The following is a 55,246-nucleotide window of genomic DNA, read 5'->3' on the forward strand; positions in this document are numbered from 1 at the left end:
AGATCTTACCAACTTCAGCATTTTTCCATTTAGCGCCCTGTTCATAACTAGTAACTAGCGCTGGCATTAGACCAATGTTAGCCTCAACAACCTCTCCACCCGCATAAGGCATTGGGTAGAAACTAAAGTCAAGAGCGCCTTTGCGGAGAGCGCTAAATTGAGCATTTGTTTTCATTAATGAGGATTGCGGATAAACGTCAAACTTCAATTCGCCGTTTGTTTTTTTAGTGACCTCTTCACCGAACTTCTTGCATAAACGATCACGGAAGTCTGTGCCACTTGGAAATTGGTGAGAAATCTTTAAACTTTTAGCGCCTGATTGAGCAAACGCGCTCAGATCGTAACCAGCAACGGATGCTCCAGCCGCACCCAGCAACAATGTGCGACGCAATTGAGAAATTTCTTTTGAATCTGTCATGCTCATCTCCTAAATGACTATTATTTTTCTACTTACAACTGTGGGTACTGCCAGTTTTGTAGCCGCTGGCTTCTTCATGTTCCATTCTAAAGCGAATACTCTGTGAATTCTGCTTTAGAGCCTCCTCTACTAAATTTCTTGCTTAGGGCTGCATTAAACGACCAACCGCACGGGAATAATCAATTTCACCCCGGGTAAATCGCTCATGATTCTCCTCAACAGCCGAAAGATCATATAAATAATTAACCATAAGTGCCGCGGACTGTCGCAAACCCTTGCGAGAGAGGTCTCCAGCCCAGTTAATTTGATGAAGCTTGGCGCCGTTGCCCAAGTGAAATTTGGCAACCGGGTTACCGTTACGGCCAGCAGAACCTAAACCCAAGTAAATACTTGCGAGGCACAGTAAAGCGGCTTTTTCTTTTTCAGTAGCATTGTCTGGATGCCAACCAGTACTTAAACGCTCAGACCAAGAGCGATTAGAAAGCCCAAGAACTTCCAAGGATTGCTCACGAGCTGTGCGAACTGCCGGCTTAAGTTGGGTGCCAGTCTTTTCACCGCCAACATCTGCGCCAGCAGAGACCCAGTCAATGAAACCCGGGATTGGTGAAAGGGTTACAAATGTTTTAAGACTTGGGAACTCTGCATGCAATTGCTCTGCAACCCGCTTAATCAAGAAGTTACCCATTGAAACACCACGCAAGCCTGGCTCGCAGTTACTAATGGAATAAAAAGCAGCCACTTTGTATTGTGAAGTTTGATGAACGGTCTCTGCCTTTTTATCTACCAAAGGCGTAATCACAGCGGGGATTTCTGGCAATAGCGCTACTTCAACGAAAATCAAAGGTTCATTTGGAAGCTGCGGATGAAAGAACGCAAAACATCTGCGATCAGGCTGCAAGCGGCGGCGCAGGTCATCCCAACCATCAATTGCGTGTACAGCCTCATGCTGAATGAGCTTTTCAAGAACTTCGGCGGGCGACTTCCAATCCACCCGATGCATCTTTAAAAATCCTGGGTTAAACCAAGAAGATAAGAGGTGACGTAAGTCAAAATCAACTGCTGTTAACTCTGGCTGCTTTTCAAGTAATTGCAACAGGTCACGACGCATACCTACGAGCGCAGCAGTTCCATTGGTTGCACGGTTAAGTCGACGAAACAATTCTTGCCTCGGTGGCTCAGTCACACGCTGTAATTTAATGTAATTGCGAGCACTCGCCTCTGCTGAAAAATTTTGCGCGGCAGCCATGACCGCAGCGGCATCGGGATTTAGCTTTTCAAATAGAAAATTGAAAAATTTAGAATGCTGATCTTTGGAGAGCTTGCGATAGTTATGGATGACATCATCGGCCATGCTGACAGCATTCGATTCACCGCGCTCAGAAATGAGTCGATTGACCGCGCCTGTAACGCGGGAAAAGTAACGGGCTTTTGCTAGCTTTTCAAGCATGTGTATCTCTCAAAGAATTCAACCCAAAGGGTAGCGGGTTGATTACTAATGTATAGCTGAGCCATACCTGAATCAATTAATGAAAGTGTATATTCATTAACTTTAAGTTAATGAATTAGAAAAAGTGTTTAGACGGGTTCAGGGATTATTGCGATGCAACATGCGGGTTTCAGCCGCTAGAGCAAGGATGTTGGGGTTTGATTCATTAGCCTGGAGGTACATTAGGCCGATATGCTGCGTCACCTGATATTTTGGCAATAATGGGGTAAATTCAATCGCATCACCCATTAATGCCTTCACCCTGCCGGGCAACAAAGATCTTCCCAGGTCCCCTGAGACCATATTCATGAGAGAAAAGATATCGCCCACCTTCATGACTACATTGGGGGCAAATCCAGCCAACTGGAAAGCCTCATAAAACCCTGAGGTGGTGGCAAAACCATCTTGAAGGGTTAAAAATTTCTCATTTTGGTACTCAGATAAATCAATATCAGCTTCGGTTGGCTTATTGTTTTTTGAGGAAGCCAAAAACAACTGGTCCTCAAAAAGGGGGACTACCTGGACACCCTCCGGAAGATCTCTTGTGGGAACTGCCATGACTACTGCATCTACATTTCCCTCGCTGAGTCTTTTCATCAAATCCTCGTTAGATCCTAGATATAAATCAATATCTAAGTCGGGTCTACGAATTTTGGTACCCATGATAACTCTAGGAATAATATTGGCCGTCAAAGAGTACATTGACCCCAGACGAATTTGCCCACTCTCGACACCGGCTTTGGCTCTCGTCTTTTTTAATACACGGTCTACGTCAGCCAATAAATCGGCACTTGCTTCAGCCAAATAAATAGCTGCTGGCAAGGCCTTTAACTGACGTCCATCTTTTACAAATAGAGCGCACCCTATTCCGGACTCCAGAGAATGCAGCGCCTTATGAATACTGACTGAACTTAAACGCAACTCTTCTGCTGTTTTTGAAAGACTACCGGTCCGAATAAACGAGCACAGCACCTCTAATTTTCGAAGTGTTAGCTCTTCATTCAGCATGAGCTAATTATTGACTCTTTGATTTAAATGCAGCCATGAGATAGAGGCCAAAGAACATCATTGGCACACACAACCACTGACCCATCGATAAACCTAAGCCTAGAAGGCCCAAGAAGGAATCGGGCTCACGCGCATACTCAGCCAAGAAGCGGCAAATACCGTAACCCAACATGAAAAATCCAGATATCTGGCCAACACGTCTTGGCTTACCCGCATAAATCCAAAGCGCAATACCCAGGAGCACACCCTCACCAAGCAGTTGATAAATCTGTGATGGATGGCGTGGCACAGAATCCACTAAAGGAAAAATCATTGCCCATGGAAGATCGGTAGGTCTACCCCATAACTCGCCATTAATAAAGTTACCCAGACGACCAAAAGCCAAGCCAAAGGGAACTAGTGGAGCGACCAAATCACTCACCACAAAAAAAGTGGTCTTATGCTTTTTAGCAAACCAGAAAAGTGCAACTAGCACCCCTAATAAACCACCATGAAAAGACATGCCACCTTCCCATATTTTAAAAATACTCAAAGGGTGAGTTAGATAGAAGCCTGGCATATAAAACAAGGTGTAGCCCAAACGACCACCTAACACTACGCCAAGAACGCCGGCAAACAGAAGATCCTCAAGATCTTTATAGGTCCAACCCAGGGCTTGATAACGAGGTGATTTAATGCGTAAGCGACCCAAAAGCAAAAATTGAACAAAGGCCATCAGATACATCAAGCCATACCAATGAATTGCAAAAGATCCAATACGAATTGCTGCAGGGTCAAACTGTGGATGAATCAACATAGTTCTTAGCTTTTGGATTGGTCAAAGTTATGTAACTCATGGCCTAACTCTCGGTAGGCTTTAAAGCGCTCGCGCCCTGCCAAACGCTCTGCTTCATTCACCGTGACCACCTCAACAATTCTGGGAAAGCGCGCAACCAAGGCTGGTACATCAGCAGGCATACGCATTCCTAAATGAATCATGACATCAGCATGAGGAATGTTATTCAGGGATGAAGATGCAAAGTCATCAGTTAAGACAATGGGCGTTTCTACTGCGGCCTCATCCTCAATAAAACAGTGCGGCAAGAAATCGGTACTGCTAAACGCCCAAAGAAGGTCGTTCAACTTTTTCAGATCTGCTTTCTCACCCACCATCACAATATTGCGGACTGGCTCACCTTCAGGCGTAGCACTCCAAATCTTACGCGTAAGGCGACAAGCGTATTCCAACTTATCACTCACATTGCTATGAAAATCAATTCGAGCCATTCAATATTTATCCGAGATCTAAGGTGCTTACTTGTGCTCGAGCAAGAAATTCACCAAGAGCGGCACAGGACGACCGGTAGAGCCTTTGGCGGCACCGCTTTTCCATGCGGTGCCAGCGATATCCAAATGAGCCCATTTATATTTCTCAGTGAAGCGAGACAAGAAGCATGCCGCTGTCACGCTACCAGCGGGACGACCACCAATATTAGCCACATCTGCAAAATTGGATTTGAGCTGTTCATGGTAAGCAGCATCCAAGGGCAAACGCCAAACCGTATCCAAAGAAGCATGGCCTGCTTTAGTCAATTCACTTACCAAGTTCTCGTCTTCAGAAAACAATCCGCTATGTACATGACCCAAAGCAATCACGCAAGCGCCAGTTAAGGTGGCAACGTCGATCACTGCCGCCGGCTTAAAGCGCTCTACATAAGTCAGCGCATCACAAAGAATTAAGCGGCCTTCTGCATCGGTGTTGAGGACCTCAATAGTCTGCCCAGACATACTCTTCACAATATCGCCAGGACGAGTTGCTTGGCCTGATGGCATATTTTCACAAGTAGGAATGACGCCAATCACATTCTTCTTTAATTTCATCAAAGCAACGGAGTACATCGTACCGATCACTGAAGCTGCGCCACACATGTCGTACTTCATTTCATCCATAGCTTCGCCTGGCTTTAATGAAATTCCGCCAGTATCAAAAGTGATTCCTTTGCCAACAAGAACAATCGGGGCCTCTCCTGCTTTACCGCCTTGATGCTTCATCACAATAAATTGTGGCGGGGTATCAGAGCCCTTAGCCACAGATAAGAATGAACCCATTCCCAAAGCTTCAATTTGTTTGAGCCCAAGCACATCCACTTTCAGAGCAGTCTTTTTGCTTAAACCCTGCGCTGTCTTGCCGAGGTAAGTTGGTGTACAGATGTTTGGAGGAAGATTACCCAAATCCTTCGCCAGGTTCATCCCCTCTACCATCGCGACGCCTTGCTCTACTGCAGGCTTCAGCTCTTTAGCACACGCATCGTTACCTGCAAAGACGAGATGCTTAAATGTGTCTGCTTTATCTTTTACTTTGAATTTCATTGCTGGTTGACGCACGCCAAAACGATAAGCTTGGTCGCCAGCGTATTGAACAGTTAGGCGAACCTCTTCGGCAATGAAGTCAGCTTTGTGTGCAAGCGCAAAGCTTGGTGTAAACCAAAGCGCACTTTCAACTGATCCGCCACTTAAAACCTTCAAAGCTGCGCGAGCAACTTTGGAATAAGTAGTCAAACTCCGTTCGCTAGCAAGATGCACATCGCCCAAAGCCACGAGTAATACTCGTTTTGCCTTAACCCCATTGGTGGACCAAGATTTTTCTGCGCGTAGCATGCATACGGAAGCTTGCGTGGAATCTAAATCCCCAACCAGATTGGCATGATTGACTGAGCCTCCGAGCAAAAGATCTAGCCCTGGCAAAAATCCTACTTTTGCCTTTGCGTCTTTAGCGCCTGAGAAACTATCAAAATCCGCCTTGGAATACGCCAAAACCAAGCAGTCGGTATTGTAGCTAAGCAAGGATTTGAGGCTAGATTTCTGGAGTTTTAGACTCTGAAGGTCTGCTTGAGGGAAAATCTTGGTGCTGAATTGAATTGTCATAATCTATTACAGTGTTTTGGTCGATTCAAAAGGGGGTAATCTGCTAATTTGGGACGTTTATCCATTATCCTCCGACATGAGAATAACTTCCCTTACCTGCAGCAATATAAGCCATTTACAAGCCCAATAACCCTTCATATCCAGACCTATAAATTCTCATGATTTTTAACCAGGCCCTTCGCCGCGAACTCAGTTTTACGACTGGCGGGGTCTTTTTGGTCTTAGTCACCATTATGGTGACCACCTTGGTGATCCGAATTTTGGGTTATGCCGCTAACGGGGCGGTCAATCCAAAAGATGCCCTGGTGTTGATTGCCTTGGCTACCCTGGGTTATCTTGCTGTTCTTTTAACAGTCTCCCTATTTGTCGCAACCTTAATTGTTCTGGTGCGCTGGTACAAAGACTCAGAAATGATTGTGTGGTTTGCTAGCGGCCTAAGCATTACCAATCTTATTCGCCCTATCATGCAATTTGCCACGCCGCTCATCATTGTGATCGCGCTCCTGGCTCTTTTTGTGTGGCCCTGGGCTAACCGAGAATCCACTTTAATTAGCCAACGCTTTCAACAACGTGATGACGTATCCATGGTGAGCGCCGGACAATTCAAAGAGTCCGCAAAAGCAGAGCGTGTATTTTTTATTGAAGAGCTCGATGTTGATAAAAGCGAAGTCAAGAATATCTTCGTGGCTGATTCCAAGAATGGTCGGCTGAGCATTGCAGTTTCCCAAACTGGTTTTATTCAAAACTCTGCTGGTGGCGAGAAATCCGTTGTGCTTCATAGCGGTAGACGCTATGAAGGGCAACCCACTCAGCCTGATTTCAGAATTCTGGAATTTAACGAATACAGCACCAAGATACGGAGTAAAGAATCATTGGCGCCCCCACCACGCGATCGCGAGAAGACGATCACTGAGCTTTTAGATGACCCCAATCCAAACTCTACCAGCCCCAATCGTGCTGAGTTACTTTGGCGTATTGGCTTGCCATTAATGGCATTGGGTTTGGTACTGATTGCAATTCCGCTTGCTTATGTAAACCCTCGCTTGGGCAATTACACTGCGATGTTTTATGCGGTCTTAATTTATTTAATCTATAGCAACTTACTGAACCTGACGCAAAATTTTGTCTCACAAGGCAAGGTCAGTGTATTTGTTGCTATTTGGCCTATTCATTTGCTCGCCCTATTAATTGCGATAGCTTTAATTCGCAATCGCATTAATCCTTCTCTAAAGTGGTGGCGCCGTCAATTGCCTGCCTCTATGGCCGCCAAATGAAATTGCTCTTTCCTTTTATTTACGAGCGCTATTTAGCCAAGCAGATTTATGCTGCTTTTGGCTTTATCTTGTTCGCCTTGGTAGCTTTGTTTTTGTTCTTCGATATCTTGAGCGAGTTAGGGTCCGTGCAGGGGGGCTACACGCTTCCTCTAGCGCTACTTCATGTACTTCTGAAAGCCCCAAGCCGCATTTCAGAAATCATCCCCATTGCAGGCTTGATTGGCAGTATCTATGTATTTGCAATGCTGGCTAGCCAGTCTGAGTTCACCATTTTGCGTATCGCTGGATTAGACGTTAAACGTGGGCTCATTACTCTCACAAAAATTTCACTTCCATTAATAGCGCTCACACTCATCATGAGTGAATGGGTTGGCCCTTATTCCGAAGCAAAGTCTGACCAGATTCGCATGAAGGCTATGGGCTCAGCCTATACGTCACAATTTAAAACGGGTGTTTGGGTAAAAGATCGGCTACGCGATGAGGATGGCAGCGGACCCGTGCGCCCAGGAGTGCGCTATGTCAACGTGGGCAAAGTTGACAAAGATAATGAGATTCAAAACATCCGTATGTATGAGTTTGATGATACCTATCATCTTCTCTCAATCCGTAGCGCAGCCTCCGGACAGTTTGATGAGACTGGCATTTGGGTTCTAAATGATGTCACCGAAACTCGCTTTAAAGAATCAAAGCAGTCCGACCCACTGAACCCCGTTTTTTCTGCGCAAACTTTTACGCACCCGATTCTCACTTTGGAATCGGAGGTCACGCCCCAAATTTTGAATGTTCTTTTAATTAGTCCTGAAAAAATGTCGATCATGAGCTTGGGTCGCTTTATCTCCCACCTTCGTGAAAACAAACAAGATGCGCAGAGACATTCCATCGCCTTCTGGAAGAAAGTGGTTTATCCCTTCACTATTTTTGTGATGCTCGCGCTAGCACTTCCCTTTGCATATCTTAAGGTTCGAGCAGGTAGCGTGGGTATTAAGGTGTTTGGCGGAATCATGCTGGGCATGAGTTTCCAGCTATTTAATTCCCTCTTCTCTAACGTAGGGCTTTTGGGCTCTTGGCCAGCGCTTCTAACAGCACTTACCCCGCCTTTGCTCTACTTCCTTTTGGCGCTATTCGGGTTGCGCTGGGTTTCCAAGGCTTAATACTCATAAATCATTTAGAATTTGATTCCTATATCATTGCTGATATATAGACAGGAATCCTCATGAATCTCCACCAATTTCGCTTTGTGCGTGAAGCCGTTAGGCAAAACTTCAACTTAACCACTGCTGCTAAAGCCTTATTCACCTCTCAACCAGGGGTTTCTAAAGCAATTATCGAATTGGAGGATGAGTTAGGCGTGGAGATTTTTCGTCGCCATGGCAAGCGGATTCGCTCCTTGACGGAACCAGGTAAACGCATTTTGAGCTCGGTTGAACGCATCCTTGATGAAGTGGAAACACTGAAGAGAGTGGGTAAGGATTTTGCTAGTCAAGATCAAGGCAGCCTCGTTATTGCCACTACCCATACACAAGCGCGCTACGCACTTCCTAAAGTGCTGACTGAATTTACTAAACGCTTTCCAAAGGTAAAGGTGAGTATTCAGCAAGGTAACCCAGGTCAAATTGCAGAGCTACTCACACATGATCGTGCGGATATTGCCATCGCTACTGAAGGGATTGCGAATACTCCGGGTGTACTGGCTTTACCCGGCTATCAATGGCAGCACGTACTCATGGTGCCGCTAAGCCACCCCCTTCTCAACCAGGCAATACTTACTCTAGAAGAGATTGCTAAGTACCCAATCATCACCTATGACAAAGCATTTGCTGGTCGCAGCAAGGTTGATGCAGCCTTTGCGCAAAGAAACATTGCGCCCGATATTATTTTGGAAGCGATTGATGCCGACGTCATTAAGACTTATGTAGAAACGGGTATGGGCATTGGTATTGTTGCGGGTCATGCTTATGACCCGGATCGAGATCGCAATCTTAAAGTGATTCCTGCAGGACATCTATTTGGCAACAATGTCACCCATCTTGGCGTCAAACAGGGTGCTTACTTGCGCTCATTTGTTTACACCTTCATTGAACTCTTCTCACCAACGCTCACCAAGAAAATTGTTGAGCAGGCGATGAATAACGAATCCGAGACTTACGAAATTTAAATAATCTGGGAATGCTCAAGGACTGAAGAGTCTTTGAGTGGTGCCTCGGGGCGGACTCGAACCGCCACGCCTTGCGGCACCGGATTTTGAGTCCGGCACGTCTACCAATTCCATCACCGAGGCAGGTGTTTGCAGTGGAAATTCTGCTTACTTTGCTACTTTGTTACTGCTAAGACATGAGAGTGTAACAAAAAATGGTTAGTTACCCCCTACCTTGGGTCTAGAACCCCTTAAAATGAGGTCTTCTAGCCAAATTATTAAAAGGACTTACCCGTATGGCCGGCCATTCGAAATGGGCCAATATTCAGCACCGCAAAGGTCGTCAGGACGAAAAACGCGGCAAGATTTGGACCAAACTCATTAAAGAAATTACCGTAGCCGCCAAATTAGGTGGCGGTGATATCGCTACCAACCCACGTTTACGTCTGGCTATTGATAAGGCCAAAGACTCCAATATGCCGAACGATAACGTGCAAAGAGCGATTCAACGCGGCACTGGATCTCTTGAAGGCGTGAACTACGAAGAAATTCGTTATGAGGGTTACGGCATGAATGGCGCCGCCATTATTGTGGATTGCTTAACCGATAACCGCACTCGCACCGTCGCTGAAGTTCGTCATGCTTTTAATAAGAATGGCGGCAATATGGGCACCGAAGGTTCTGTTGCATTTTTATTCAAGCATTGTGGGCAGATGTTATTTGCTCCAGGCACTAGCGAAGATCAACTCATGGAAGTAGCTTTAGACGCTGGCGCCGAGGATGTAATTACTCATGACGACGGCTCTTTAGAAGTGTTGTCTCCTGTTCCTGATTTTTCAAACGTACAAGATGCCATTAGTAAAGCGGGCCTCAAGCCTGAGCTGGCAACCGTTGCAATGCGCCCTGAAACCGAGATTACTTTGGAAGGTGATCAGGCTGAGAGCATGCAGAAATTGTTAGATGCGCTTGAGAATTTGGATGACGTTCAAGAAGTGTTTACGAACGCGGCACTTTAATTTTTAACTTTATTTCTTTTAATTACTTCATTTAAATACTAGATAGCTTGTTATGAAAATTCTCCTAATCGGATCTGGCGGACGCGAACATGCGCTAGCTTGGAAGTTGGCTCAATCACCACAAGTCCAAACGGTTTATGTTGCTCCTGGTAATGGCGGTACAGCTACTGCTAAACAAACTGCTGCAGGCATTGAGAACTTACCGATCACTGGATTACAGGAGCTGGCTGATTTTGCTAAGCGCGAGAAGATTCACTTAACCGTTGTTGGACCAGAAGCGCCACTTGCTGCTGGCATCGTGGATGTATTCCGCAATAATGGCTTGCGTATTTTTGGCCCAACTCAATTGGCAGCTCAATTGGAGTCTTCTAAAGACTTTTCTAAAGCCTTTATGAAGCGTCATGGCATTCCAACAGCCGATTACCAAACATTCTCTAGTGCACTTGAAGCGCATGCTTATATTGATGCTAAGGGTGCGCCGATTGTGATTAAGGCCGATGGCCTTGCGGCAGGTAAAGGTGTTGTAGTTGCAATGAGCCTTGAAGAGGCTCATGCCGCAGTTGACATGATGTTGGCTGATAACAAATTAGGCAATGCAGGCGCCCGCGTTGTGATTGAAGAGTTCCTAACCGGTGAAGAAGCTAGCTTCATTGTTCTCGTGGATGGCAAGAATGTTCTTGCATTAGCCACTAGCCAAGATCACAAGCGTTTACTCGATGCTGACCAAGGGCCGAATACTGGTGGCATGGGTGCTTACTCCCCCGCACCAGTTGTTACCCCAGAAATTCATGCACGTGCATTGCGTGAAGTGATCATGCCAACAGTGAAGGGCATGCAAGCAGATGGCATTCCGTATACAGGCTTCTTATATGCGGGCCTCATGATCACGCCTGATGGCAAGATTAAGACTTTAGAATTTAACTGCCGCATGGGCGACCCAGAAACACAACCGATCATGGCTCGCCTGCGCAGCGACCTTGTCAATGCACTAGATCATGCAGTTGACGGCACGCTCAATGAAGTTGAGCTGGAATGGGATCGCCGCACTGCCCTAGGCGTTGTGCTTGCGGCCCACAATTATCCCGACACCCCGCGTGCTGGGGATGTAATTACCGGCATTCCGGCTGACACGGCAGATCAAATTACATTCCATGCTGGTACAAAATTGCAAGATGGCACAGTAGTGACCTCCGGTGGACGGGTGATGTGCGTTGTTGGACTTGCCGATACCGTACGTGGCGCCCAACAAAAAGCATATGAAGCCATCAACCATATACAGTTTGACGGCATGCAATATCGTAAAGATATCGGCTACCGCGCAATTAAGTAAATCCATCAAGTTAGAACGCCCTTGTCAGATCAACAGACCCACATCGATATCACTACCTTAAAAGAATATTTTTTAGGTCTGCAAGATCGCATCACAAGCGCCATGAGCGCTTTGGATGGTAAGGTCTTTGTTGCAGATGAATGGCATAAGCCCGAAGACAGCAAACTCAAAGGCTATGGTCGCACCTGCATTTTGGATGGCGGCAATATTCTGGAAAAAGGGGGTGTGGGCTTCTCCCATGTCCGCGGTGATCAAATGCCTCCATCGGCATCTCATCATCGCCCAGAAGTCGCAGGTCGCAGCTTTGAAGCCATGGGCGTGTCTTTGGTATTCCACCCGAATAACCCTAAAGTACCCACCACGCACATGAACGTCCGTTGCTTTATTGCGCAAGCACCTGATAAAGAGCCCGTATGGTGGTTTGGAGGCGGCTTTGACCTCACGCCCTATTACGGCGTTGATGAAGACTGCAAACACTTTCATCAAACCGCTAAAGATGCCTTAGACCCTTTTGGCGAGGAGCTCTACCCTCGTTTTAAAAAATGGTGCGATGAATACTTTTACTTAAAACATCGCGAAGAGCCGCGTGGTATTGGCGGCGTTTTCTTTGATGACTTTAATGAGCTTGGGTTTGAAAAGAGCTTCGCTATGACTCGTGCAGTGGGTGATGCATTTATTAACGCTTACCTACCAATCGTACAGCGCCGCTATCAAGATAGCTTCACCCTTGATGAAAAGTCTTTCCAAGAATATCGCCGCGGCCGCTATGTGGAATACAACCTGATCTTTGATCGCGGGACTATCTTTGGTTTGCACTCTGGTGGCCGCACCGAATCTATCTTAATGTCGATGCCGCCAGTAGTTCAGTGGTGGTACAACTGGCAACCCAAGCCTGGCAGTCCTGAGGCTAAGTTGTATGACTATTACCTCAAGCCACGAGATTGGCTAGCTTGAGCGCTATAAAGAAAATTGGCATTCTTGGAGGTACATTTGATCCTCCGCATGTGGGTCATTTGAAATTGGCTACACATTTTGCAAAGCTACTTCACTTAGATGCACTACTGCTTATTCCGAGTGGTGAGCCGTGGCAAAAGGGAACCGGCATTACTCCCGCAGAAATACGCCTGAAGTTGACTGAAGCTGCGGGCATTGATTTAGCGCGTGCATTTTTATATCTCAAGATTCCCACTCAATTAGGCATTGATCGTATGGAGATTGACCGCGCTGGGCCAAGTTATGCGATTGATACCGTTAAAGCCCTACGTGAGCGCTTTGGAACAAGCGCTAACCTAACTTGGCTGATGGGAGCAGACTCTCTTGTTGCTCTGCCTAGCTGGAACTCCTGGGAAAAACTGAGCCAGTATGTGAATTTTGCGGTGGCGACTAGGCCACACCATGATTTAAAGCTAGAAATAAGCTCTGAAGTAGGTCAATTTTTGGAGACCCATCAAACATCAGACCCCGATACCCTTGAAAATAGCGCTGCAGGCCTCATATACATCGATGAAAGCTTGAATATTGATCTATCCTCAACCGCATTACGAGAATGCCTCAAATCCAGCTCACGGAGCTCTATTGCATCCGAGCAAATTCCAACCCACACCCTAGAAACCATTACAAATCTGGGCTTGTACCAGTAATCAAGCTAAGATCACCCTAAATAGAAAAATTATTCTCGAGAAAATATGGACTTACGTAAATTACAACGCGTCGTGATTGATGCCCTAGAAGATGTTAAAGCACAAGATATCCGCGTGTATGACACCACTAAATTAAGCGAGTTATTTGATCGAGTGGTTATTGCCACTGGTTCTAGTAATCGTCAAACCCGCTCTTTAGCTATGTCGGTTAAAGAAGAGGTGAATGCTAAAGGTGGAGAAGTCATTTCTATCGAAGGCTTAGAAACCGGCGAATGGGTATTGGTTGATTGTGGCGATATCGTCGTGCATATTTTGCAACCGATGCTGCGCTCTTACTATCAGCTTGAAGGCATGTGGGGTGCTAAACCTGTACGCGTGAAATTAGCTGGTGATAAAGGTCTTGTTAAGGCCAGCGAATCCGAAGACGACGAGTAGTCTCGTCGTCACTTGCGACAATGCGGCTCACCATCGTTTCTGTTGGTCATAAGATGCCTGATTGGGTTGCCACGGCAACTCATGACTACATCAAACGAATGCCTGCGGATTGCAGCATTGAAATCAAAGAGATCAAGCCTGATCTCACACCCGCAAAAGAAGCCGTCAAAATTGCAGCAGCCATTCCCAAGGGATCCAGAGTGATCGCTTTGGATGAACGAGGCAAAGACCAAACCACTCAGAATCTTGCCACTCAACTGGCTAGCTGGCGCCAAGAAGGCTTTGACATTACCTTTTTAATTGGTGGTGCAGATGGCTTGGATGCTGGCTTAAAAGCAAGTGCGCAAGCTATGTGGCGACTCTCCAGTCTTACCTTGCCTCATGCCATGGCTAGAGTCATGTTAGTAGAGCAGCTTTATCGAGCATGGACTATCCTGCAAGGCCACCCCTATCATCGCGAGTAATCCGTTGCACTCTTTTATTTATCTCGCTTCGCAAAGTCCTCGCCGCCAAGAGATCTTGAGGCAAATGGGTGTTCGCTTTGAAATGCTACTGCCAAGTCCCGGTGAAGATAATGAGAGCATCGAAACACCTCTCCCACAAGAAAAAGCACGCACCTACGTACAGCGCGTTACCTTGGCAAAAAGTGCTGCAGCACTCAGTCGATGGGAAAAAAGCGGCTTACCTTGGGCGCCGATACTCTGCGCCGATACCACTGTAAGCCTACCCAATCATCCCAATGGTGAAATTCTGGGTAAGCCAGTTGACGTAGCAGATGCCACCCGAATTCTGACTATGCTCAGCGGCAAAATGCATGAAGTTCTTAGCTCAGTAGCAGTGACCGTCAACCCCAATGAAAAACCCATACAGCTTGTACAGGTTTCTAAAGTTCAGTTTGCTGATTTGTTGATAGAGCAGATTGACGCCTACATCGCCAGCGCCGAACCCTTTGGTAAGGCTGGCGCCTATGGCATACAGGGCTTGGGCGGATCTTTTATTCCCTCAATTCAGGGTAGCTATAGCGGTATCATGGGTCTACCTATTTATGAAACGAAGCTTTTACTAGATCGTGCCCAAGTTAGCAGCATATGAATGAAGAAATACTAATTAATATCACCCCGCAAGAAACGCGCGTTGCTTTAATTCAGCAAGGAGCAGTTCAAGAGCTACAGATTGAGCGCACTCGCCAACGCGGTATTGTGGGGAATATCTATTTAGCCAAAGTGGTTCGTGTACTACCAGGCATGCAATCGGCATTTATCGAGATTGGTCTTGAGCGCACAGCATTTATGCATGTCGCTGACATCACACAAAATAATCCTCAAGCACAAATTGAAAAATTATTGTTTGAAGGTCAAACGCTATTAGTGCAAGTCTTAAAAGATCCTTTAGGAACTAAAGGCGCGCGCTTAACAACTCAGTTGAGTATTGCTGGACGCAATTTAGTTTATCTACCTCCAGCAGGTAGCGATACTGCTACTGAAAAATATATTGGTGTTTCTCAGCGGATTGATCAACCTGAAGAGCGTGATGCCATTAAGGTACGTCTTGCAGGCCTAATGGCTGAAGACGAAAAAGGCGGCATCATCGTCCGTACCAGCGCTCAGGATGCATCCGATACGGAACTTCAGCATGACATGCTTTACCTACGCACCACCTGGGAAAACATTCATGCTGCCATGAAACACAATCCAGCACCAACCCTACTCTATCAGGACCTTAGCCTAGCTGAGCGGGTATTACGCGATGTTGCCGGAGAAGACACGACTCAGATCCGCGTGGATTCGGCTGAGAATTTCGAGAAGCTCAAAGCTTTTACAAACGCTTATATGCCCAACCTTCTGGGCAAACTGACCCTACATCGTGGCGAGCGCGCCCTGTTTGACTTATTTGATGTTGATGCCGAGATTAATAAAGCACTAGGTCGCCGAGTCGATCTCAAGTCTGGCGGCTATCTCATGATTGATCAAACTGAGTCCATGACTACGATTGATGTAAACACGGGTAGTTACGTCGGCGCACGCAATCTCGATGACACCGTCTTTAAAACTAATTTAGAAGCGGCTCAAGCGATTGCACGTCAACTCCGCTTACGTAATCTGGGTGGAATCATCATTATTGATTTCATCGACATGCTGGGCAAAGACCATCAAGAATCAGTATTGCATGAACTCAAACGCAATCTTGAGCGCGATCATGCGCGCACCTCAGTGAGCGACTTTTCCGCATTGGGCTTAGTGGAAATGACCCGCAAGCGGACACGGGAGTCATTGGCCCACATCACCTGTGAGCCCTGTGCCACTTGCCTGGGCAAAGGTGAGATTAAAACCGCCCAAACGATTTGTTATGAGATTTTGCGTGAAATTGTGCGAGAGCATCGCCAGTTTAATCCGCGAGAATTTCGAATTGTGGCAGCGCCTGATGTCATTGATCTATTCTTGGAAGAAGAAAATCAATTCTTGGCACAGCTTGGCGACTTCATTGGGAAGCCGATTACCCTGCAAGCGGAAGGTAGCTTCCGCCAAGAGCAATACGATATTGTTCTGAGTTAAGTTTTCTGAATTAAGCGTTAGAGAATTGGATGCGATGTAAGTTCGCATACAAGCCATCATGCTTAATGAGATCCTCGTGCGAGCCATTCTCGACAATCTTGCCATGCTCCAGAACCACAATTCTATCGGCATGTTCAATAGTAGATAAACGATGTGCAATCACTAAGGTAGTTCTATTCACCATTAAGCGCTCGAGCGCTTCCTGAACCTGACGCTCAGATTCAGAATCCAATGCTGAAGTTGCTTCATCCAAAATCAAAATTGGCGCATTCTTATATATTGCTCGGGCAATAGCCATACGCTGGCGCTGTCCGCCAGATAAGCGATTACCGTTATCCCCCACCATCGAATCAACGCCTTCAGGCAACTCTTTGATCAGCGCGCTCAGATTGGCAGCCTCCAAAGCCTCCATGACACGTCCGCGATCAATGCCATCATGATCGTTAGCGCCATAGGCGACGTTGGCAGCAATCGTATCGTTAAAGAGAATGACATCCTGACTTACAAAGGCAATCTGGCGTCGCACATCAGCCAACACAATATCTTCAATAGGAATGTCATCCAAGAAAATGTGGCCGCTGGTCGGCTTATAGAAGCGTGGCAATAAATTAACGAGCGTAGATTTACCGCCACCTGAAGGACCAACGAAAGCTACAACCTCACCCGGTTTAATGTTGAGATTGATATTGCGTAAAGCATCTTTTCGCCCTACATCTTGTTGATATGAAAAGCCAACATCATCAAAACGAATAGCGCCTTTTGCCTTATTGAGCGACTTCATGTTTTGCTTACGCTCTTCATCTTCTTCAAAAGGTTGATCCATCAATCCAAAAATCATTTCCGCAGCAGTAAGGCCACGTTGTAGTGGCTGATTAATATCAGCCAAGTGCTTAAGTGGTGAAATCACCAACATCATGGCGGTAATAAAGGCTGCAAACCCGCCGACAGTCGTGCCTTCGGTGGCAGATTGCATCAACGCGATTACTAGCACTACGGATAAGGCCATAGAGGCAATCAGCTGAGTAATTGGCTGATTTAGCCCGCCCGCCACAGCAGACTTCAAAGCAAACTGACGTGCACGTTCAGCCTTTTGCTTAAAACGATTCGCTTCGTACTCTTGAGCACCATGAACTTTAACTATCTTGTATCCCGCAGCTGCCTCTTCCACAATATAAGCAAGCTCACTGGTGAGTGTTTGCTGTTCTCTATTGAGCGATCTTAGGCGACGATTAATTTTGCTCATGATGAATGCAATCACGGGAAAAATAAACAGAACAACCAATGTCAATTGCCAGTTTAGGTAGATGAGATAACCCATTAAACCAATTACAGTGAGTGAATCACGAACTAAGCTAATTAACATTCCACCCATGATGGAAAGAACATTATTTACCTCAAAGACAACGGCGTTAATCAGATTTGATGCGGAGTTCTGTTGAAAAAAAGTGGTCCTTGCATGCAACAGTGTTTGAAACATTTGCTCACGCAATTTTAATAACACCGCATTAATTACGCGAGTTAATAGATAGTTGGATAAAAATTGAGCCAAACTACGAACCAAGGCCAAGCCGACCAAAAAAACAGGGACTTGCCAGAGCTTGCTATTGAGCTGACCAGTGAACCCGCGGTCCAACAAAGGTTTCATCAGAGCCGGAATGGAGGTTTCGGCGCCAGCCACCAAAGCCATGGCTAAAAGTGATCCAATAATCAAGCTGTAATGGGGCTTGAGGTAGGTAATTAAGCGATTTAGGGCGGTGCGGTCTTGAGCATTCATATAATGAATTATGCCCACCTTATCAGTCATACTCATCACCCGCAATGAAGAGGCCAATTTGGACGATTGTCTGGCCTCTCTGGAGGGGATCGCCCAGCAGATCGTGGTTGTCGATACCAACAGCTCTGACTGCACCCTAGAAATAGCCAAAAAGCATGGGGCAAGCATTTCTCAGCCTGCGGATTGGCCCGGGTTTGGACCCCAGAAGAACCGCGCCCTGGATTTAGCTACCAGCGAATGGGTTCTATCGCTGGATGCCGATGAAAGACTGACTCCGGCTCTCAAATCGGAAATTCTGACAGCGATTCACCATAGTGCCCATGTAGATTGCTTTGCCATCCCCAGACTTTCTTGGTATTGCGGACGCTTTATCCGCCACTCTGGCTGGAGCCCGGATTATGTCGATCGTTTATTTAAACGCGGTACCGCCCGCTTCTCGGATGATTTAGTTCATGAGCGCCTGATACCGAATGGCCAAGTCGCCAAGCTAGAGAACCCCATGTTGCATTACAGCTTCATGAATTACTCTCAAGTCCTTCAAAAGCTAGATCGCTACTCCACCGCTTCCGCAGAGCAAGCATTTGCCAGAGGTAAAACCAGTAGCCCCCTCAAGGCAGCCCTGCATGGCGCTTGGGCATTTTTCCGTACCTATGTTTTGCGTGCGGGATTCTTAGACGGCCCCCAAGGATTTGCATTGGCAGTATCCAATGGTCAGGGAACCTATTACCGCTATATTAAGTTGTGGCACCTGAATCAGGAAACCAGTAAATGATTTCGATTTTGCTGGCTACCTATAACTGGCCACAAGCACTCAAGCTTTGCCTAGAATCTCTAGCCACTCAAACTGATCAGAACTTTGAAATCATCATTGCTGATGATGGCTCTACTGAGAGCACAAAACACCTCATTGAATCCATTAAAGCCTTACACCCGGCCTCTATTACTCATCTTTGGCAAGAAGACCAAGGCTTTCAGAAAACCAAGATTCTTAATAAAGCAATCGCTGCAGCCCATGGCGACTACCTGATTTTCTTGGATGGCGATTGCATTGTCCAGCCAGACTTTGTAGCAAAGCATCGTGCGCTGGCACAAAAGGGGTACTTAGTTACTGGCAGCAGAGTCCTGCTAAATGAAAGCCTCACCACCGAATTACTCACTTGGCCTCAGTGGAATTTTGAGCGATTTTGCTCTAACCTCATTAGCAAGCGCTTGAGTGGAGGCATCAATAAATATTGGCCCCTCAAAGTAAAGCTAGGCAATGGCTCTTGGCGCGACTATAAAAAATTTGTTTGGCGTCGTATCAAGGGTTGCAATATGGCCTGCTGGAAGGCTGATGCTGAAGCTATTAATGGCTTTGATGAAACTATGACCGGCTGGGGCCATGAAGATGCCGATTTTATCTTCCGCTTACAACACCATCGTATTCGCCGCAAGTCAGGCTCATGGTCTACTGAAGTCCTCCATCTCTTTCATCAAATCCATGATCAGAGTAACGCCGCTGAGAATGCTCGACGGGTTCGTGAGAAGATCTTGGCTAAGGCCCTTTGAGCATGCGCACTGCCATGACTGCGTACTCCACACTTAAACCTAAAAAGGTTTTATTTATTGCCACGAGGCAAATTGGAGACGTATTAGTAACAACACCCTTAATTAGCAAGGCTAGAGAGCTTTGGCCTGATGCGGAGTTTCATTTTTTGGGGTATCGCGGCAAGTTAGAGATGCTTCATGGCAATCCCGACATTGCTGAAGTGATAGAAACTTCAGATCGTCCCGGTTTTGGTGAATACCTCTCGCTCTTTAATCGCCTGTTTCAACGCTATGACTTAGCTTTTGTTACGCAACCTAGTGATCGCGCCTACCTGTATGGCTTAGTAGCAGCCTTTAAAAGAGTCGGTGTTCTGGGTGGTCATCCTCAAGGCAAAGATGTGCAAGATCAACAAAAGCGAAGTAAGAGTGAGAAGCAAAATACCTGGAAGAAATTCATCTGTATGCACACAGTGGATGTTGACTACTTTCAGCAGCATGTCATTACCGAAAAACTGCGCCTGCTAGAGGTCTTTTTTAAAAACCGAGCTGAATTATTTTCCAAACCGATCACAGTTACTCCGCCTACAGGAGAGCCCTTAACGCCGGTCATTACAAACGAACTTAAGCAACCTTATGTTGTTGTACACCCAGGACCCTTAACGGCCTATAAGCGCTGGCCCCTTGCGTATTGGCAAGAGCTCATCACCTGGCTCGTAAAGCAGAACTTCCAGGTAATCCTCAGTGCTTCACCCGCCAAGCAAGATGTACAACTCAATCACGACATCATTTCTCTGCTAAATGAAGAAACTAAGAAAAAAGTCGTTAATGCTGCTGGTAAATTATCCATTCCGCAAGCGGGCACCTTGATTCGTGGTGCTGCTTTGTATATCGGAGTTGATACTTCAATCACCCATCTAGCAGCAGCATGCAACACACCAACCATCGCCCTCTTTGGCGCCACCCCACCAACGAACTTTGGGCCATGGCCCAATGGTTTTATTGGTGAACAGCCATATCAATTGCGTGCTCGCACCCAAACCGTTGGCAGTGTCACCATCCTGCAAGGCCCTGGTGAATGCGTGCCTTGCCGTAAAGCAGGATGCTTAGATAAGGCCGATAGTTATAGTGAGTGCTTGGACTTACTAGAACCTCAGCAAGTCATTGAGGCGATTCAGAAAGCATTACCGAACTAGATCAACCAATACGATCAGTGATACTGAATCTGTACAGGATCTTTTTGCTTAGAAGCTAGGATTTGATTTAGTCCGTGCAAGCAAGCATCGTCTGGATAAATACGCAACTCTTCTGGGAACTGCATCAAGCATGCGCCCCCACTGGTAGTAACGGCAGCCGTCAGCATTAAGCCTTTCATACCATCATTCGATCCCGGCGCAGCAGGGGCAGATGCACCAAGCTTAGGATCACGCACACGATTAGCCATAAGGTAGGGATTAATTTGGCTACGGAGCATCTTGATATCAATTGCGTTATCAATGCAGACATGAACATTGCGAGCAAAACGCATACGCGCACCCGTGATATCCATCACTGCCTCAGACACAATGCGCATACCGCCTGAGAACTTATCAGGCGTCACATTGACCTTGGCAACCAAGAGCTCATCTTCTTTTAGCCAAGAGCGATTAGGCTCGTAGACTTCGCTATACAAAGTGACTTCGAGGGCAGCAGAGCCATCATCGATAGTTGCAATCATCATGCGACCGCGTTGCCCAGTCAGCATTCGTGCTGAAGTGATAATGCCGGCAATGAGTTGATCTTTACCCTCTGTTACCTTAGCTAAAGGCTGCCGGATAAAGTGAGAAGTCTCATCGCGATAGGCGTCAAACATGTGCCCCGTTAGGCAAAGACCTAAGGCATTCTTCTCTTCTTGCAAACGCTTCTTCTCAGACCAGATAGGCTCGCGAACTAACTCTGGAAGATGGCGATCCTCTTCGCCAGCTGCCTCAAACAAGCTCACCTGGTGAATCGATGCCTCCGCTTGCTCAGCAGCCTCAATCGCTCTAGCTAAAGAGGCAAGCAAGGTAGAGCGAATGTCATACAAATTTCCGCCCGCAGGAAGAGAGTCACGATACAAGCTATCAAACGCACCAGCACGCATCAGCGCTTCAATAGCGCGGCGATTGACTTGTCTACGATCCACTCTTGCACAGAAATCAAACAAATCTTTAAATGGCCCGCCACTTTCACGTGCCTTCACGATAGATTCAATCGCCGCCTCACCGGTACCACGCACGGCGCCTAAGCCATAACGAATGTGACTGATGGATGAATCTGGAGCTGCATCGGGTGCGCGCAATGGCGTGAACTCATAAACACCAGTATTGATATCAGGAGAGAACACCCGAATGTTATTGACTAAGCAATCGTCATACAGAATTTTCACCTTATCGGTGTCATCCATCGCGAGTGATAAGTTGGCCGCCATAAATTCAGCTGGGTAATACGCCTTGAGCCAAGCAGTTTGATATGCCAAGAGTGCGTATGCAGCAGCATGGGACTTATTAAATCCGTAGCCAGCAAAACGCTCCATCAAGTCATAGATCTCATTTGCCTTTGACTCGGTAATGCCGCCCGCTTTTGCACCATCACTAAAGATTTTGCGATGCTGAGCCATCTCTTCAGGCTTTTTCTTACCCATCGCACGACGTAACATGTCGGCACCACCTAGTGAGTAGCCACCAATCATCTGCGCCATTTGCATCACCTGCTCTTGGTAGACCATAATGCCGTAGGTCTCACGAAGAACAGGCTCAATTCGGGGATCTGGATACTCCACTTTTTGACGACCATGCTTACGTTCAATAAAGTCTGGGATCAAATCCATTGGGCCTGGACGATACAACGCTACCAAAGCAATAATGTCCTCAAAGCGGTCAGGCTTGGCTTCACGTAGCATGCCTTGCATACCGCGGCTTTCTAGCTGGAACACGGCAACGGTATTGGCGCGCTTGAGAACATCAAATGCTTTTTCATCATCGAGCGCAATCTCACCGATATTCCAGTCTCTGCGATCAGCGTGTAATGCTTTAATCCAACGCTCTGCTGCTGCCAAAATAGTAAGCGTAGTCAGACCCAGGAAGTCGAACTTCACCAAGCCAATCGCTTCTACGTCATCCTTATCGAACTGGCTAATAACGGAGCTACTGTCTTGATCTTTACTTTCTTGCGTATAGAGCGGACAAAAATCGGTGAGACGCCCTGGAGCAATTAATACGCCACCCGCATGCATACCGACGTTACGGGTCATACCCTCTAGCTGTTGCGCCAAGGAAAGTAGTTGACGCACTTCATCTTCATTCTTTTCGCGTTCGGCTAATTGCTTCTCTTCCTTCTTCGCCATCTCAATGGTCATGTACTGACCTGGCTTATTCGGAATGAGCTTAGCGATACCGTCTACGAAGTTATAGCCCTGCTCTAGTACACGCCCCACATCACGAATCGCCGCTCTCGCAGCCATCGTGCCAAAGGTAGCAATCTGACTTACCGCATCTTTGCCGTATTTATCTTTTACATACTGAATCACACGGTCACGACCATGCTGACAGAAGTCGATATCGAAGTCGGGCATCGATACCCGCTCTGGATTTAGAAAGCGCTCAAAGAGTAGGTTGTAACGGAGCGGATCCAAATCGGTAATCCCGAGTGAGTAAGCCACTAAAGAACCAGCACCCGATCCGCGACCAGGGCCTACAGGCACGCCATTATTTTTAGCCCAGTTAATGAAGTCCGCCACAATCAAGAAATAGCCTGGGAAACCCATTTGAGAAATCGTCTTGACTTCAAACACCAAACGCTCGTGATAGCGCTTCATTTCTGTTTTGCGCTCTTCTACATCCGGGAAATTGCGCTCCATGTGGCGCTTCAAACCAATTTCCGATTGCTGCAAAAGATAGTCATCGAGCGTAATACCAGGAGGCGTAGGGAAATCTGGTAAACGCGGTTGACCTAATACCAATGAGAGATTGCAACGCTTGGCAATTTCAACCGAGTTCGCCAATGCGGCTGGCAAATCTGCAAAACGTTTTTCCATTTCCTCTTGGGTTAGGAAGTACTGCTCGTCATTAAACTTTTTGGTTCGACGTGGATTGCCGAGTAACTCGCCTTCAGCAATACAGACCCGGGCCTCATGCGCAGTAAAGTCGCTCTTTTGCATGAACTGCACTGGGTGTGTTGCCACCACTGGCAAATTTAACTCGCTGGCCAGATGACAGGCAAGTTGGAGTTGTTTTTCATCTTGAGGATTACCACCGCGCTGGACCTCGATATAGAAAGACTTCGGAAAGAGTTTTTCGTAGCGTCTAGCAACAATCTTCGCTTGATCTTCTTGCCCACCCAGTAGCGCGATGCCGATTTCACCCATACGTGCGCCAGAAAGTGCAATCAAGCCATAAGAGAGTGTGCGCTTGGCAGCTTTATCCTCTGCTTTTGCAGCGGGCTCACTAAACCAAGCGGCATCGACTTCAGCGCGACCACGGGATTGATTGTCGAGAGATGCCCTACTGAGCAACTCACATAAATTGAGGTAACCGGAATGATTTTGTACCAAGAGCAATAAGCGATGAGGCTGATCTGGATCCTGAGGATTGCTCACCCAAACATCCGCCCCAGCAATGGGCTTGATCCCGCCAGAACGGGCGGCAGTATAGAACCGCACCAAACCAAATAAATTACTTAAATCGGTAATCGCTAACGCGCCCATCTCATCTTTGACGGCAGCAGCTACCGCATCATCAATGCGCACGACTCCATCCGTAATCGAAAACTCGGAATGGACGCGGAGATGTACAAAACGGGGTGAAGCCATGAGATGATTTTAGCTGTGTCGACATTCAAAAACCCTCCACCCCCAACCGGCGGCTATCGCGGGCGATTCGCCCCCTCGCCTACTGGTCCGCTACATGCCGGATCCCTGGTTGCTGCCCTGGGAAGCTGGCTAGATGCCCGAAAAAACGGGGGTAAATGGCTGCTCAGAATCGAGGATTTGGACACCCCAAGGTGCCTCCCTGAGGCAACCAGGCAAATTCAGGCTCAATTGCTCGCCTGCGGCCTTTCTTGGGATGAGGAGGTCGTTCAGCAATCTCAGCGCCAAGAGGCTCATCAAAGGGCTTTAGAACGCTTAAATGGGCTTCAATGCCTGTATTCCTGCACTTGTTCAAGACAAACCATTGCCAATGCCCTGGCCAAGCTCGGAATAGAAACTTCCCGAAACCAAGAAATGGCCTATCCCGGCACCTGCCGCCCCGCTACCTTAATTAGCAATCACGCAGAATCTTTCGGGGAATTGCAGCGGGCTTGGCGGATTGCCCTTCCCCAAAATTGCCATATTGAATTTAGGGATTTAGCTCTAGGCTCTCAAAACCAAAACCTCAATACAGAAGTGGGTGATTTTGTAATACGCAGAACTGATGGCTTATTTACTTATCAGCTAGCTGTAGTGGTTGACGATGCCGAGCAGAACATTACACACATCGTTCGTGGCAAAGATTTGCTGAGTAATACTGCAAGGCAAATTTATCTACAAGAGATATTGGGATACAAGCGGCCAGAATATCTTCACCTGCCACTGGTGCTGGATGAGCACGGTGAAAAACTCAGCAAGCAAACTTTAGCCACCCAAATCAATACGCAAGATGCAAAGCACTCGCTGATAGAGCTACGTAAAGCGGCAACACATTTGGGATTGCAGAATTTGCCGGATGGCGAGAATGCCACTATTGCAGAGTGGCTGCTTGCAGCCACTCATGCATGGCCTACTTTTTCTTAAAGCCGCCGAGTAAAGCGCCAACAGCGGGCTTAGCAGGGGTAATGCCCGCCTTCTTCTCTTCTGGCTTAGCGGGATCTGCAGAAGCTGATGGTGCTGCAGATGGCTCGTAAGGCTTGTAGAAAAAGGGGTCAGACATTTTGGCTGGTGCACTGTAAGAACTTCTAGATCCACTGGAGCCGCCATAACCACTAGATGAAGGGCGACTTTGTGAAGGTTCACCTGCTGGTAAAGGCTGCACATCCAGCTTGCGCTTCATTAGCTTTTCGATATCGTCAAGCAAACGCTTTTCACTGGCATCCACCAAAGCAATCGCATCACCTTTACTACCAGCACGACCCGTACGGCCAATGCGGTGAATAAAATCTTCTGCGTTATAAGGCAGCTCGTGATTAATCACGCACGGCATATCGGGAATATCTAAACCTCGAGCAGCCACATCGGTTGCTACTAATGCTTCGATTGCGCCAGATTTAAATGCGTCCAAAGTTAAAGTACGCTCACCCTGACTCTTGTCACCATGAATCGCGCCCGCTTTAATACCGTCACGCTCTAAGGCACGAGATAACTTTGCACAGCCTAAACGACTATTGGTAAAGATGATGCATTGGCGTGATAAGCCAGCACGCGTGCGTGCTTCAAGCACTTTGACAATCGCGCGTTGCTTATCGGCAGAGGAAACCATGTGCACTACTTGTTTCACCGTATCAGCCGCAGCATTTTGACGTGCCACTTCAACCGTTACCGGAGTACGTAAATAACTTTGTGCCAGTTTCTTAATTTCTGGTGAGAACGTTGCAGAGAACAACAATGTCTGTCTTTGCGCAGGAATCAAATCAATGATGCGCTGTAGGTCAGGCAAGAAACCCATATCAAGCATGCGATCGGCTTCATCCAAAACCAAAATCTCCACTTGGGAGAGGTTGGCCACTTTAGAGCCGATGTGGTCCAGTAAACGTCCTGGGGTAGCAATCAAAATCTCTACGCCATTACGCAAAATTGCGACTTGCTCTTTCATATCCACGCCACCATATACAACGGCAGCGCGTAAATCAGTGTGTTTTGAATAACCGGCGGCATTTTCAGCCACTTGAACTGCCAACTCACGGGTCGGAGTGAGAACCAGTGCACGGATTGGATGACGTGCTGGCGATGCGCTGTTACTCGCGTGACGCAAAATCTTTTGAATGATCGGCAATACAAAGGCAGCCGTCTTACCAGTACCAGTTTGTGCTGCACCCATCAAGTCACTACCCGCCAATACATGCGGAATAGATTGCGCTTGAATCGGAGTAGGAATGGTGTAACCCTGCTCAAGAACCGCTTTTTGAATTTTCGGATCTAAACCAAAGTCAGCAAAAGTGATTGTTGCTGGAGGAGCAGTATCAGTAGCAGCAGGGGTAGCGGTATCGCTCACCCCTGTAGAAGAATTTATTTCAGTAGCAGTATTTGTCAAGGTAACTTACAGGATGGCCGCAATGCCGGCCTTAGCAGTTTCAGCATCCTCGGTCGATTTAACGCCGGAAACGCCGACTGCGCCGATGGTAAACCCATTTACATCGATATTGACCCCACCCTCCAACATGCCCGAAATATGTGGGGCAGATAAGAAAGAGGTGCGGCCGTTGTTAATAATTTCTTCATAAACGCGACTCTCACGTTTACCCATTGCAGCTGTACGTGCTTTTTCTTGTGCAATGTATGCAGATACCGGAGCACAACCATCACGACGAATCAAGCCCAACATATGACCGCCGTCATCACAAACGGCAATCGTTACAGCCCAATTATTGGCAGCCGCATGATTATTTGCTGCGTCCAAAATCTTTTGAGCATCAGCTTGAGTGAGGTAAGGTTTAGTCGCAGTCATGTTTAATCTTTCTATCTCGAATATGGTGTATTTATTTTATGCACTTCTATATAAGTACTTGAATTATAAGGGGTGTAACCAGATTGAACCTGAGGAATCTAGCTCCACCCACCCTAATTTGCTCTAAGTTGCCCTAAGTACTTCTTATTTAAGGAACTCTTGGGCTGCAACGACTCCGCTGGCCTTCGGTTTGTAACCCATAGAGCCCAGACTCATCTCTACCCCACTGAGGGCGGCCATCAAGCTCAATTCATTGCAATCGCCTAAATGGCCAATGCGAAATGCCTTGCCTTTGATCTTGCCTAAACCCGTTCCCAAGGAGAGGTTAAATTTCTCCAGTGCATGTTTACGCAATACGTCAGCATCCATACCTTCTGGTGTCGCGATACAAGTAAGCACTGGTGAATAGCAGTCTTTATCTTGACACTGAATTTCTAGACCCCATGCATTAACCGCTTCACGACAAGCAGCAGCTAAACGCTGGTGACGTGCAAAAATCGTATCCAATCCTTCGGCCATCATCATGTCCATGGCTTCATGTAAACCATACATCAAATTGGTGCTGGGAGTCGTTGGCCAATATCCATTTTTATTAGACTCTAGAATCTCATCCCAAGCCCAATACGATTTATGTATTTTGTTTTTTTCACTAACTTCAATTGCACGCGGTGATAAAGCATTAAAGCCAATTCCAGGTGGCAACATCAAGCCTTTTTGTGAGCCGGAGATAGTTACGTCCGCGCCCCATTTGTCATGTTCGTAATCGGCTGAACCCAAGCCGGATACGCTGTCTACGAGCAATAAGGCAGGATGCTTTAAGGAATCAATTGCTTTACGAACCGCTGCAATATTGGAGGTAACGCCAGTTGAAGTTTCGTTATGCACAACACAAACTGCTTTGATCTCATGACCAGTATCTTTGCGCAAACGCTCTTCAATCAGAGATGCATCTACACCCCAACGCCAAGAATCTTGTCCGGCTTTACCAACCACTTCAACGTCTAAACCAAGACGCTTACCAAGTGCACGCCACAAGTTTGCAAATTGACCAGTTTCATAGAACAACACTTTGTCACCAGGATTGAGAACGTTGACTAATGCACCTTCCCAAGCACCCGTTCCGGATGCGGAATAAATAATGACCGGCTGCTCAGTTTTAAAAATCTTTTTGATGCCATCCAACACCTTGAGGCCGAACGCACCAAATTCTGGACCACGATGATCGATAGTTTGATAGCTAATGGCGCGCAGTACGCGTGGGGGCACAGGACTTGGGCCAGGGATATGTAAAAAATGGCGTCCTGATGCGTGGTTATCAAGTTTCAACATGCTTTGTCTCACTTTTAAAGTGTTTATAGGTAGTAATTTCTGTTGATAGTGTATGACAATTTTTAGTAAATTTCCATTTTGTATACAAATTATTTTAAATAATCATCAGAATAAAGCTTAAATTCAGCATTTAAGGGCTGTATTTATACCTTAAGATAGTTTATTCTTATTTTGTATACAAATTAATAAGCCAATAGCTTAACTAAGGGTTGATCCATGACCGCAATAGAACAGCCAAATTCACAAAATTTGCATGAAGCGACTTTCGAGAAGCTGAGATCCCTCTTGGTTGAGGGCAAGATTGCCCCTGGCAGCAAATTGAATGAACGTGAACTGGCTGAGAGCCTCAACGTCTCCCGCACACCCATTCGGGAGGCGATTCGCCGTCTAGCAGCCGAAGGTTTGGTAGAGCTGATCGCCAATCGTGGTGCGATTGCTGTGCAACTCAGCCTTGCAGATGTTTTAAATACGTTTGATGTCATTGCAGACCTCGAGGGATTTTCTGGAGAATTGGCTGCCAACAATATTAGCGATGCCACCCTCTCTGAATTAGAAGCCCTCCAATATGAAATGATGGCCTCCTATGCGCGCCGAGATTTATCGAGTTATTACAAACTCAATTTACGTATTCATCACTTGATTAATCAGGCGGCAAACAATCCTGTTCTCTCCAAACTCTTTACGCAAGTCAATGCGCGCATTGAAGCATTACGCTTTCGTTCCAATCAAGATGGCGTTAAGTGGGAAAAGGCTGTGGAAGAACATCAAGAAATGCTCGATGCCCTTAAGGCAAGAGATGGTGTCCGCATGCGCAAAATCATGATCCAGCACGTCAGAAATAAACGCGATGTGGTTGCTCAATTACTCCAATCAGAATCCCCGTTAGAATCCGCCAAATCATGAACAAACCCTTAGATCTTAAAGAACTCATGGTTGATCAAGCGGCTTTAGCGGCACGTCTTCGCAAGGAGACTTCAGGTGAGGTGATGACTGATAGCGCCAGTCGTGGCCGCTATGCAACCGATGCCTCAATCTATCAAGCCATGCCGGTTGCAGTCTTTGTGCCGAAGACTGCACAAGATATTGCTAGCGCGATTCAGATTGCAGCGGAGATGGGTGTACCCGTTCTACCGCGTGGAGGCGGTACTAGTCAGTGCGGTCAAACTACTGGCGCAGCACTAGTTATTGATAACACCAAATACTTCAGAAATGTTTTAGATCTCAATCTGGATCACGGTTATGTTGAAGTTGAACCAGGCATTGTCCTAGACCATCTCAATGGCTCACTCAAACAACACGGTCTTTGGTATCCAGTGGACGTTTCTACTGCTGGACAAGCGACGATTGGCGGTATGGCCGGAAATAACTCTTGTGGTAGCCGCTCAATCGCTTACGGCAATATGGTGCATAACGTTTTAGGTATTGATGCTTGGTTAGCAGACGGCAGAGTTGCTAACTTTAGCGATTACGCAAGCAGTACTGGTGCGGCAAAGCAGTTGGGTGGTTTTGTTAAAAACCTAGCCACCACTCTCCAACCAGAAATCGAAGCACGCTTTCCTAAGGTGTTGCGCCGTGTTGCAGGATATAACCTCGATATCTTCCACCCTCAAAGTGAATTACCTTACACCCAAGATGGCAGCGTCAACCTTGCGCACCTTTTAGTTGGTAGCGAAGGCACCCTTGGGTACTTTAAGTCCCTCAAACTCAAGCTCGCGCCTTTGCCACAACATAAGGTGCTGGGTATTGTGAACTTTGCTAGCTTTTATAAAGCTATGGATAGTGCTCAGCATATTGTGAAGTTAGGTCCAACTGCTGTTGAGCTGGTTGATCGCACCATGATTGATTTAGCGCGTAGCAATCCCAGCTTTAAGAAAACCATTGAAACCGCCTTAATTGATCACACAGCCCAGACTCCGGAAGCCATCTTGTTGGTAGAGTTTTCTGGTGGGACTCATGCACCATTACTTGAGAAGCTAAAAGCCTTACAAGAACTCATGAGTGATTTAGGTTTGCCAGGATCTGTTGTACCCATGCCTGATGCTTCTTTGCAAAAGAACTTATGGGAAGTGCGCAAAGCGGGCCTCAACATCATGATGAGTCTCAAGGGTGACGGCAAGCCGGTGAGCTTTATTGAAGACTGCGCCGTTCCCCTGGAGAGTTTGGCCGAATACACCCAAGCCTTAACAGAAGTGTTTTCTAAATATGGCTCACGTGGCACTTGGTATGCCCATGCCTCTGTGGGCACCTTACACGTACGCCCTATTTTGGATATGCGCAGAGATGGCGCTCAGAAGATGCGTGCGGTTGCTGAAGAAGCTTCCGCCTTGGTACGAAAATACAAAGGCGCTTATAGTGGTGAGCATGGCGATGGCCTCTGTCGTGGCGAATGGATCTCTTGGCAGTTTGGCCCCAAGATCACTGAAGCCCTCGCACAAATCAAACACGCTTTTGATCCAAAGGGATTATTTAATCCAGGCAAGATCATTAATCCACCTAAGATGGATGATGCGAGCAACTTTAGATTTCCACCAAGTTACAAAGTCATTCCTCTACAGCCTGTATTAGATTGGTCTGCTTGGAATGTGCAAAACGATGCTATTACAGAAGCAACTACTGCCCCTGGCACAGGCGGTGACCCAGCCATGGGCTTAGCTAAAGCAGTGGAGATGTGTAATAACAATGGCCACTGCCGCAAGTTTGATGCTGAAGTGATGTGCCCTAGCTATCGCGTAACGCGTGATGAGAAACACCTCACCCGTGGTAGAGCAAATACCTTGCGTCTAGCGCTTTCGAATCAACTCGACATCAAAGATGAGGCCTCACCGCTCGGTAGCGATGCGATTAAAGAGGTGATGGAGCTATGTGTGAGCTGTAAGGCTTGTCGTCGCGAATGCCCTACTGGCGTAGACATGGCGAAGATGAAGATTGAGTTCCTCTCCGCCTATAAGAAACGTGTTGGACACTCGTTACGGGATTTAGCGGTTGCCTATTTACCTAAATACGCCCATACGATTAGCGCTATTCCATTCTTGCCAGCATTACTCAACTTGCGCAATCACATTAAACCTATTGCAACACTCCAAGAGTGGGTCATGGGTATTTCTGCACAAAGAAGCTTGCCGAGCTGGAAAAGCAAGACCTTCTGGAATCAGAAAGCAGCAAACTCTTATGAGTACACACCAGAGCAGCTTGCTAGCAACTCTGATGGCAAAGGCATAGTTCTGTTGGCAGATACCTTTAACGCCTACTTTGAAGATGAAAATCTCCAAGCGGCATTAAAAGTACTCAATGCTGCTGGCTATCGCGTGCATATTCCGCACAAGAGTCAAACAAATAAAACAAAGCAAGCTAATAACAATGAAAATGGCTGCTCTAAAGAATTTTGCTGTGGCAGAACCTATTTAGCTGCAGGCATGGTCGATAAGGCAAAAGCCACTCTCGGTGAATTGGTTGATCACCTCGCGCCATACGCAGCTAAGGACATCCCAATCATTGGTTTAGAGCCTTCCTGCTTATTTACCTTGAAGGATGAAGCCTTGGTGATGGGTTTTGGTGACAAAGCAATAAGTGTTTCTAAGCAAGCGCAATTACTCGAAGAGTTTTTATCTAGCGAAGTACGAGCAGGCAAGCTCAAATTGAATCTCAAAGCGGCCGATAAGTCAGTGCTTTTTCATGGTCACTGCCATCAGAAGTCATTTGCTGCAGTGACCCCTGCAATAGAATTACTCAAGCTCATTCCTAATGCAGAGCCTAAATTGATTGAATCTTCTTGCTGCGGTATGGCCGGTAGTTTTGGCTATGAAGCCGAGCACATTGAAGTGTCTAAGCAAATGGCAGAAGCTAGTCTTTTGCCTAGTATTCGGAAATCACCAGACAGTTGGGTGGTAGCCGATGGCACTAGTTGTCGCCATCAAATTGCCGATGGCACCCAACGAGAGGCTGTGCATATTGCCAGAATTTTGGCGGCGCATCTATAGGAGAAAAAAGAGAATGGAGCGGCGTATTTTTATTTAACGAATGACGCCATAACCCACCATTAGCAAAGTTCCTGTCAGCAAGGCAGGAACCAAACGCTTGGTGGGTTTAGAGATCATCACGCCGATAGCTAAAGCACAAATCAGCGCTCGTATCCACAAAGGTACGGTTGCCATCAGGCCGAGCGGCATCACAATCAAACGAATAGTTAAAGCAGCAACCATCGCATAGGTCACAGCAGCCAGCCAGCGGAAGATCTCGCTATCTTGGTTGATGCTTTGCGATAGCAATACACCGATCGCACGACAGAAGTAGGTACCCAGACAGGCGCCCACTAAGGCAATCCACAAACCCCATCCAGAGAGGGCGTTAGTCATGGCGTTGATTGTGTCTATCATCCAAGCACCCCAGATTTTTTGCGCAAGAACTTACGGTCAATAAAGTAGGCGATGGTTCCGGAGACTAATCCTGCGGTTAATAGGCTGGTATCGCGATCAACTATGAAGAAGATGGGGCCAAAGATACAACCTAAGCAAATCGCAATACGGTTAATCCAAGGCTTTACTTCAGTAAATGTCAGTAAGAAAAACAAGGGATTAATAAATACCAATCCTAAGGTGACTGGTTTGGGCACCATACCCGCCAGGTAAAAACCCAGAATGGTTCCCGGAATAGAAATCAACCAGCATAGCAATCCCAAGCCAACAAAATAGCTAAGGCGATGCTTCACTTCAATCGCATGAAACTCGCGCATGGAGATAGCCCATGCTGTCATCGCTAATAGATGAACAGAAGCATATAGACTGCGATTGCGATCTTTTTGGTGGAACTGAGGAAAGAGTGTCACCGTCATCGTAATGAAGCGCGTGGATGTCAGCGTGACAGCCAAAGCGATAGCCACAACAGATGAGCCGGTAGTAGCCATCTCGAGCAAGACCACCTGCCCCGGTAATGCAAACATAAAGAAGGAAGTAAAGGTCGTAAACCAAACATCAAAGCCGTTGGTTTTACCCATTGCTCCGAAGCCCACCATGCCAGCAAAGAGCACCATTGCTGGAGCGCCCGCTGCATCCCGGATACCAGACCAAAACGCATCGCGTGAATTTTTAAAGCGCTCTGCCGCAGACTCTTCTAGCGCGATTTCGCTAGGATCAATATAGGGCTGGTCTGCGGATGACATGACTTAATTGTAAGCTTTGTAGGACTTCTAAGCCTTCAGGGCCCATTTAATATGCTCAGCTACTAGAGCATCAGCTTGGGCAAGTGCCTCACTTAAAGCTGCGCGTATGGCTGACTTATCAGCTTCGACTACCTGATTACTTGCTAGCCCATTACCCATTGCTACAGCCAAATTACGACGCCAGCGGCTATAACCAATTCTGCGAATGGCACTGCCTTCATGTCGCCGCTCAAATTCCGCTTCAGTCCAGGACCACAGGTGCAAAAGGGATGCCTGCCCCAAGCCATGGCGTCTGGCAAAGTCTGGTAACTCAGTGCGTTTAGCAAATTTATTCCATGGGCAAATCAGTTGGCAATCATCACAGCCATACACACGATTACCCATCGCACTTCTAAATTCAACTGGTATGGCTTCAGGATTTTCAATAGTGAGATAAGAGATACATCTACGTGCGTCTAATTGATACGGCGCAGTAATGGCTTGAGTAGGGCAAATATCGATACAAGAGGTACAGGTACCGCAATGCTCTTCAATCTCTTGATCCAATGGAAGTGGTACATCCACCAAGATCTCACCCAAAAAGAATGTCGAGCCAGATTCTCGATTCAGTAAGAGCGTGTGTTTGCCGCGCCAACCTAAACCCGCCTTACGTGCCAACTCTACTTCCATCAGCGGAGCCGAGTCTGTGAACACGCGATAACCTAATTTACCAATGCGCTCTTCAATGAGTAGGGCAAATTCTTGCAAACGATTACGAAGTACCTTGTGATAATCACGCCCTCTGGCATACATCGAGACCACTGCTTGAGTGGGATCTTCCAAGCGTTGCCACTCAGTATCGAAATCAGTTTCGGGCGGAAGGTAATTCATGGACACACAGATGACGCGCACGGTACCGGGAACTAAGAGCTCGGGATTGGAGCGTAATTCAGCATGGCGTTGCATGTATTCCATATGACCGTGACGACCCTCAGCCAGCCATTCCTGCAAACGTTCTGTTGCAGGCCCCAAATGAGTGTCGGTAATGCGTAAGCCATCAAATCCTAAGGATGCAGCCTGCTCCCCAAGCCAATCACGTAGATTGGACTCATCTAAAGATTGAGGACTAGTAGATAAAGGCATATCGAATACAGAATGTAGCGCAATAATTGAATAAACTAGGGGAATGGCTCAAACACAGGCAACCACAGCAATTCCGCTCACTGCAATAGATCTCTATTGTAGGCAGGAAGCCGATACCGCCTCTCTTGCTAAGCATCTGGCTGCCAGTTTTGAGCACTTTCTGACTAATCAGCCAGGTTCCCATTTAAACATCTCTCTAGAGGGTGATCTTGGTGCTGGCAAAACGACCTTTGCGAGATACCTCATCCAGGCGCTAGGTCACGAGGGCAAAGTAAAGAGTCCTACCTATACTTTGTGCGAGCCTTATCCGCTGCAATTAAAAGAGCAAGCAATCACTGTTCATCACTTTGATTTGTATCGCATGCGTGATCCCCTGGAATGGCAAGAAGCGGGATTTGCAGAGCATTTTGATGTCCCGGGTATTTGCTTAATTGAGTGGCCAGAAAAAGCAGAGGGCACTTTGCCTGCATTTGATATTCAGATTCAGTTAGCTGCTGGTGCGGATGAAAATGAGCGCATCATCACAATCAATGTTTTATCTGCGCAAGGTAAAACCTTGGTTGATGACATACAAGCGTCTCGGTAATAGCTAAGCAGTTAATGAGTAATCAAAAAATCAATCTCTCCAGAAGGCAACACCTCAAGACTTCTGCGAAGTTCTTAAGCTTTGCTCTTTTGCTGACTGAGCTTGATATTGCTTGGGGTGCCAAGATATTAGGTGTGCGTGTCTGGCCTTCTGAGGACTACACTCGCGTTACCCTGGAATCTGATAAGCCGCTCCCGATTACGCAGCAGATTTTGACGAACCCAGATCGCTTGGTAGTTGATGTACAGGGATTAGAGCTAAATCCGACTCTTAAAGATTTGGTAGCTAAAGTAAAGCCAAATGATCCGTATATCTCGCAAGTTCGGGTTGGGCAGTTTCAACCGGGGGTTGTGCGTTTGGTGTTTGATTTAAAAGAACCGATCAAGCCGCAACTCTTTACGCTTGATCCCATTGGTGAGTACAACTACCGCATGGTGTTTGACCTCTACCCCACTACGCCACCAGATCCATTAATGGCTTTAGTGAGAAGTAGCGCCAAGAAAGAAAGCGCCCTGGAAAAATCCAATGAAGAGGTGGATCTCATTGCACAGTTCGCCAACAAGAAAGAAAAAGAGCTGGCTAAAACTCCAGCAGTACCAGTTGCGCAAGCTATTCCAGACCCAAAGGAATTGCCAGCACCCGCTAAGTACAAACGCCTGATCACGATTGCGATTGATCCTGGCCATGGCGGCGAAGATCCTGGCGCTATTGGCGCAGCAGGCTCACGAGAAAAGAATGTCGTACTCGCCATTGCCAAAAGACTCAAAGACAAGATTGAAGGCGAAGCCTATATGCGCCCTTTCTTAACTAGAGATGGCGATTACTTTGTACCACTGCATGTCAGAGTTCAAAAAGCCAGACGTGTTGAAGCAGATTTATTTGTATCCATTCATGCTGATGCTTTCATTGAAAGAAATGCCAAAGGTGCATCCGTATTTGCACTTTCCCAAATGGGAGCCAGTAGTACTGCTGCCAGATGGATGGCCAATAAAGAAAATGCTTCCGACTTGATTGGCGGCATTAACATCAAGACTCAAGACAGGCAGGTTGCTAACTTGCTATTAGATATGTCGACTACCGCCCAGATTAAAGACTCCTTACAGGTGGGCAACTCCATCTTGAGGCAAATTGGTGGATTTGCACCTTTACACAAAGGCAAGGTAGAACAAGCCAGCTTTGCTGTTTTGAAGGCTCCAGACATCCCCTCAATCTTGGTTGAGACCGCTTTTATTAGCAATCCGCAGGAAGAAGCCCGATTAAACGATGATGGCTATCAGGACCGAATTGCAGAGGCGATTTTGAAGGGAATTAAGGACTATTTTTCCAAAAATCCACCGGTTGCCAGACGGATAAATTCATAAGTCACTTGTAAGTACAAGGGTTGAGGGGCAGCCCCCGCAGACCTGAGGATGGCAAACAAACTTCTTGCTATAATTTATGGCTTAACTGGGTCGGTAGCTCAGTCGGTAGAGCAGCGGACTTTTAATCCGTTGGTCGCGAGTTCGAATCTCGCCCGACCCACCAGCAATACTAAGCCTCGCTTCTGCGGGGCTTTTTTATTGCCAGCGATATCTTTTAAAACTGTCCTTTTTAGCCTGTTTTAGGGTCATTTATTGGCTAGGGAATCCAATCCAAATCCAATAAAATAGCGAAATGCCAGCAAAGATTGTCACAACACATCAGCTTCGCCAAAACATCGTTTGCAACGCCATTGCCTCTGCTCGAATTGAAGGCATCGCCCTAGCAACGCAGTTTGAACAAAAACTTACTGACTATATAAACGGCAAAAAAAGTATCGCCCAATTAATAGAACAAACTAAGCAAAGTTATATTAAGAGCACAACCAAATGACGGTCAATTTAAATAAAAAAATTATCATAATTGCCGGACCCAATGGAGCCGGTAAAACTACCTTTGCCAAGAACTTCTTGCCACAAGAAGCGCATACTTTTCGCTTTGTTAATGCTGATCTCATAGCCGCTGGTTTAGCGCCATTTAACCCAGAGTCTGTTTCATTCAAAGCAGCTCGATTGATGCTAAACGAATTAGATGAGTACACCAAATCAGGCGAAAGCTTTGCCTTTGAAACTACTCTATCCGGCACACATTATCTGCAACGTATTCAGGAGTGGAAAGATCTGGGGTACGTCATCAAACTCTGGTTTATTGCACTAAGTTCCTCTGAGTTAGCTATTTCACGTGTAAAAGAGAGGGTGGCACAGGGAGGGCACAACATCCCTGAAGAAGTCATTCGTAGGCGATATACCGGTGGCCTCGAGAATTTGCCCAAATATCAAAAAGTTGTAAAATCATGGATATTGTTAGATGGAGATAAAACTCCGCCCGAGCAAACAGACCAAGGTTAACCATGACTATTCCAAGCAAAGATATACGTAATTCATCAGATCCTGATATTGCTGGATCCTACTACGCCATGCAACGTGCTGGACAAGCTGCAATAGACTTGGCAATTCAAACCAATACTGCAATCGTAACTACCGTTGATGGCAAGATAGTGCGGATCCCTGCCGCAGAACTCATTAAGCAGCGGCAACTTACGGCCTAAACACCGTTGGTCGCGAGTTCGAATCTCGCCCGACCCACCAAGCATTACTAAGCCTTGCTCTGCAGGGCTTTTTTATTACCTGCGATCCTATAAATCACCCTCACTTAAGTGAGCCTAGGAATGTGACCGCCCTCTGCGCCGCTTCGTCATAACTTGGCCTGTAATTAAGTACATCTATTTCAGAGAACTGTGCTTTTAATACTGCCCCCCTGCTAGATATCTGACTAATAAATGGCTCAGCATTCTTTCGCAAGAACTTGGCAGCTTTTACTAAGGCTTCGGGTTCTCGCTCAATAATTAATGACAGATCAAATAAATCACGAGCAGTGGCCCTATCACCTCGGTGCCACAATTTTTTTGCCACAATCTCTGCAGCAGTTTCTACCCGAATCTGCTGGCCGCCAATATTCCATATTTCAAAAGGTGTATCAGTGAGATTTGGGGATGCCACAAAATCGATTTCCCCTTCTTGACGAATTAACTTCACGTAAGAGCTCTGATCTTCAACGTAGTCTGTGCTCACCGCTGCAGCCACATCACTTAAGCGTGGCGTGACAAAACCTAAGTACTGTGGATCTGGAACAAAGATATCAATGTCCTTACTAAGCCGATGCTGATAACGAAACATCAATACCGTGCCGCCACCAAAAGTCCAAAATGGATCGGGCGTTCCGTGATTTTTAATATCTTCAATAATAGAAAGCGCATGCGGGAGTAAATCTCTCCACACACCTTCGGGAAGTTCACGTTCAATAATATTATTCATGAATTAAGTCCAAGCCGATCTGAGAGAATGCATCTCATGCGCCCACCGATTAATATTCTTCCAAATCACTTTGGGTGCAACGTGATTATTTTTGGCGGCCTCCTCAACTGCAGACACAATAATTTCTAGTGGCGCCTCATCCAATAGCGTTGCCACATGAGGATAAATACTTTCAGGCAGATCTCCACAGGCCAACGAATGAGATAAATCACCACTTTGTAATTTAGTCTTATAACTAACGCTGGCTGTCTTACTGGCCATATCTAAGCCATGATGCTTTTTGCTGTGCTCTTGTGTAATTACATCTAGCCCTAGGAGCGATAACAAGGACAGCAATTTAGCTGCGCCCAAATCATTCAAACTACCTTTTTCTAGATGATGGATAGTTGACCTTGATAGTCCGCATAGTTTTGCCAACCGCTCCTGGGATAAACCCAGATCAGTCCGACGCTGCCCGACTTTGAGACCAATTTCGCGTAAGTTCATAAGTTCACTATAGCATAAATTGTGTAATATATTACACAATTTTTTATTGGGGTCGAACTATTATTGCCCTAGACTTGATATAAAAACGAGAATTAGAGCCATGCACCAAAAAAGCAATCGTACAGTCAATCGCACACGCATTTTTTGGTCGCTCAAAGCCATACGCTATATAGGTTTTTGAAGAGACATAACTTCTTTTAATCCGTTGCTCGCGAGTTTGAATCTCGCTCGACCCACCAGTTATACGAAGGGATCACAGAAATGTGGTCCCTTTTCTTTTGGGCAAATGGAATATGTTGGTGTCCACTTGGAGCAATTAGCTATTTATTAGACCACAATCAGTGGATATGTGAGGCTAGGCGCCCTAATGTAAGACACTTAAAAATAAGCGGGAGAGTGAATTTTTACCAGCTCTTTGGCTTAGTAATCTCAGCGTTTGGTATAGCATCCGGCAAAAGACTTTGCTCTAAGGCCCACTGCCGAATTGGAATGAAGAAATTAGCATACTTCTTTAGCTGCCATGAGGGCTTACGCTTAGGCGCACCAGGAGTTACGAGGCCAATCACTTTCTTATGTTGCTCTTTCACTAACTGCAAAGCCGTCGCTAAGTCAGAGTCATTTGAAACGATAACAGCACAATCATAAGCATTAGCCCAAGCATCATTTAAGACATGTAAAGCCAAGTTAACATCAGAACCTTTTTCTTCAGTCTTAAAAATTTCAATTTTATTTGGTGGTGGATTAGCATTCTCAGCAAATACTTTATGACGCAAGAAATGGCCAAAATGAGTTTCAACTTCTGGGCAATATACTTCCAACGCTCGAAAGTAAGTGTCTTGACGAATATTGACTTGTGGGTCACGCTCTGTTGGTTGCACCCGAGCTGTAAAATATTTGATCTTAACTAGCTCATTTTCTTCACCCCAAGACCGTCTTGAACAGCTTGGTTAAATTCAGCCATTTATGACGACTATCTTTTAATTGCCCATAGTAGAAATTGAAACCATCAATATAGACAATAGTTCTTAATTTAGATTTGGCCACTCAAAACCCTCTTTAGAAAAAGCAAGGGCCTCCGAAGAGGCCCTGCACCTGACAGTCGAAACCATCAGGGTAGTAGTGAAGTAATGATAGTGCTAATTGGAGTCCAAAACAATACCCCTTAGGCTTTTTAATCATTGACACAACGGTATCTATAAATCCAATTAATCGCACACTCAATCGCACACTTCTTTTAGGCGCTTGCTATGCATTGATTTACATAGGGTTTTGAAGAGCCACGACTTCTTTTAATCCGTTGGTCGCGAGTTCGAATCTCGCCCGACCCACAAGTGATATGAAGCCTAAGAATGAAAGTTCGGGAGTTTTTTATTTGGAATTCCGCTAATATCCAATAAGAGGGGCTCCTTTCCACTACATACCAACCCAAAAAGAACTTTAAAAATGAGTACAGATCCCAAAATACTAGCCTTTGATGTCTTTGGAACAGTGGTTGACTGGCATGGATCAATCGCGGCCGAAGCCAAAAGACTCAGCCTGCCAGTTGATGCAGATGAATTCGCTACCGCATGGCGTAATGGTTATAAACCAGCAATGGCCAAGGTGCGCTCTGGAACTCTGCCATGGACAAAGATTGATGATTTGCATCGTATGATCCTTGATGACATATTGAAGACATTCAACATTACCTCGTTGTCGGAATCACAAGTACAAGAATTAAATCTAGTTTGGCATCGCCTCAATCCCTGGCTAGATACAGTCGAAGGGCTGACAAGATTAAAAAGTAAATTTACTATCGTTACCTTATCCAATGGAAATCTCGGCCTACTTGCAGATATGGCTAAGAATGCAGGACTTCCTTGGGACTTAATTCTTTCAGCAGAAGTATTTCGTCACTACAAGCCTGATCCAGAAACTTATTTAGGTGTCGCGGAGATTTTCAATGTCCTCCCCGAACAAGTGATGCTTGTGGCAGCTCACAAAGATGATCTTCTGGCAGCAAATGCCTGCGGGCTTCAAACGGCCTTCATTGAAAGACCGCTAGAGTTTGGCCCTAACTTCTCAAGGCAAGACTTGCATCGTGAAGAATTTACCACTTACCATGCCAAAGATCTTACGGACCTTGCAACTCAATTGCACTGCTGATACCCAATTATTGCAATAGACATCAGGCAGATTTTAGTGAGTAGCTTGAATACTGTTGATCATAATGAGGACATCTTTTAATCCATCTTTTGCTTGTTTGGAATGTGTCGGTAACTTATGGTGGCAATAGGCGATTAAAGAAAAACCACCCGAAGGTGGTTTTACTATTTCTTGCTTGCCTGGGGCAGCATCGACCAGAGCCTGAGATTCTTTGCAAACATTCATTTAACTTGCAGTTTTAAACTTCAAAGCTATCAATATCGCCTCTTCGGCGCACCAGCGAAAGATTGCTTCTTCTCAAGATGTCTAAATGTAATGCGGCCTTTGCTCAAGTCATAAGTAGAGATTTCTAAAGAAACCTTATCTCCTGCCAATATACGGATGTGATTTTTTTTCATTTTTCCCGCTGTATAGGCAATAAGCTTATGGCCATTATCTAAAGTAATCCGATAACGAGAGTCTGGCAAAATTTCATCAACAAGACCTTCCATTTCAAGCAATTCTTCTTTTGCCATTTAACATCCTTAATAAAAATAAAAAGCCCAGTCATGCTGGGCTTTGGACCAGGCAAATAATTTCCGCCTGGCATTTACTGCTGATTTAAACAGGTTGAATATTGGATGCTAACTTGCCTTTAGGGCCAGTAGTAATATCAAAAGTCACTTTTTGACCTTCAGCCAATGTCTTAAATCCGTTGCTATTAATTGCTGAAAAATGGGCAAATAAATCTTCGCCACCGAGTTCAGGGGTAATAAAGCCGAAGCCTTTAGCGTCGTTAAACCATTTCACAATTCCGTTTGCCATATCTGACTATTCCTTAAAAAATATAAAAGGGGCTAAGCCCCAAATGAGGCGAAAGTCAAGAATGGCGGGGGAGATGCTAAGAAGAACTATCGCAGAACTGCGGTATTAATTACTAGTACAACAACACTATTAGCTTGAAAATCGTTAAATGTATTTTACTCTACTTTAGTAACAAAAGACTATTTACCAACAAATCACCTTTATAACAGCCCTAGATACCGTTAAAAGTGGCTTGGCAATCCGTTGGGCCCGAGCTCGAAAACGTAGTTTCGGCGCAGCCAATCTCCCCAGACCCACTAGTTATACAAGCCCACCTTCGGGTAGCTGCTTCTTTTGAGGTCAAATTCCTAGGAAGTGTATTTCATTTATTTCATTGAACTAGCTATCACAGTAGAATCCCGACCCCCCCCTACATGCGCCCAAGATTTTCAACATCATCGACAGATGGATATCCCCCTGTCATATCGGGATCTATAGCATCCGAAGGGTTTGATCGGTCAGAGTGATACTCCATCATATATGCCCGCCTTCTTGCCATGACAGCTGATAGTGTATTAGCAGCATTAAGATCTTTTTTTAGATCTGGCGCATGCCCTAGCCTTCAAATACAAAATGATCTAAATGGTCAATCCTGCTTGTCTTCTGATCTAGATTTTATTGAGCACGGCGTAATTCATTAACGTAATCTGGCTCAGGGTGCAATGCATGGGTAGTGCCGGCCTTTGCCACCTGCCCAGGGACCTCGTGCCCCACAATCTTTGGCAATTCTCTTGCCAGCTGTATTAGCTTGGGAATATTCATGCCGGTGTCATAACCCATCGCATCAAGCATATGAATCGCATCCTCGCTAGAAATATTGCCACTTGCACCTGGTGCATACGGGCATCCGCCCAGGCCACCCAATGAACCGTCAAAACGAACAATACCGGACTGTACTGCAGCTAAGACATTGGCTAAGCCCATGCCTCTAGTGTTATGGAAGTGCAACGTCAGCTGTAGATTTGGGAATTGCTTCTGCAATGTATCGCACATTCTCTTTACTTGGTCAGGATTTGCCATGCCTGTGGTGTCGCAGATTGTTACACCTCTTACACCGAGGTCTGCAAAACGTTTAGCGAACCCTTTAACCACCGTTTGAGAAACCTCCCCTTCCATGGGGCAGCCAAAACTGGTGGATAAGGAAACATTAATGGGTGTTCTGCCATTAACGCACTTAATTACTTCAGCCAATCCAGTAAAACTTTTTTCTCGACCCATTCGTAGGTTGGCTAAGTTGTGAGTCTCTGAAGTCGACATCACGAGATTAAATTCATCAGCCTTAGATTCCAAAGCGCGCTCGGCACCTCTTAAATTGGGGACTAAGACGGTGTACTCCACTCCAGGCACACGCTTAATACGCCCCATCACTTCCTCGGCATCTCGTAGCATCGGAATCGCCTTAGGCGAAGTAAATGAGGTCACTTCAATTTTGGCAAAGCCGCACTCACTAAGCTCATCAACCAGCTTTACTTTATCGTCTGTTGGTACAAAATTGGGCTCAATCTGGAAACCGTCCCGCATTACAACATCATTGAAATAAATTCTAGTCATGGTTTAATCTTTATTTAGAAAATGCAATGCCGCGCTCTTTTAAAGAGGCGACCTGATCATCACTCAAACCAATGCTTTTGAGTATTTCATCGGTATTTTGTCCAATATCAGGCGCAAGAGTCTTAATGGATCCCGGTGTGCGTGATAACTTCGGAATCACGCCCGGCACATCCAACTTTGTGCCATCTTGCATCTGAATCGTTTGAATATTTTCTCGGGCTTTGTAGTGTGGATCGTTTGCAATATCAGCAACCGTATAAATTTTTCCCGCTGGTACGGATACAGAATCTAACACCTCTAATGCTTTGGTGGTAATGACTGTTTTAGCCCACTCGCCGATAGCTTGATCAAGCTCAGCGACTCGTTTGACGCGACCGTCATTGTTTTCTAGCTGAGGATCATTGCCTAAATCTTCACGCCCAATCACTGTCATCAGGCGCTTGAAGATGCTATCGCCATTGCCAGCAACCAATACATAGCCACCATCAGCGCACTGATAGGCATTGGTTGGGGCAATACCAGGCAAAGCGCTACCAGCCGCTTGGCGTACCTCACCAAATGCGCTGTATTCAGGCAAAAGGCTTTCCATGCAATTAAAGACTGCTTCATACAACGCAATATCAATAATCTGACCCTTGCCACTGTTATGGCGCTCTTGCAGAGCTAGCAAGATACCAATCACACCATGCAAAGACGCTAAAGTGTCGCCGATGCTGATACCAACCCGCACCGGCACCCTGCCAGGTTCAGCAGTGAGATGTCGCAAACCGCCCATAGCTTCTGCAACCACACCAAATCCCGGTTTATCTCTGTATGGACCAGTTTGACCATAACCGCTGATACGAAGAACAATTAATTTAGGATTGAGTTGAAGTAATTTTTCTGGATCAAGACCCCAGCCCTCCAATGTTCCAGGACGAAAGTTTTCGATTAATACATCCGCCTCTTTTACCAGTGTCCTGACAATATCTTGAGCTTCTGATTTTCTTAAATCCAGGGAAAGTGATTTCTTATTGCGTGACTGCACTTGCCACCAGACTGAAGTGCCATCCTTAAGAAGGCGCCACTTGCGCAATGCATCGCCCTCTTTGGGTGGTTCGATCTTGATAACATCAGCACCAAAATCAGCCAAGGTCTTAGCGGCAAATGGTCCGGCAATGAGTTGCCCCATCTCCACGACTTTTAACTTTGATAATGGCTCCATAAAATCCCCTGAAATATGCTTTTGTGCCCTAAGTGGGTACTTTAAATCAATCAGCAATTGATCTAATAAAAGTCCATTTTCTTAGCCTAAAACATAGCTCTTTTTATGGTGGGTGTTACTCAATCTTTCCAGGTGGGATGTTTTTGCATCACTGAATCGAATAATTCAGATTCAAGCTGCTGATTGAGCCATTTTTTGACTGCGGGTATAGGGAGTTGCTCAAACCTTTTGGAGTCAACCATTGAAAACTGCCTGATGAATGGGAAGATAGCCACATCCACCCAAGTTAATCTGCCTCCCATTAGGTATTGGAAGTTTTGCAGCGTCTGCTCCATAGGAATCAACATGACTTGCAATGCTTCATCGAGCACTGCTTCTGGCTCTAGCTCTGGGAATCGATTAGGGTATTTGTATTGATCCAATAGAGTCTTAAATGGGCCATCATTTTTTTCAACCCAAGAATTGGCAATAGACTCATCAACCTCCCTCCACCCATGCGGGTCAGACTGTTGTAATGCCCAGCGCAAGATATCTAGGCTTTGATCTAATACGTGATCATCAATCCGTAAAACAGGGACCGTTCCCTTAGGAGAGAGCTGCAACATTGATTGCGGTTTATTTCGCAACTCAATCTCCCGGTGCTCAACCTGAATACCCGCATACTTCAATGCCATGCGGGCCCGCATGGCATAGGGACATCTCCGATAAGAATACAAAGTGGGCGTCATGCAAGCACTTTACTCCCAGCAACTAATAGGTCACCCGTTGCCAGCCACTTGGGCAGGCCTGTGTCTGCGGATAGTACAGTCCATTTTCAGGGCAATAGGCAGCAGTTTGGGGTTGCGGTGGATAAACATATTGTGGGGCGTAATAGACGCGCGGAGGCCTGTAGTATGCATTAGCAACAGCAACTCCGGCCACCGCGCCAACCGCAAAAGGCGCCCAACCGCCACGCCATCCGCCATAGCCACCATACCAACCCCTACCACCATGAGCGCTGGCTGATGTGGCCACCCCCGCAAGCATGACTCCTGTAAGCAGGCATATTAGTATTTTTTTCATATAGACCCCCATTCATAAAGGCATTAAGCCCTTTCCTACATAACGGATCAGCCTTAAGGTGGGTTGACGCTATCAAATTAAATACTTTTGTAAGCAGGTCTTAAGGGAGTTTTTTCTTCCTACAAGCATCAGAGCAGTATTTGACTGATTCCCAATTTTTGGCCCAGGATTTTCTCCAAGTCATTTCTTTTTTGCAGACAACACAAATCTTACTTGGGAGAGCGCTTTTGTTTCCCTTAAACGTTGTCTTCATGAGTATTTTTATAGCGCGTCGAGCTGATTCAGAATCTTTTGGGCATGCAGCACAATTTCTTTTTGATCTTCATCACTAATTCTTTTGAGGTTGGCCGTCATTAACTTAGTTCGCGGACTCGCTTCAAATTGAGCGCGATGCTTGATCAAGAAGTTCCAATACAAAGTTGTGACGGGGCATGACTCTTCGCCATAACGTATCTCAGGTTTGTATTTACATGAGCCACAATAATTACTCATGCGTTTGATGTATGCGCCACTGGCGATATAAGGCTTACTGGTAAACCGTCCGCCATTCGCAAATAAGGCCATTCCAGCCGTATTAGGCAGCTCCACCCACTCAATCGCATCTACGTAAATCGCCAGATACCAGTCACACACTTCTTGAGGCAGAATTTCAGCTAGAAGTGCAAAGTTTCCGGTCACCATTAAACGCTGAATATGGTGCGCATAACCATATTGCAGTGTTTGACCAATAGCATCTTGCATACAGGCCATCTGGGTCTGCCCAGTCCAATACCATTTGGGTAATGGGCGCTGGTGTTGATAGTAGTTATCTTGTGCCATCTTTGGCATATCAAGGTAATACATGCCCCGGACAAATTCACGCCAGCCTAATATTTGCCGAATGAAGCCCTCGATTGTTGATAGATCTAAAGCATACTTTTTCCATGCAATGATGACCGCATCAATCACCTCGCGAGGATTTACTAGCTTTAGGTTTAATGCGCTCGACAAAATAGAGTGCCATCCAAAGGGGGTATCAGTCCACATAGCATCTTGATACACACCAAAATTTCTGAGGCGGTATTCGACAAAATACTCAAGAGCTTGGAGAGCCTGGTTTCTGGTAACAGGCCAGTTAAATGACTCCAGAGATCCAGGATGATCTGGGTAAGTCTTTGCAACGAATGCCAATACTTCTTTGGTAATCACATCCACTTCAAACGCCGCAGGAGCATCGATGATGCCAGGCCCCTTTTTCGGATAGGGCTTGCGATTATCTTGATCGAAGTTCCACTGACCACCCTCGGGGTTACCTTCAGCGTCTATCAACACATGGTGCTTCTTACGCATTAGGCGGTAAAAGTACTCCAGCCTGAGTTCTTTCTTATTTGCCGTCCACTCCACAAACTCTTGGCGCGAGCAATAGAAATGCTCATCCTCAAGCATCTCCAGCTCAATATTGAGCTCTTTTGCTAACGCCTCAATCACCTGCTTGAGACGCCATTCGCCGGGTTCGATACAAACTAAATGCTTTACCTTCTTTTGCAGAATATGCTCTTTGAGAACCTCGACAATAGGCAGAGGCGAGCCTTGAACGTAAGTCAGCGGGTATTCCAGCTTTTTCAGCTCAACTGCAAAGTGACGCATTGCCGAGAGAAATAAAGCAATTTTGGCTTTGTGTGACCAAACATACTGAGCCTCATTGGCCGACTCAATCATGATGATTTCATCTGCTTGAGGATCAAAGCCTCGTAATGCAGCGCTTTGCAAATCGAGCTGATCTCCTAAAATCAGAACTAAGCGCTTAGGCTCCGCGGTTTGCTGCTTCATTTATTTTTGTATTGAGTGGGGCAATAGGCTCGAGTCACATCTTCATTGCGTAAAGCACTATGTTTTGTGGCTCGTCCAGTTACCCGCTTGCGCCAAAGCTCAAAGGAGCTGCGTTTCAGCTCTTTACGCATAATGGCTATGACCTGGGGCTCACCCAGGCCAAAGGTTTTCTCAATCGCATCAAATGGCGTGCGATCCTCCCAAGCCATTTCAATAAGGCGAGATAAATCGGGTTCTGCGAGGGTCTTGGGGGCTGGTTTTGGCACTCTGCAAGTTTAAGACTTATTCAATAAACTAGCTTGAGCCCATGATTGGAAAAATTCGTCAAAAACTGATTTCTCAAGAGATTCCGGCCATACAAAAGCCGGCGGCAATCATTTGCCCTATCTGTGATCGACCCATCCCAGATTCCCAGAAGGATGCCCACCACCTTATCCCCAAATCTAAGGGTGGGAAGAGGACCGAATATCTTCATCGCATTTGCCATAAGCAAATACATGCCTTGTTTACCGAATCTGAGTTAGCCCAGCAATACCATCATGCCCAGATTCTGAGAGAACATCTGGAGATGAAGAAATTTATTCAATGGGTAGAAGGTAAGCCAGACGCCTTCTACGAAAAAACACGCAAAAGTAGTCGAATCAGACCCACTTAAAATGAGATAAAAAATAGCGCCCATAAACTACTGGACGCTATCTTCTAGCCAAACTCCGGACAATACAGATGTCCGAAGCAGAATTTAGAGTTTACTTTTCAACTCTGATTTTGCATCACCTAGGTTAGATTGAACTTTCCCAACCACTTGCTGAACCACACCCTCAGTCTCCAGCGATTTATTTCCCACCAGGTTTCCTGCGGCCTCTTTAATTGCACCCTTTACAGTCTCTACACGGCCTTTTACTTGATCTTTATTCATGGTAAATCCTTTGATATGGTTGAACAACGGAACTACAAAAAACTGAATTCATTATTTATAAAATGGGTTATTGCTACCTTTAACCCTCATATCATTTTTGACTGAGGTAACCCCAGGAATAGTTTTGGCAATATCTACGGCCTTATTGGTTTGCTCAATACTGCTAACAAAGCCACTTAACTGAACTTCGCCCTTAAAGCTCTGCACGGTAATCTCGGAAGACTTCAGTGTTGGCTCATTAAAAATGGCTGTTTTAACTTTTGCTGTAAGGACACTATTGTCGACATACTGCCCTGTGCTTTCCTTGGTGTCCGAAGCAGCGCAAGCGGTTAGAGAAATTAACACTCCAGAAAATAGTAGTACTGTAATTTTTTGAATTAGGTTCATAAAATTCTTTCAATGATGGTTTTATTGGCCCAACAAATCATCTAGTGATTGCTTAGGTACGAATTTAGGCTAAAGGAAATAATCCTGTATCCACGTTCGATATCAGACATAAGGAATATTTTTTACTGTGTGCGGCAGCAGACTAAGGTTTACAGATTCAAGTCCTATAGTCCCTATAGTTCTCACTTCTCTATAGGTATATATATGCAAAAGAAATTACTAGTAGCAGCACTTTTTTCCATCTCAGCTACAGCTACAATGGCTCAAAACAACGCACAGACCAATCCATTTGAAGGCCCATCTATTGGCGTCAGCGTAAGCTCCGTTGGCGGCAGCACTGACCTATCTGGCACCCGTTCCGCAAACATGGGGCAACAATCGGTTGTACCGACTATTGATGCTGGTTATGCATTTGGTCTTACCAAAGAAGTTGCACTGGGATTAACTGGTACATACGATTTAGCCGATACTAAAGGTGGTTCTGATGGCAGCGCAAACCTGGTTGGTAAGAAGCATTACAGCATTAACTTCAAACCTGGATATGTTCTAGGTACCAGCAATATGATTTATGCATTGCTTGGCTACAACCGTATGTCAGGGACTTTAAATAACAACGGCTATACCGGTACAAGCAATTTGAACGGTATTGGTTATGGCATTGGTATTGAAACCTTATTAGATAAAAATATTTATCTGAAGGTCGAAGGACAGCAAGTGAAATATTCTTCATCGACTGTCTCTGGTGTCACTTTTAAACCTAGCACGACAATTGCTACGATTGGCCTAGGGTATAAGTTCTAATTTGGAAATACTATTTCTACTTTAGAAGTTTAAAAGCCACTCGAATTATTCGGTGGCTTTTTTTCTACTATGTTCGCCAACAGACTCACCCTATTACATTGTTGATCGTAGAGTGACCTGTGAGTTATTTACTTACATGACTAGAGAACTCTCTATTCAAATTCTTTGGAGATATACATGACAACTGATACAAAAACGCACGCTGCTGATACAACTAATGCTCACCATAACCACGTTAAAGCAGCAGAACATTGTGACGCTGCTTCATTGGCCCACAAAGAAGCAGCTAAACATGTTGAAGCTGGTGATGCAAAGCACGCTGGTTACCACGCAGCCGTTGCTCAAGGTCACACTATTCAAGCTCAAGAACATAGTGACATTGCATGCAAAAAAACTGCTGCTGCAGCACCAGCAGTGAAGTAAACGATTTCTGAAATAAATTGAGGGGAATTTTTAAGAATTCGTCTAAATTTAGAAATCTAGGCCCACCAGTTCATTTGGTGGGTTTTTTATCGTGTAAGCTCATCATATGTACGCTATCGTACATACTCTAATCATTCCAGCCAATACATTGAAGCTGTCTAAAGCTGACGATCAAAAGATAGGTAATTGTATGGAAACTAAAGCTCTCAAAGATCAAAATTACCTTTTTCACTCCATTCCCGAAAGTGAGTGGGCAAGACTGCTTCCCCATATCGAGCAGGTTGAATTACCGTTGGGGAAAGTATTGTATGAGCCCGGAACAAAGATGAGTCACGTCTACTTTCCGACTAGCGCAATTGTTTCACTCCTCTATGCACTTGAAAATGGCTCTTCTGCAGAGATAGCTATTGTTGGCAACGAAGGTATTGTGGGGATCTCTATTTTTATGGGTGGTGAATCCACTTCTAGCAGAGCCATTGTTCAAAGCGCAGGAAATGGTTATCGAATTAAATCCAGTGTTTTTCTAGAAGAATTTAATCGCTCTGGGCCGGTAATGCATTTATTGTTGCGCTATACCCAGGCATTAATTACGCAGATGTCTCAAACTGCTGTCTGTAATCGTCATCACACTCTAGATCAGCAGTTTTGTCGATGGCTGCTCTTGAGTTTGGACCGTTTAACTAGCAATCAATTAAACATGACTCAAGAACTGATTGCCAATATGCTGGGGGTTCGCAGGGAAGGTGTTACTGAAGCAGCCGTCAAGGTTCAAAAAGCTGGACTGATTCAGTACTCTCGCGGACACATCACTATCCTAGATCGTGCGGGACTTGAGAAACGCACTTGTGAGTGCTATCAAGTTGTCAAAACTGAATATGAGCGACTACTTCCAAGTAAGTTGGCAATTTAGATCAATTTATAGTTCGTTATCAGACAGACAAAGGATTCCCATTTCTGGAAACTGAATTTGGGATAGTTATTACTTAATTCATTTGGACCCTATTGCCCGAGCAAGGGTTGCGCAATCAACCCCGGGGTTAAGACTGATGAATAAGAATAGCTTAATAGAATTACTACCAAAGCAGATTCAAGAGTTAATTTTTTACAAGGGTGAGCTCATTGACCTTACCCTATCCAAAATTATCTGTGTTGTAGATGAACCCATTGAATACATTCACTTTCCAGTAGACGGCTTCATATCACTAGTTCAGAGCCTGGATCAACATCCCCCTCTAGAGATTGGCATGATTGGCAGAGAGGGCGTGTTGGGCGCAGAGATTGCCTTAGACATCCAAAATAATCTTTTTGGCGCCCTAGTTCAAGGCTCCGGCAATTCTTGGAGGCTTGAAAAAAATGATTTCCTAGAAATCATTAAGACTCATATAGAGCTAAAGAACATCATTCTCTCGTATATGGCTGTGCGAATTAAGCAGTTAAGCCTATCAGCTGCTTGTGAACACTTTCATGAGATAGGTCCTCGACTAGCAAAGTGGCTCTTAATGAGTGAAGACCGCGCCCAATCCACAACCTTCCTGATGACCCATGAGTTCATCTCCCTCATGTTAGGAGTAAGGCGTGTTGGTATTACTACCGCGGCTGCAGAATTTAGAAGGAATGGGTTAATTGAATATCGGCGAGGCGAAATGCAAATTCTTAATCGCCCCGCTTTGATGGCAGCATCTTGTAGCTGCTATCTACAGAATCGGAAGATCTACTCTACGTTTATTGGCTAACCTAGAATCAATCAAAGACTTTGACCTTCAGTTGAAATGAAAGAGATCCTGCGACTCGATCTGCAATAGAGGGGATAACAATGAGATTAAGTCCGACCCGCTCACCTTCGATTGAAACTACAGGAAGGATGGCCGGAAACCAGCCGCCATTCTGAGTATTGGAGTAGCCATTAAATCCTCCGGCTACCATCCCCAAATGAAAGGGACCTACAGCCAATGGCATCCAGTAGGCGCCCACATAATTGGATTTTTGGTAATAGCTATTGCGATAAGTGCCAACGGTTATTGAAGCCACTGTAGAGAATTGATATTCCAATCCCAAGCCGTAATTGACAGAATTGAAATCCCTGTTCTGATCAAAGTGATATGAATAGATTCCCGGATTAATCCATAGAGTATTTTTCTGAGCAGGAGTGATGACTTCTATTGGGCCATATGATTGGCTAAAGCAGCTCGAGCTTGCTCCAAGCGTGATCGCCAAGGAAAGTACTAAAACCGGAATCTTGAGCATTGGTTAGTAAGACATCTATCGAAAATTTATCCTACTTCAAGGCTAAATATATTCTTTGTTCGATACCGAACGCATCATTCAATTTATAAAAAAATGTCTATAGGTCTGATACCGAACAGTCATGCGCAGATTAATTCAGTAGATTGGTAGGTAGCAATTTACCAAGGAGCTCTCCATGCTAGGAACCATTGTTTTAGTCATTTTGATCTTGATGCTCATCGGCGCTATACCGGCTTGGCCCCACAGCAAGAACTGGGGTTACGCACCAAGCGGTGGTTTAGGTCTAGTTTTAGTGATCCTCATTATTTTAATTTTGACCGGCCGTATTTAATACTTTTTAAGAAAGAAATAAAATGAAAATTGATAACAGCTTTAAAGCGATTTTTGCCTCGATGATGATTGTGTCCGGGTTAGTGGCTTGCGATAAACCAGGGACAGCAGAAACAGCTGGCAAGAAAATAGACCAGGCAGTAGAAAATGTCTCAACCTCAACCTCCAATGCCGCTGAAAAAGCCAATGACTCTGTAAGTAAGCAGGGCAAGATTGCTGGCAAAGCTATGGACGACACTGAAATTACTGCCAAGACAAAGGCTGCACTGCTAAATGAACCTGGAATGCAGTCACTAAAAATTACGGTTGTTACTAAGGATGGCGTAGTTACCCTCACAGGGTCTGCTGACACTCAAGAAAACAGAGTTCAGGCAGCGAGCGTAACCAAACAAATTGAAGGCGTTAAATCCGTTAACAATAAGCTGGTAATTTCAAAGTAACTTTGTACCAATAAAAAAGCCGCGTTAAGCGGCTTTTTTACTTTGTCTACTGAGAATATTTAGTTCACTGTAGATTTGGTTGATTTAGGCTTAGGGGGATTCTTCGCCTTATCTTTTTCGTACTGATCATAAGCGTAACCACCAACAGCACCAATTGCGGCACCGCCAGCTGCACCCCACAATAAGCCACCGCCTGTGAGAGCGCCTATACCAACACCTGCAGCTGTACCAATTGCAGCACCCGATAGCGTCCGTTGCTGAGTATCACTCATTCCGGTGCATGCAGATAATGCTAGCAAGCCTGAGGTTGATAAAACGATTAATGTAGTTTTCATATTGGTTACCTTTTTGCTTAGCGAATAATTTTGTTTACTGCATTTGCAGGAGACATTAAAGATGAATTACACGGAAATCTCACCGCCAAAAAACGCATTAGACTATCTGCGGCTGGTGCAGTGTTGTACTGGGGATTCGCCTTTACCCAATCCATAAATTGATTCATCACTTCCCTACGTGAAGGAGCCGGCTGCACTACACAGATAAACTCGGGAGCCTTACTGGGGTGTCGTGTTACCAAATACTCGTCATAAACACCTTGACCATACACATCACAGTAAGTCTGAGGCTCCGGAGTGGATTGATCGCCACAGACGCCAGCTAGCTCTTGAGTGCTAATCGCCATCGGAGATCCAGTTGCAGCCATTGCTAAGCCTGAGCAAGTCAATAGAGCTGCCAATACGATTGCAATTTTTTTCATAAGTCACCTTCTCTTTCTATCTTTAGATTACGAATATTTACTCTAAAGAATGAGTGACTTATTCGTCTGTCTGTTAGCGGACATAGAAAATAAGTAAAAAATAATGTGTTCGATAGCAGACAGACTTTTCACTTCAATTCTTTTTAAATGAATTCATGGAATGTGTTCAGGTGAACACGCCAATTTGAAGGGATTTTTTATGCGATTATCTACTTGCTTAAACAAGAACTACCGTCACGCATTAACAGCGATAGCTGCTTGTGTGCTGGCGGCATGCGGTGGTTCAGGCGGCTCTGACAGTGCTAGCACTACTCCAATAGCACCAGTCATTACACCAACAGTGCTTTTAACAATTCCCACTAAAACATCGCCCATTACTTCAGGCGTTGCTACTAATTTGGGGCTTACGGCAAAATTTAGTCAAGATATGTTGGCATCAACCATCAATTCGACTAGTTTTTCAGTTGCGTGCCCAGCCTCTACACCTGTCGCAGGAACAATTACTGTTACCTACGATGCAGCGAGTCGCTTAGCCATTTTGCAACATGCCACCGATTTCACTGCTAATACTACCTGCGTTGCAACAATTACTAAAGATGTTAAAAATGTCAATGGTGTTGCCATGGCGAGTAACTTTACATGGAGTTTTACAACAGCAGCAGGCGCCGACAACACCCCGCCAACCATTACATCAACAAGTCCTATTGATGCCGCTACGGGTATATGTACCACTAAAGATGTCAGCATTACTTTTAGCGAACCAATGGATGCAAGCACCATCACTGCTACAACGTTTAACGTTACTAACAACCTATCAAGCGCTTTAGTTCCGGGTAGCATTACCTATGATGCATTAAACAATATCGCTAAATTTGCAGTCACTAACCCGCCCGGATTCTCTGCTAGCACCCCATATACAGTGCACATTACCACTGGAGTAAAAGATCTAGCGGGCAATGCTCTCGGCACAGCCGCAGCGATAAGCTTTACTACGAGCTCACAGGCATGCGCGCCCCCAGTAACAATCAACTTAGGCACAATCAGTGCTTACGGTACATTTGGTGGTGGTGCTGGCTCAACTAACCAAGGTATCAACACGGTAGTTAACGGCTCACTTGGCACTACAGCAGCCTGCACACTTTTTACAGGCTTTCATGATGCAGCCAACGTCTAT

The 55,246-nt window shown here is 45.8% G+C and carries 62 protein-coding genes, 2 tRNA genes and 1 pseudogene (2 of these 65 only partly in view); 32 read left to right on the forward strand and 33 right to left on the reverse strand.

The window, feature by feature from the left end; all coding sequences use genetic code 11:
- The 6 genes from dctP to VC188_RS04870 all read right to left on the reverse strand — a co-directional run.
- On the reverse strand, positions 1–418 hold the 5' portion of the coding sequence (gene dctP, locus VC188_RS04845; RefSeq protein ID WP_323483209.1) for a TRAP transporter substrate-binding protein DctP. The gene continues 617 nt to the left of window position 1, outside the view; only the first 418 of its 1,035 coding nucleotides appear in the window; it begins with the start codon at positions 416–418; the stop codon falls past the left edge of the window.
- Between the two features lie 142 nt (positions 419–560).
- Positions 561–1,865 (reverse strand): malonyl-CoA decarboxylase domain-containing protein, encoded by a 1,305-nt coding sequence (locus VC188_RS04850; protein WP_216191769.1) that lies wholly within the window; start codon positions 1,863–1,865, stop codon positions 561–563.
- 138 nt (positions 1,866–2,003) lie between these two features.
- On the reverse strand, positions 2,004–2,912 hold the full coding sequence (locus VC188_RS04855; protein WP_323483210.1) for a LysR substrate-binding domain-containing protein: 909 nt from the start codon (positions 2,910–2,912) through the stop codon (positions 2,004–2,006).
- A gap of 7 nt (positions 2,913–2,919) precedes the next feature.
- The gene (gene lgt, locus VC188_RS04860; RefSeq protein ID WP_215320418.1) at positions 2,920–3,708 is read right to left on the reverse strand and encodes a prolipoprotein diacylglyceryl transferase; all 789 of its coding nucleotides are present in this window, start codon (positions 3,706–3,708) and stop codon (positions 2,920–2,922) included.
- Positions 3,709–3,713: 5 nt separating this feature from the next.
- Positions 3,714–4,178, reverse strand: a complete 465-nt coding sequence (locus tag VC188_RS04865) for a DNA polymerase III subunit chi (RefSeq protein WP_215320420.1) — start codon at positions 4,176–4,178, stop codon at positions 3,714–3,716.
- 27 nt (positions 4,179–4,205) lie between these two features.
- A complete protein-coding gene (locus VC188_RS04870; RefSeq protein ID WP_416350494.1) occupies positions 4,206–5,810 on the reverse strand; it encodes a leucyl aminopeptidase in 1,605 nt (534 codons plus the stop codon).
- Positions 5,811–5,974: 164 nt separating this feature from the next.
- Here VC188_RS04870 and lptF point away from each other — a divergent pair, with 164 nt between their 5' ends.
- The 3 genes from lptF to VC188_RS04885 all read left to right on the forward strand — a co-directional run bounded on the left by lptF (position 5,975) and on the right by VC188_RS04885 (position 9,245).
- Complete coding sequence (gene lptF / locus VC188_RS04875) at positions 5,975–7,090, forward strand: LPS export ABC transporter permease LptF (RefSeq protein ID WP_216155750.1); 1,116 nt, start codon at positions 5,975–5,977, stop codon at positions 7,088–7,090.
- Complete coding sequence (lptG, locus tag VC188_RS04880; protein ID WP_215320427.1) at positions 7,087–8,241, forward strand: LPS export ABC transporter permease LptG; 1,155 nt, start codon at positions 7,087–7,089, stop codon at positions 8,239–8,241. The genes lptF and lptG overlap by 4 nt, the downstream gene beginning before the upstream one ends.
- Positions 8,242–8,303: 62 nt before the next feature.
- Positions 8,304–9,245: a CysB family HTH-type transcriptional regulator gene (locus tag VC188_RS04885; RefSeq protein WP_323483212.1), complete on the forward strand. Its 942-nt coding sequence runs from the start codon at positions 8,304–8,306 to the stop codon at positions 9,243–9,245.
- Between the two features lie 38 nt (positions 9,246–9,283).
- Here the strand turns inward: VC188_RS04885 and VC188_RS04890 are convergent.
- A tRNA-Leu gene (locus VC188_RS04890) sits at positions 9,284–9,368 on the reverse strand.
- A 152-nt stretch (positions 9,369–9,520) separates the two neighbouring features.
- On the opposite strand from VC188_RS04890, the gene VC188_RS04895 reads away from it, so the two are divergent.
- The 8 genes and pseudogenes from VC188_RS04895 (at position 9,521) to rng (ending at position 16,197) form a co-directional block, all read left to right on the forward strand.
- On the forward strand, positions 9,521–10,240 hold the full coding sequence (locus VC188_RS04895) for a YebC/PmpR family DNA-binding transcriptional regulator (RefSeq protein WP_215320431.1): 720 nt from the start codon (positions 9,521–9,523) through the stop codon (positions 10,238–10,240).
- 52 nt (positions 10,241–10,292) lie between these two features.
- The gene (gene purD / locus VC188_RS04900; protein WP_215320433.1) at positions 10,293–11,570 is read left to right on the forward strand and encodes a phosphoribosylamine--glycine ligase; all 1,278 of its coding nucleotides are present in this window, start codon (positions 10,293–10,295) and stop codon (positions 11,568–11,570) included.
- Positions 11,571–11,612: 42 nt separating this feature from the next.
- On the forward strand, positions 11,613–12,524 hold the full coding sequence (gene hemF, locus VC188_RS04905) for an oxygen-dependent coproporphyrinogen oxidase (protein ID WP_216192009.1): 912 nt from the start codon (positions 11,613–11,615) through the stop codon (positions 12,522–12,524).
- Positions 12,521–13,210, forward strand: coding sequence for a nicotinate (nicotinamide) nucleotide adenylyltransferase (gene nadD, locus VC188_RS04910; protein ID WP_323483213.1), 690 nt, complete (start codon positions 12,521–12,523; stop codon positions 13,208–13,210). The genes hemF and nadD overlap by 4 nt, the downstream gene beginning before the upstream one ends.
- Positions 13,211–13,255: 45 nt before the next feature.
- Positions 13,256–13,642 (forward strand): annotated as a pseudogene (gene rsfS / locus VC188_RS04915) (ribosome silencing factor); the annotation flags it as partial.
- 23 nt (positions 13,643–13,665) lie between these two features.
- Positions 13,666–14,109 (forward strand): 23S rRNA (pseudouridine(1915)-N(3))-methyltransferase RlmH, encoded by a 444-nt coding sequence (rlmH, locus tag VC188_RS04920; protein ID WP_215320437.1) that lies wholly within the window; start codon positions 13,666–13,668, stop codon positions 14,107–14,109.
- Between the two features lie 4 nt (positions 14,110–14,113).
- On the forward strand, positions 14,114–14,737 hold the full coding sequence (locus VC188_RS04925) for a Maf family protein (RefSeq protein WP_416350491.1): 624 nt from the start codon (positions 14,114–14,116) through the stop codon (positions 14,735–14,737).
- On the forward strand, positions 14,734–16,197 hold the full coding sequence (gene rng, locus VC188_RS04930; RefSeq protein WP_215320441.1) for a ribonuclease G: 1,464 nt from the start codon (positions 14,734–14,736) through the stop codon (positions 16,195–16,197). The genes VC188_RS04925 and rng overlap by 4 nt, the downstream gene beginning before the upstream one ends.
- A 10-nt stretch (positions 16,198–16,207) precedes the next feature.
- Here rng and msbA read toward each other — a convergent pair whose 3' ends face one another.
- The gene (gene msbA, locus VC188_RS04935; RefSeq protein ID WP_215320443.1) at positions 16,208–17,971 is read right to left on the reverse strand and encodes a lipid A export permease/ATP-binding protein MsbA; all 1,764 of its coding nucleotides are present in this window, start codon (positions 17,969–17,971) and stop codon (positions 16,208–16,210) included.
- A 10-nt stretch (positions 17,972–17,981) separates the two neighbouring features.
- Here msbA and VC188_RS04940 point away from each other — a divergent pair, with 10 nt between their 5' ends.
- The 3 genes from VC188_RS04940 to VC188_RS04950 are packed head-to-tail and all read left to right on the forward strand — an operon-like array spanning position 17,982 to position 20,691.
- Positions 17,982–18,743, forward strand: a complete 762-nt coding sequence (locus tag VC188_RS04940; protein ID WP_216155761.1) for a glycosyltransferase family 2 protein — start codon at positions 17,982–17,984, stop codon at positions 18,741–18,743.
- On the forward strand, positions 18,740–19,519 hold the full coding sequence (locus tag VC188_RS04945; protein WP_215320447.1) for a glycosyltransferase family 2 protein: 780 nt from the start codon (positions 18,740–18,742) through the stop codon (positions 19,517–19,519). Before VC188_RS04940 ends, VC188_RS04945 begins: the two co-directional genes overlap by 4 nt.
- 2 nt (positions 19,520–19,521) lie before the next feature.
- The gene (locus VC188_RS04950) at positions 19,522–20,691 is read left to right on the forward strand and encodes a glycosyltransferase family 9 protein (protein ID WP_323483214.1); all 1,170 of its coding nucleotides are present in this window, start codon (positions 19,522–19,524) and stop codon (positions 20,689–20,691) included.
- Between the two features lie 14 nt (positions 20,692–20,705).
- Here the strand turns inward: VC188_RS04950 and dnaE are convergent, their stop codons facing one another.
- Positions 20,706–24,323, reverse strand: coding sequence for a DNA polymerase III subunit alpha (dnaE, locus tag VC188_RS04955; protein WP_323483215.1), 3,618 nt, complete (start codon positions 24,321–24,323; stop codon positions 20,706–20,708).
- Positions 24,324–24,326: 3 nt separating this feature from the next.
- Here dnaE and gluQRS point away from each other — a divergent pair, with 3 nt between their 5' ends.
- Positions 24,327–25,283, forward strand: a complete 957-nt coding sequence (gluQRS, locus tag VC188_RS04960; protein WP_416350492.1) for a tRNA glutamyl-Q(34) synthetase GluQRS — start codon at positions 24,327–24,329, stop codon at positions 25,281–25,283.
- Here the strand turns inward: gluQRS and VC188_RS04965 are convergent.
- From VC188_RS04965 to VC188_RS04975, 3 genes are all read right to left on the reverse strand, one after another.
- Entirely contained in the window at positions 25,270–26,736 is a 1,467-nt protein-coding gene (locus VC188_RS04965) for a DEAD/DEAH box helicase (RefSeq protein WP_416350493.1), read from the reverse strand. The genes gluQRS and VC188_RS04965 overlap by 14 nt on opposite strands.
- Before the next feature lie 6 nt (positions 26,737–26,742).
- Positions 26,743–27,150 (reverse strand): GlcG/HbpS family heme-binding protein, encoded by a 408-nt coding sequence (locus tag VC188_RS04970; protein ID WP_215320454.1) that lies wholly within the window; start codon positions 27,148–27,150, stop codon positions 26,743–26,745.
- A 144-nt stretch (positions 27,151–27,294) separates the two neighbouring features.
- On the reverse strand, positions 27,295–28,479 hold the full coding sequence (locus VC188_RS04975) for a pyridoxal-phosphate-dependent aminotransferase family protein (RefSeq protein WP_215320456.1): 1,185 nt from the start codon (positions 28,477–28,479) through the stop codon (positions 27,295–27,297).
- A gap of 216 nt (positions 28,480–28,695) precedes the next feature.
- Between VC188_RS04975 and VC188_RS04980 the strand changes: the two genes are divergently transcribed.
- Together VC188_RS04980 and VC188_RS04985 are read left to right on the forward strand one after the other, a co-directional pair.
- The gene (locus VC188_RS04980; RefSeq protein WP_216155774.1) at positions 28,696–29,382 is read left to right on the forward strand and encodes a GntR family transcriptional regulator; all 687 of its coding nucleotides are present in this window, start codon (positions 28,696–28,698) and stop codon (positions 29,380–29,382) included.
- Positions 29,379–32,456: an FAD-binding and (Fe-S)-binding domain-containing protein gene (locus VC188_RS04985; RefSeq protein WP_323483218.1), complete on the forward strand. Its 3,078-nt coding sequence runs from the start codon at positions 29,379–29,381 to the stop codon at positions 32,454–32,456. Before VC188_RS04980 ends, VC188_RS04985 begins: the two co-directional genes overlap by 4 nt.
- A 33-nt stretch (positions 32,457–32,489) precedes the next feature.
- Here the strand turns inward: VC188_RS04985 and VC188_RS04990 are convergent, their stop codons facing one another.
- The 3 genes from VC188_RS04990 to queG are packed head-to-tail and all read right to left on the reverse strand — an operon-like array spanning position 32,490 to position 34,756.
- Positions 32,490–32,852 carry an AzlD domain-containing protein gene (locus VC188_RS04990; RefSeq protein ID WP_323483219.1) on the reverse strand — a complete coding sequence of 121 codons (363 nt, stop codon included), beginning with the start codon at positions 32,850–32,852 and terminating at the stop codon, positions 32,490–32,492.
- On the reverse strand, positions 32,849–33,634 hold the full coding sequence (locus tag VC188_RS04995) for an AzlC family ABC transporter permease (protein ID WP_215320462.1): 786 nt from the start codon (positions 33,632–33,634) through the stop codon (positions 32,849–32,851). The genes VC188_RS04990 and VC188_RS04995 overlap by 4 nt, the downstream gene beginning before the upstream one ends.
- 27 nt (positions 33,635–33,661) lie before the next feature.
- Entirely contained in the window at positions 33,662–34,756 is a 1,095-nt protein-coding gene (queG, locus tag VC188_RS05000) for a tRNA epoxyqueuosine(34) reductase QueG (protein ID WP_323483220.1), read from the reverse strand.
- Positions 34,757–34,799: 43 nt separating this feature from the next.
- On the opposite strand from queG, the gene tsaE reads away from it, so the two are divergent.
- From tsaE to VC188_RS05030, 6 genes are all read left to right on the forward strand, one after another.
- Positions 34,800–35,342 carry a tRNA (adenosine(37)-N6)-threonylcarbamoyltransferase complex ATPase subunit type 1 TsaE gene (gene tsaE, locus VC188_RS05005; protein ID WP_215320465.1) on the forward strand — a complete coding sequence of 181 codons (543 nt, stop codon included), beginning with the start codon at positions 34,800–34,802 and terminating at the stop codon, positions 35,340–35,342.
- A gap of 14 nt (positions 35,343–35,356) precedes the next feature.
- Complete coding sequence (locus VC188_RS05010) at positions 35,357–36,703, forward strand: N-acetylmuramoyl-L-alanine amidase (protein WP_323483221.1); 1,347 nt, start codon at positions 35,357–35,359, stop codon at positions 36,701–36,703.
- An 87-nt stretch (positions 36,704–36,790) separates the two neighbouring features.
- Positions 36,791–36,866 (forward strand) — tRNA-Lys (locus VC188_RS05015).
- Positions 36,867–36,995: 129 nt separating this feature from the next.
- A complete protein-coding gene (locus VC188_RS05020) occupies positions 36,996–37,193 on the forward strand; it encodes an antitoxin VbhA family protein (RefSeq protein ID WP_072583608.1) in 198 nt (65 codons plus the stop codon).
- A complete protein-coding gene (locus tag VC188_RS05025; protein ID WP_323483222.1) occupies positions 37,190–37,708 on the forward strand; it encodes a zeta toxin family protein in 519 nt (172 codons plus the stop codon). Before VC188_RS05020 ends, VC188_RS05025 begins: the two co-directional genes overlap by 4 nt.
- A 2-nt stretch (positions 37,709–37,710) precedes the next feature.
- Positions 37,711–37,908 (forward strand): hypothetical protein, encoded by a 198-nt coding sequence (locus tag VC188_RS05030; protein WP_072583610.1) that lies wholly within the window; start codon positions 37,711–37,713, stop codon positions 37,906–37,908.
- A 100-nt stretch (positions 37,909–38,008) separates the two neighbouring features.
- Here VC188_RS05030 and VC188_RS05035 read toward each other — a convergent pair whose 3' ends face one another.
- The 3 genes from VC188_RS05035 to VC188_RS05045 all read right to left on the reverse strand — a co-directional run bounded on the left by VC188_RS05035 (position 38,009) and on the right by VC188_RS05045 (position 40,038).
- Positions 38,009–38,674 (reverse strand): nucleotidyl transferase AbiEii/AbiGii toxin family protein, encoded by a 666-nt coding sequence (locus VC188_RS05035; RefSeq protein WP_323483223.1) that lies wholly within the window; start codon positions 38,672–38,674, stop codon positions 38,009–38,011.
- 3 nt (positions 38,675–38,677) lie between these two features.
- Positions 38,678–39,160: a helix-turn-helix transcriptional regulator gene (locus VC188_RS05040; RefSeq protein WP_216199471.1), complete on the reverse strand. Its 483-nt coding sequence runs from the start codon at positions 39,158–39,160 to the stop codon at positions 38,678–38,680.
- A gap of 404 nt (positions 39,161–39,564) precedes the next feature.
- Positions 39,565–40,038 (reverse strand): NYN domain-containing protein, encoded by a 474-nt coding sequence (locus tag VC188_RS05045; protein WP_323483224.1) that lies wholly within the window; start codon positions 40,036–40,038, stop codon positions 39,565–39,567.
- A gap of 565 nt (positions 40,039–40,603) precedes the next feature.
- Here VC188_RS05045 and VC188_RS05050 point away from each other — a divergent pair.
- Positions 40,604–41,305, forward strand: coding sequence for a haloacid dehalogenase type II (locus tag VC188_RS05050; protein ID WP_215320471.1), 702 nt, complete (start codon positions 40,604–40,606; stop codon positions 41,303–41,305).
- Positions 41,306–41,338: 33 nt separating this feature from the next.
- Here the strand turns inward: VC188_RS05050 and VC188_RS05055 are convergent, their stop codons facing one another.
- The 10 genes from VC188_RS05055 to VC188_RS05100 form a co-directional block, all read right to left on the reverse strand.
- Positions 41,339–41,530 carry a hypothetical protein gene (locus tag VC188_RS05055; protein WP_323483225.1) on the reverse strand — a complete coding sequence of 64 codons (192 nt, stop codon included), beginning with the start codon at positions 41,528–41,530 and terminating at the stop codon, positions 41,339–41,341.
- Positions 41,531–41,559: 29 nt separating this feature from the next.
- Positions 41,560–41,820 carry a translation initiation factor IF-1 gene (infA, locus tag VC188_RS05060; RefSeq protein ID WP_215320475.1) on the reverse strand — a complete coding sequence of 87 codons (261 nt, stop codon included), beginning with the start codon at positions 41,818–41,820 and terminating at the stop codon, positions 41,560–41,562.
- An 85-nt stretch (positions 41,821–41,905) separates the two neighbouring features.
- A complete protein-coding gene (locus tag VC188_RS05065) occupies positions 41,906–42,109 on the reverse strand; it encodes a cold-shock protein (RefSeq protein ID WP_215320477.1) in 204 nt (67 codons plus the stop codon).
- 654 nt (positions 42,110–42,763) lie between these two features.
- Positions 42,764–43,699: a hydroxymethylglutaryl-CoA lyase gene (locus VC188_RS05070; protein ID WP_323483226.1), complete on the reverse strand. Its 936-nt coding sequence runs from the start codon at positions 43,697–43,699 to the stop codon at positions 42,764–42,766.
- Between the two features lie 10 nt (positions 43,700–43,709).
- Positions 43,710–44,903 (reverse strand): CaiB/BaiF CoA-transferase family protein, encoded by a 1,194-nt coding sequence (locus VC188_RS05075; protein WP_323483227.1) that lies wholly within the window; start codon positions 44,901–44,903, stop codon positions 43,710–43,712.
- A 119-nt stretch (positions 44,904–45,022) separates the two neighbouring features.
- Positions 45,023–45,631, reverse strand: a complete 609-nt coding sequence (locus VC188_RS05080) for a glutathione S-transferase (RefSeq protein ID WP_323483228.1) — start codon at positions 45,629–45,631, stop codon at positions 45,023–45,025.
- 22 nt (positions 45,632–45,653) lie between these two features.
- The gene (locus VC188_RS05085; RefSeq protein ID WP_216262407.1) at positions 45,654–45,965 is read right to left on the reverse strand and encodes a hypothetical protein; all 312 of its coding nucleotides are present in this window, start codon (positions 45,963–45,965) and stop codon (positions 45,654–45,656) included.
- 100 nt (positions 45,966–46,065) lie between these two features.
- Positions 46,066–46,218 carry a DUF2256 domain-containing protein gene (locus tag VC188_RS05090; RefSeq protein WP_215357779.1) on the reverse strand — a complete coding sequence of 51 codons (153 nt, stop codon included), beginning with the start codon at positions 46,216–46,218 and terminating at the stop codon, positions 46,066–46,068.
- Positions 46,219–46,226: 8 nt separating this feature from the next.
- Positions 46,227–47,774, reverse strand: coding sequence for a cryptochrome/photolyase family protein (locus VC188_RS05095; RefSeq protein ID WP_323483229.1), 1,548 nt, complete (start codon positions 47,772–47,774; stop codon positions 46,227–46,229).
- The gene (locus VC188_RS05100) at positions 47,771–48,040 is read right to left on the reverse strand and encodes a TIGR03643 family protein (protein WP_215357783.1); all 270 of its coding nucleotides are present in this window, start codon (positions 48,038–48,040) and stop codon (positions 47,771–47,773) included. Before VC188_RS05100 ends, VC188_RS05095 begins: the two co-directional genes overlap by 4 nt.
- A 41-nt stretch (positions 48,041–48,081) precedes the next feature.
- On the opposite strand from VC188_RS05100, the gene VC188_RS05105 reads away from it, so the two are divergent.
- Entirely contained in the window at positions 48,082–48,429 is a 348-nt protein-coding gene (locus VC188_RS05105; RefSeq protein WP_323483230.1) for an HNH endonuclease signature motif containing protein, read from the forward strand.
- A gap of 84 nt (positions 48,430–48,513) precedes the next feature.
- Here VC188_RS05105 and VC188_RS05110 read toward each other — a convergent pair whose 3' ends face one another.
- A complete protein-coding gene (locus VC188_RS05110; RefSeq protein ID WP_323483231.1) occupies positions 48,514–48,690 on the reverse strand; it encodes a CsbD family protein in 177 nt (58 codons plus the stop codon).
- Positions 48,691–48,741: 51 nt separating this feature from the next.
- On the reverse strand, positions 48,742–49,077 hold the full coding sequence (locus VC188_RS05115; protein WP_216262415.1) for a BON domain-containing protein: 336 nt from the start codon (positions 49,075–49,077) through the stop codon (positions 48,742–48,744).
- 204 nt (positions 49,078–49,281) lie between these two features.
- Between VC188_RS05115 and VC188_RS05120 the strand changes: the two genes are divergently transcribed.
- From VC188_RS05120 to VC188_RS05135, 4 genes are all read left to right on the forward strand, one after another.
- Positions 49,282–49,878, forward strand: a complete 597-nt coding sequence (locus tag VC188_RS05120) for an outer membrane protein (RefSeq protein WP_216262417.1) — start codon at positions 49,282–49,284, stop codon at positions 49,876–49,878.
- A 177-nt stretch (positions 49,879–50,055) separates the two neighbouring features.
- Positions 50,056–50,301: a hypothetical protein gene (locus tag VC188_RS05125; RefSeq protein WP_216262419.1), complete on the forward strand. Its 246-nt coding sequence runs from the start codon at positions 50,056–50,058 to the stop codon at positions 50,299–50,301.
- Positions 50,302–50,491: 190 nt separating this feature from the next.
- On the forward strand, positions 50,492–51,211 hold the full coding sequence (locus VC188_RS05130; protein WP_323483232.1) for a Crp/Fnr family transcriptional regulator: 720 nt from the start codon (positions 50,492–50,494) through the stop codon (positions 51,209–51,211).
- Positions 51,212–51,347: 136 nt separating this feature from the next.
- On the forward strand, positions 51,348–52,034 hold the full coding sequence (locus VC188_RS05135; RefSeq protein WP_323483233.1) for a Crp/Fnr family transcriptional regulator: 687 nt from the start codon (positions 51,348–51,350) through the stop codon (positions 52,032–52,034).
- 7 nt (positions 52,035–52,041) lie between these two features.
- Here the strand turns inward: VC188_RS05135 and VC188_RS05140 are convergent, their stop codons facing one another.
- Positions 52,042–52,545: a hypothetical protein gene (locus tag VC188_RS05140; RefSeq protein ID WP_323483234.1), complete on the reverse strand. Its 504-nt coding sequence runs from the start codon at positions 52,543–52,545 to the stop codon at positions 52,042–52,044.
- 175 nt (positions 52,546–52,720) lie between these two features.
- Here VC188_RS05140 and VC188_RS05145 point away from each other — a divergent pair, with 175 nt between their 5' ends.
- Both VC188_RS05145 and VC188_RS05150 read left to right on the forward strand, forming a co-directional pair.
- Complete coding sequence (locus tag VC188_RS05145) at positions 52,721–52,876, forward strand: DUF3309 domain-containing protein (RefSeq protein WP_216262427.1); 156 nt, start codon at positions 52,721–52,723, stop codon at positions 52,874–52,876.
- Between the two features lie 22 nt (positions 52,877–52,898).
- On the forward strand, positions 52,899–53,315 hold the full coding sequence (locus tag VC188_RS05150) for a BON domain-containing protein (RefSeq protein ID WP_323483235.1): 417 nt from the start codon (positions 52,899–52,901) through the stop codon (positions 53,313–53,315).
- 59 nt (positions 53,316–53,374) lie between these two features.
- Here VC188_RS05150 and VC188_RS05155 read toward each other — a convergent pair whose 3' ends face one another.
- Together VC188_RS05155 and VC188_RS05160 are read right to left on the reverse strand one after the other, a co-directional pair.
- The gene (locus VC188_RS05155) at positions 53,375–53,650 is read right to left on the reverse strand and encodes a YMGG-like glycine zipper-containing protein (protein WP_323483236.1); all 276 of its coding nucleotides are present in this window, start codon (positions 53,648–53,650) and stop codon (positions 53,375–53,377) included.
- A 17-nt stretch (positions 53,651–53,667) separates the two neighbouring features.
- Positions 53,668–54,072 (reverse strand): Rap1a/Tai family immunity protein, encoded by a 405-nt coding sequence (locus tag VC188_RS05160; protein WP_323483237.1) that lies wholly within the window; start codon positions 54,070–54,072, stop codon positions 53,668–53,670.
- Positions 54,073–54,271: 199 nt separating this feature from the next.
- On the opposite strand from VC188_RS05160, the gene VC188_RS05165 reads away from it, so the two are divergent.
- Positions 54,272–55,246: the 5' portion of an ice-binding family protein gene (locus tag VC188_RS05165; protein ID WP_323483238.1), read on the forward strand. 555 nt of this gene lie beyond the right edge of the window; the window shows 975 of its 1,530 coding nt (coding positions 1–975); the start codon lies at positions 54,272–54,274; the stop codon falls past the right edge of the window.

The sequence above is a fragment of the Polynucleobacter sp. MG-28-Ekke-A2 genome, from assembly GCF_035012985.1.
Lineage (GTDB): Bacteria > Pseudomonadota > Gammaproteobacteria > Burkholderiales > Burkholderiaceae > Polynucleobacter.

Excerpts from the sequence above, each read along its gene's own strand:
- VC188_RS04850 (WP_216191769.1), bottom strand. The coding sequence starts at position 1,865 with ATGCTTGAAAAGCTAGCAAAAGCCCGTTACTTTTCCCGCGTTACAGGC.
- VC188_RS04855 (WP_323483210.1), bottom strand. The coding sequence starts at position 2,912 with ATGCTGAATGAAGAGCTAACACTTCGAAAATTAGAGGTGCTGTGCTCG.
- lgt (WP_215320418.1), bottom strand. The coding sequence starts at position 3,708 with ATGTTGATTCATCCACAGTTTGACCCTGCAGCAATTCGTATTGGATCT.
- VC188_RS04865 (WP_215320420.1), bottom strand. The coding sequence starts at position 4,178 with ATGGCTCGAATTGATTTTCATAGCAATGTGAGTGATAAGTTGGAATAC.
- lptF (WP_216155750.1), top strand. The coding sequence starts at position 5,975 with ATGATTTTTAACCAGGCCCTTCGCCGCGAACTCAGTTTTACGACTGGC.
- lptG (WP_215320427.1), top strand. The coding sequence starts at position 7,087 with ATGAAATTGCTCTTTCCTTTTATTTACGAGCGCTATTTAGCCAAGCAG.
- VC188_RS04885 (WP_323483212.1), top strand. The coding sequence starts at position 8,304 with ATGAATCTCCACCAATTTCGCTTTGTGCGTGAAGCCGTTAGGCAAAAC.
- VC188_RS04895 (WP_215320431.1), top strand. The coding sequence starts at position 9,521 with ATGGCCGGCCATTCGAAATGGGCCAATATTCAGCACCGCAAAGGTCGT.
- purD (WP_215320433.1), top strand. The coding sequence starts at position 10,293 with ATGAAAATTCTCCTAATCGGATCTGGCGGACGCGAACATGCGCTAGCT.
- rlmH (WP_215320437.1), top strand. The coding sequence starts at position 13,666 with ATGCGGCTCACCATCGTTTCTGTTGGTCATAAGATGCCTGATTGGGTT.
- rng (WP_215320441.1), top strand. The coding sequence starts at position 14,734 with ATGAATGAAGAAATACTAATTAATATCACCCCGCAAGAAACGCGCGTT.
- msbA (WP_215320443.1), bottom strand. The coding sequence starts at position 17,971 with ATGAATGCTCAAGACCGCACCGCCCTAAATCGCTTAATTACCTACCTC.
- VC188_RS04940 (WP_216155761.1), top strand. The coding sequence starts at position 17,982 with ATGCCCACCTTATCAGTCATACTCATCACCCGCAATGAAGAGGCCAAT.
- VC188_RS04945 (WP_215320447.1), top strand. The coding sequence starts at position 18,740 with ATGATTTCGATTTTGCTGGCTACCTATAACTGGCCACAAGCACTCAAG.
- VC188_RS04950 (WP_323483214.1), top strand. The coding sequence starts at position 19,522 with ATGCGCACTGCCATGACTGCGTACTCCACACTTAAACCTAAAAAGGTT.
- dnaE (WP_323483215.1), bottom strand. The coding sequence starts at position 24,323 with ATGGCTTCACCCCGTTTTGTACATCTCCGCGTCCATTCCGAGTTTTCG.
- gluQRS (WP_416350492.1), top strand. The coding sequence starts at position 24,327 with ATGATTTTAGCTGTGTCGACATTCAAAAACCCTCCACCCCCAACCGGC.
- VC188_RS04970 (WP_215320454.1), bottom strand. The coding sequence starts at position 27,150 with ATGACTGCGACTAAACCTTACCTCACTCAAGCTGATGCTCAAAAGATT.
- VC188_RS04975 (WP_215320456.1), bottom strand. The coding sequence starts at position 28,479 with ATGTTGAAACTTGATAACCACGCATCAGGACGCCATTTTTTACATATC.
- VC188_RS04980 (WP_216155774.1), top strand. The coding sequence starts at position 28,696 with ATGACCGCAATAGAACAGCCAAATTCACAAAATTTGCATGAAGCGACT.
- VC188_RS04985 (WP_323483218.1), top strand. The coding sequence starts at position 29,379 with ATGAACAAACCCTTAGATCTTAAAGAACTCATGGTTGATCAAGCGGCT.
- VC188_RS04990 (WP_323483219.1), bottom strand. The coding sequence starts at position 32,852 with ATGATAGACACAATCAACGCCATGACTAACGCCCTCTCTGGATGGGGT.
- VC188_RS04995 (WP_215320462.1), bottom strand. The coding sequence starts at position 33,634 with ATGTCATCCGCAGACCAGCCCTATATTGATCCTAGCGAAATCGCGCTA.
- queG (WP_323483220.1), bottom strand. The coding sequence starts at position 34,756 with ATGCCTTTATCTACTAGTCCTCAATCTTTAGATGAGTCCAATCTACGT.
- tsaE (WP_215320465.1), top strand. The coding sequence starts at position 34,800 with ATGGCTCAAACACAGGCAACCACAGCAATTCCGCTCACTGCAATAGAT.
- VC188_RS05010 (WP_323483221.1), top strand. The coding sequence starts at position 35,357 with ATGAGTAATCAAAAAATCAATCTCTCCAGAAGGCAACACCTCAAGACT.
- VC188_RS05020 (WP_072583608.1), top strand. The coding sequence starts at position 36,996 with ATGCCAGCAAAGATTGTCACAACACATCAGCTTCGCCAAAACATCGTT.
- VC188_RS05025 (WP_323483222.1), top strand. The coding sequence starts at position 37,190 with ATGACGGTCAATTTAAATAAAAAAATTATCATAATTGCCGGACCCAAT.
- VC188_RS05030 (WP_072583610.1), top strand. The coding sequence starts at position 37,711 with ATGACTATTCCAAGCAAAGATATACGTAATTCATCAGATCCTGATATT.
- VC188_RS05035 (WP_323483223.1), bottom strand. The coding sequence starts at position 38,674 with ATGAATAATATTATTGAACGTGAACTTCCCGAAGGTGTGTGGAGAGAT.
- VC188_RS05040 (WP_216199471.1), bottom strand. The coding sequence starts at position 39,160 with ATGAACTTACGCGAAATTGGTCTCAAAGTCGGGCAGCGTCGGACTGAT.
- VC188_RS05050 (WP_215320471.1), top strand. The coding sequence starts at position 40,604 with ATGAGTACAGATCCCAAAATACTAGCCTTTGATGTCTTTGGAACAGTG.
- VC188_RS05055 (WP_323483225.1), bottom strand. The coding sequence starts at position 41,530 with ATGAATGTTTGCAAAGAATCTCAGGCTCTGGTCGATGCTGCCCCAGGC.
- infA (WP_215320475.1), bottom strand. The coding sequence starts at position 41,820 with ATGGCAAAAGAAGAATTGCTTGAAATGGAAGGTCTTGTTGATGAAATT.
- VC188_RS05065 (WP_215320477.1), bottom strand. The coding sequence starts at position 42,109 with ATGGCAAACGGAATTGTGAAATGGTTTAACGACGCTAAAGGCTTCGGC.
- VC188_RS05070 (WP_323483226.1), bottom strand. The coding sequence starts at position 43,699 with ATGACTAGAATTTATTTCAATGATGTTGTAATGCGGGACGGTTTCCAG.
- VC188_RS05075 (WP_323483227.1), bottom strand. The coding sequence starts at position 44,903 with ATGGAGCCATTATCAAAGTTAAAAGTCGTGGAGATGGGGCAACTCATT.
- VC188_RS05080 (WP_323483228.1), bottom strand. The coding sequence starts at position 45,631 with ATGACGCCCACTTTGTATTCTTATCGGAGATGTCCCTATGCCATGCGG.
- VC188_RS05085 (WP_216262407.1), bottom strand. The coding sequence starts at position 45,965 with ATGAAAAAAATACTAATATGCCTGCTTACAGGAGTCATGCTTGCGGGG.
- VC188_RS05090 (WP_215357779.1), bottom strand. The coding sequence starts at position 46,218 with ATGAAGACAACGTTTAAGGGAAACAAAAGCGCTCTCCCAAGTAAGATT.
- VC188_RS05095 (WP_323483229.1), bottom strand. The coding sequence starts at position 47,774 with ATGAAGCAGCAAACCGCGGAGCCTAAGCGCTTAGTTCTGATTTTAGGA.
- VC188_RS05105 (WP_323483230.1), top strand. The coding sequence starts at position 48,082 with ATGATTGGAAAAATTCGTCAAAAACTGATTTCTCAAGAGATTCCGGCC.
- VC188_RS05110 (WP_323483231.1), bottom strand. The coding sequence starts at position 48,690 with ATGAATAAAGATCAAGTAAAAGGCCGTGTAGAGACTGTAAAGGGTGCA.
- VC188_RS05115 (WP_216262415.1), bottom strand. The coding sequence starts at position 49,077 with ATGAACCTAATTCAAAAAATTACAGTACTACTATTTTCTGGAGTGTTA.
- VC188_RS05120 (WP_216262417.1), top strand. The coding sequence starts at position 49,282 with ATGCAAAAGAAATTACTAGTAGCAGCACTTTTTTCCATCTCAGCTACA.
- VC188_RS05125 (WP_216262419.1), top strand. The coding sequence starts at position 50,056 with ATGACAACTGATACAAAAACGCACGCTGCTGATACAACTAATGCTCAC.
- VC188_RS05130 (WP_323483232.1), top strand. The coding sequence starts at position 50,492 with ATGGAAACTAAAGCTCTCAAAGATCAAAATTACCTTTTTCACTCCATT.
- VC188_RS05135 (WP_323483233.1), top strand. The coding sequence starts at position 51,348 with ATGAATAAGAATAGCTTAATAGAATTACTACCAAAGCAGATTCAAGAG.
- VC188_RS05140 (WP_323483234.1), bottom strand. The coding sequence starts at position 52,545 with ATGCTCAAGATTCCGGTTTTAGTACTTTCCTTGGCGATCACGCTTGGA.
- VC188_RS05145 (WP_216262427.1), top strand. The coding sequence starts at position 52,721 with ATGCTAGGAACCATTGTTTTAGTCATTTTGATCTTGATGCTCATCGGC.
- VC188_RS05150 (WP_323483235.1), top strand. The coding sequence starts at position 52,899 with ATGAAAATTGATAACAGCTTTAAAGCGATTTTTGCCTCGATGATGATT.
- VC188_RS05155 (WP_323483236.1), bottom strand. The coding sequence starts at position 53,650 with ATGAAAACTACATTAATCGTTTTATCAACCTCAGGCTTGCTAGCATTA.
- VC188_RS05160 (WP_323483237.1), bottom strand. The coding sequence starts at position 54,072 with ATGAAAAAAATTGCAATCGTATTGGCAGCTCTATTGACTTGCTCAGGC.